Source organism: Enterococcus sp. AZ128, from assembly GCF_051714485.1.
In the GTDB taxonomy this organism is placed as follows: domain Bacteria; phylum Bacillota; class Bacilli; order Lactobacillales; family Enterococcaceae; genus Enterococcus_A.
Window position 1 is genome coordinate 975,798 of sequence record NZ_JBIORZ010000002.1, and the last position, 57,671, is coordinate 1,033,468.

55 protein-coding genes, 2 pseudogenes and 1 riboswitch (2 of these 58 cut by a window edge) are annotated in these 57,671 nt (G+C 40.7%); of the genes and pseudogenes, 50 read left to right on the forward strand and 7 right to left on the reverse strand.

Annotated features, from left to right (window positions below):
• Together IGI38_RS16520 and IGI38_RS16525 are read left to right on the forward strand one after the other, a co-directional pair.
• Positions 1–257, forward strand: partial view of a MalY/PatB family protein gene (locus IGI38_RS16520; RefSeq protein WP_438732581.1) — the 3' end only. It extends 934 nt beyond the left edge of the window; only the last 257 of its 1,191 coding nucleotides appear in the window; its start codon lies off the left edge, out of view; the stop codon is at positions 255–257.
• 105 nt (positions 258–362) lie between these two features.
• Entirely contained in the window at positions 363–911 is a 549-nt protein-coding gene (locus IGI38_RS16525) for a dienelactone hydrolase family protein (RefSeq protein ID WP_438732582.1), read from the forward strand.
• A 29-nt stretch (positions 912–940) separates the two neighbouring features.
• Here the strand turns inward: IGI38_RS16525 and IGI38_RS16530 are convergent, their stop codons facing one another.
• A complete protein-coding gene (locus IGI38_RS16530; RefSeq protein WP_438732584.1) occupies positions 941–1,120 on the reverse strand; it encodes a hypothetical protein in 180 nt (59 codons plus the stop codon).
• Positions 1,121–1,194: 74 nt separating this feature from the next.
• On the opposite strand from IGI38_RS16530, the gene IGI38_RS16535 reads away from it, so the two are divergent.
• The 15 genes from IGI38_RS16535 to IGI38_RS16605 all read left to right on the forward strand — a co-directional run bounded on the left by IGI38_RS16535 (position 1,195) and on the right by IGI38_RS16605 (position 14,170).
• Entirely contained in the window at positions 1,195–1,374 is a 180-nt protein-coding gene (locus tag IGI38_RS16535; RefSeq protein ID WP_438732585.1) for a hypothetical protein, read from the forward strand.
• A 72-nt stretch (positions 1,375–1,446) separates the two neighbouring features.
• Positions 1,447–1,635 (forward strand): CsbD family protein, encoded by a 189-nt coding sequence (locus IGI38_RS16540; RefSeq protein ID WP_438732587.1) that lies wholly within the window; start codon positions 1,447–1,449, stop codon positions 1,633–1,635.
• Positions 1,636–1,814: 179 nt separating this feature from the next.
• Positions 1,815–2,282, forward strand: a complete 468-nt coding sequence (locus IGI38_RS16545) for a cysteine hydrolase family protein (protein WP_438732589.1) — start codon at positions 1,815–1,817, stop codon at positions 2,280–2,282.
• Between the two features lie 16 nt (positions 2,283–2,298).
• Positions 2,299–2,898 (forward strand): short chain dehydrogenase, encoded by a 600-nt coding sequence (locus tag IGI38_RS16550; protein ID WP_438732591.1) that lies wholly within the window; start codon positions 2,299–2,301, stop codon positions 2,896–2,898.
• A gap of 205 nt (positions 2,899–3,103) precedes the next feature.
• A riboswitch (cobalamin riboswitch) is annotated at positions 3,104–3,277 on the forward strand.
• A 157-nt stretch (positions 3,278–3,434) separates the two neighbouring features.
• The gene (nikB, locus tag IGI38_RS16555; RefSeq protein WP_438732593.1) at positions 3,435–4,376 is read left to right on the forward strand and encodes a nickel ABC transporter permease; all 942 of its coding nucleotides are present in this window, start codon (positions 3,435–3,437) and stop codon (positions 4,374–4,376) included.
• Complete coding sequence (nikC, locus tag IGI38_RS16560) at positions 4,373–5,197, forward strand: nickel transporter permease (RefSeq protein ID WP_438732595.1); 825 nt, start codon at positions 4,373–4,375, stop codon at positions 5,195–5,197. The genes nikB and nikC overlap by 4 nt, the downstream gene beginning before the upstream one ends.
• A gap of 17 nt (positions 5,198–5,214) precedes the next feature.
• Positions 5,215–6,774 carry an ABC transporter substrate-binding protein gene (locus IGI38_RS16565; RefSeq protein ID WP_438732597.1) on the forward strand — a complete coding sequence of 520 codons (1,560 nt, stop codon included), beginning with the start codon at positions 5,215–5,217 and terminating at the stop codon, positions 6,772–6,774.
• Between the two features lie 13 nt (positions 6,775–6,787).
• Positions 6,788–7,573: an ABC transporter ATP-binding protein gene (locus IGI38_RS16570; RefSeq protein WP_438732599.1), complete on the forward strand. Its 786-nt coding sequence runs from the start codon at positions 6,788–6,790 to the stop codon at positions 7,571–7,573.
• Positions 7,566–8,369 (forward strand): ABC transporter ATP-binding protein, encoded by an 804-nt coding sequence (locus IGI38_RS16575; RefSeq protein ID WP_438732601.1) that lies wholly within the window; start codon positions 7,566–7,568, stop codon positions 8,367–8,369. Before IGI38_RS16570 ends, IGI38_RS16575 begins: the two co-directional genes overlap by 8 nt.
• Positions 8,370–8,400: 31 nt before the next feature.
• Complete coding sequence (locus tag IGI38_RS16580; RefSeq protein ID WP_438732603.1) at positions 8,401–9,336, forward strand: M14 family metallopeptidase; 936 nt, start codon at positions 8,401–8,403, stop codon at positions 9,334–9,336.
• A 388-nt stretch (positions 9,337–9,724) separates the two neighbouring features.
• Complete coding sequence (locus IGI38_RS16585; protein ID WP_438732605.1) at positions 9,725–10,774, forward strand: hypothetical protein; 1,050 nt, start codon at positions 9,725–9,727, stop codon at positions 10,772–10,774.
• Between the two features lie 257 nt (positions 10,775–11,031).
• A complete protein-coding gene (locus IGI38_RS16590) occupies positions 11,032–12,000 on the forward strand; it encodes an AraC family transcriptional regulator (RefSeq protein WP_438732606.1) in 969 nt (322 codons plus the stop codon).
• Positions 11,993–12,931 carry a glycosyltransferase family 2 protein gene (locus tag IGI38_RS16595; RefSeq protein ID WP_438732608.1) on the forward strand — a complete coding sequence of 313 codons (939 nt, stop codon included), beginning with the start codon at positions 11,993–11,995 and terminating at the stop codon, positions 12,929–12,931. The genes IGI38_RS16590 and IGI38_RS16595 overlap by 8 nt, the downstream gene beginning before the upstream one ends.
• Positions 12,928–13,722, forward strand: a complete 795-nt coding sequence (locus tag IGI38_RS16600; protein ID WP_438732610.1) for a Cof-type HAD-IIB family hydrolase — start codon at positions 12,928–12,930, stop codon at positions 13,720–13,722. The genes IGI38_RS16595 and IGI38_RS16600 overlap by 4 nt, the downstream gene beginning before the upstream one ends.
• A gap of 37 nt (positions 13,723–13,759) precedes the next feature.
• The gene (locus IGI38_RS16605) at positions 13,760–14,170 is read left to right on the forward strand and encodes an ester cyclase (protein WP_438732611.1); all 411 of its coding nucleotides are present in this window, start codon (positions 13,760–13,762) and stop codon (positions 14,168–14,170) included.
• Positions 14,171–14,235: 65 nt separating this feature from the next.
• Here the strand turns inward: IGI38_RS16605 and IGI38_RS16610 are convergent, their stop codons facing one another.
• Together IGI38_RS16610 and IGI38_RS16615 are read right to left on the reverse strand one after the other, a co-directional pair.
• A complete protein-coding gene (locus IGI38_RS16610) occupies positions 14,236–16,329 on the reverse strand; it encodes an LTA synthase family protein (protein ID WP_438732613.1) in 2,094 nt (697 codons plus the stop codon).
• Between the two features lie 156 nt (positions 16,330–16,485).
• Entirely contained in the window at positions 16,486–17,229 is a 744-nt protein-coding gene (locus tag IGI38_RS16615) for an epoxyqueuosine reductase QueH (protein ID WP_438732615.1), read from the reverse strand.
• Positions 17,230–17,586: 357 nt separating this feature from the next.
• Here IGI38_RS16615 and IGI38_RS16620 point away from each other — a divergent pair, with 357 nt between their 5' ends.
• The 11 genes from IGI38_RS16620 (at position 17,587) to IGI38_RS16670 (ending at position 27,912) form a co-directional block, all read left to right on the forward strand.
• Entirely contained in the window at positions 17,587–18,318 is a 732-nt protein-coding gene (locus tag IGI38_RS16620) for a GntR family transcriptional regulator, LSA1692 subfamily (protein WP_438732617.1), read from the forward strand.
• A gap of 35 nt (positions 18,319–18,353) precedes the next feature.
• On the forward strand, positions 18,354–19,655 hold the full coding sequence (locus tag IGI38_RS16625; protein WP_438732619.1) for a Sapep family Mn(2+)-dependent dipeptidase: 1,302 nt from the start codon (positions 18,354–18,356) through the stop codon (positions 19,653–19,655).
• 218 nt (positions 19,656–19,873) lie between these two features.
• Complete coding sequence (locus IGI38_RS16630; protein WP_438732621.1) at positions 19,874–20,392, forward strand: GNAT family N-acetyltransferase; 519 nt, start codon at positions 19,874–19,876, stop codon at positions 20,390–20,392.
• Positions 20,393–20,758: 366 nt separating this feature from the next.
• Positions 20,759–21,712, forward strand: coding sequence for a N(4)-(beta-N-acetylglucosaminyl)-L-asparaginase (locus IGI38_RS16635; RefSeq protein ID WP_438732623.1), 954 nt, complete (start codon positions 20,759–20,761; stop codon positions 21,710–21,712).
• Positions 21,713–21,733: 21 nt separating this feature from the next.
• The gene (locus IGI38_RS16640; RefSeq protein ID WP_438732625.1) at positions 21,734–22,063 is read left to right on the forward strand and encodes a PTS sugar transporter subunit IIB; all 330 of its coding nucleotides are present in this window, start codon (positions 21,734–21,736) and stop codon (positions 22,061–22,063) included.
• A 25-nt stretch (positions 22,064–22,088) separates the two neighbouring features.
• A complete protein-coding gene (locus IGI38_RS16645) occupies positions 22,089–23,432 on the forward strand; it encodes a PTS sugar transporter subunit IIC (protein ID WP_438732627.1) in 1,344 nt (447 codons plus the stop codon).
• A gap of 12 nt (positions 23,433–23,444) precedes the next feature.
• Positions 23,445–23,966, forward strand: coding sequence for a GrdB-related putative oxidoreductase (locus IGI38_RS16650; protein WP_438732629.1), 522 nt, complete (start codon positions 23,445–23,447; stop codon positions 23,964–23,966).
• Positions 23,967–24,002: 36 nt separating this feature from the next.
• Entirely contained in the window at positions 24,003–25,055 is a 1,053-nt protein-coding gene (locus IGI38_RS16655; RefSeq protein ID WP_438732631.1) for a M42 family metallopeptidase, read from the forward strand.
• A gap of 14 nt (positions 25,056–25,069) precedes the next feature.
• Complete coding sequence (locus IGI38_RS16660; RefSeq protein WP_438732633.1) at positions 25,070–26,197, forward strand: M42 family metallopeptidase; 1,128 nt, start codon at positions 25,070–25,072, stop codon at positions 26,195–26,197.
• A 144-nt stretch (positions 26,198–26,341) separates the two neighbouring features.
• Positions 26,342–27,100 (forward strand): alpha/beta hydrolase, encoded by a 759-nt coding sequence (locus IGI38_RS16665; RefSeq protein ID WP_438732635.1) that lies wholly within the window; start codon positions 26,342–26,344, stop codon positions 27,098–27,100.
• A 20-nt stretch (positions 27,101–27,120) separates the two neighbouring features.
• Positions 27,121–27,912 carry an N-formylglutamate amidohydrolase gene (locus tag IGI38_RS16670; protein WP_438733394.1) on the forward strand — a complete coding sequence of 264 codons (792 nt, stop codon included), beginning with the start codon at positions 27,121–27,123 and terminating at the stop codon, positions 27,910–27,912.
• A 42-nt stretch (positions 27,913–27,954) separates the two neighbouring features.
• Here the strand turns inward: IGI38_RS16670 and IGI38_RS16675 are convergent, their stop codons facing one another.
• On the reverse strand, positions 27,955–28,497 hold the full coding sequence (locus IGI38_RS16675; protein ID WP_438732637.1) for a helix-turn-helix domain-containing protein: 543 nt from the start codon (positions 28,495–28,497) through the stop codon (positions 27,955–27,957).
• Between the two features lie 316 nt (positions 28,498–28,813).
• Here IGI38_RS16675 and IGI38_RS16680 point away from each other — a divergent pair, with 316 nt between their 5' ends.
• The 3 genes from IGI38_RS16680 to IGI38_RS16690 all read left to right on the forward strand — a co-directional run bounded on the left by IGI38_RS16680 (position 28,814) and on the right by IGI38_RS16690 (position 33,030).
• Positions 28,814–29,593: a glycyl-radical enzyme activating protein gene (locus tag IGI38_RS16680; protein ID WP_438732639.1), complete on the forward strand. Its 780-nt coding sequence runs from the start codon at positions 28,814–28,816 to the stop codon at positions 29,591–29,593.
• A gap of 48 nt (positions 29,594–29,641) precedes the next feature.
• On the forward strand, positions 29,642–32,044 hold the full coding sequence (hypD, locus tag IGI38_RS16685) for a trans-4-hydroxy-L-proline dehydratase (RefSeq protein ID WP_438732641.1): 2,403 nt from the start codon (positions 29,642–29,644) through the stop codon (positions 32,042–32,044).
• A 287-nt stretch (positions 32,045–32,331) separates the two neighbouring features.
• Entirely contained in the window at positions 32,332–33,030 is a 699-nt protein-coding gene (locus IGI38_RS16690) for a GntR family transcriptional regulator (RefSeq protein WP_438732643.1), read from the forward strand.
• Positions 33,031–33,103: 73 nt separating this feature from the next.
• On the opposite strand, the gene abc-f is transcribed toward IGI38_RS16690, so the two are convergent.
• Positions 33,104–34,597, reverse strand: a complete 1,494-nt coding sequence (abc-f, locus tag IGI38_RS16695; RefSeq protein WP_438732645.1) for a ribosomal protection-like ABC-F family protein — start codon at positions 34,595–34,597, stop codon at positions 33,104–33,106.
• 634 nt (positions 34,598–35,231) lie between these two features.
• Between abc-f and IGI38_RS16700 the strand changes: the two genes are divergently transcribed.
• The 12 genes and pseudogenes from IGI38_RS16700 to IGI38_RS16755 all read left to right on the forward strand — a co-directional run.
• On the forward strand, positions 35,232–36,980 hold the full coding sequence (locus IGI38_RS16700) for a glycoside hydrolase family 13 protein (RefSeq protein ID WP_438732647.1): 1,749 nt from the start codon (positions 35,232–35,234) through the stop codon (positions 36,978–36,980).
• Positions 36,981–37,055: 75 nt separating this feature from the next.
• Positions 37,056–37,427 (forward strand): DUF1304 domain-containing protein, encoded by a 372-nt coding sequence (locus tag IGI38_RS16705; RefSeq protein ID WP_438732649.1) that lies wholly within the window; start codon positions 37,056–37,058, stop codon positions 37,425–37,427.
• Between the two features lie 113 nt (positions 37,428–37,540).
• Positions 37,541–38,053 (forward strand): DUF1456 family protein, encoded by a 513-nt coding sequence (locus IGI38_RS16710; RefSeq protein WP_438732651.1) that lies wholly within the window; start codon positions 37,541–37,543, stop codon positions 38,051–38,053.
• 224 nt (positions 38,054–38,277) lie between these two features.
• A complete protein-coding gene (gene ppdK, locus IGI38_RS16715; RefSeq protein ID WP_438732653.1) occupies positions 38,278–40,893 on the forward strand; it encodes a pyruvate, phosphate dikinase in 2,616 nt (871 codons plus the stop codon).
• Positions 40,894–41,524: 631 nt separating this feature from the next.
• Positions 41,525–42,943, forward strand: a complete 1,419-nt coding sequence (gene pepV, locus IGI38_RS16720) for a dipeptidase PepV (RefSeq protein WP_438732655.1) — start codon at positions 41,525–41,527, stop codon at positions 42,941–42,943.
• Positions 42,944–43,029: 86 nt separating this feature from the next.
• Entirely contained in the window at positions 43,030–44,949 is a 1,920-nt protein-coding gene (locus IGI38_RS16725; protein WP_438732657.1) for an OPT/YSL family transporter, read from the forward strand.
• Complete coding sequence (locus IGI38_RS16730) at positions 44,942–45,307, forward strand: PqqD family protein (protein ID WP_438732659.1); 366 nt, start codon at positions 44,942–44,944, stop codon at positions 45,305–45,307. The genes IGI38_RS16725 and IGI38_RS16730 overlap by 8 nt, the downstream gene beginning before the upstream one ends.
• A gap of 271 nt (positions 45,308–45,578) precedes the next feature.
• Positions 45,579–46,952, forward strand: coding sequence for an ATP-binding protein (locus tag IGI38_RS16735; protein WP_438732661.1), 1,374 nt, complete (start codon positions 45,579–45,581; stop codon positions 46,950–46,952).
• A gap of 73 nt (positions 46,953–47,025) precedes the next feature.
• On the forward strand, positions 47,026–48,186 hold the full coding sequence (locus IGI38_RS16740; RefSeq protein ID WP_438732663.1) for an MFS transporter: 1,161 nt from the start codon (positions 47,026–47,028) through the stop codon (positions 48,184–48,186).
• A gap of 118 nt (positions 48,187–48,304) precedes the next feature.
• The gene (locus tag IGI38_RS16745; RefSeq protein WP_438732665.1) at positions 48,305–48,433 is read left to right on the forward strand and encodes a helix-turn-helix domain-containing protein; all 129 of its coding nucleotides are present in this window, start codon (positions 48,305–48,307) and stop codon (positions 48,431–48,433) included.
• 18 nt (positions 48,434–48,451) lie between these two features.
• Positions 48,452–48,886, forward strand: a pseudogene (locus IGI38_RS16750) (IS30 family transposase); the annotation flags it as partial.
• A pseudogene (locus IGI38_RS16755) lies at positions 48,880–49,239 on the forward strand (IS30 family transposase); the annotation flags it as partial. The pseudogenes IGI38_RS16750 and IGI38_RS16755, both read left to right, overlap by 7 nt.
• Here IGI38_RS16755 and IGI38_RS16760 read toward each other — a convergent pair.
• The gene (locus IGI38_RS16760; protein ID WP_438732667.1) at positions 49,240–49,518 is read right to left on the reverse strand and encodes a zinc ribbon domain-containing protein; all 279 of its coding nucleotides are present in this window, start codon (positions 49,516–49,518) and stop codon (positions 49,240–49,242) included.
• A 463-nt stretch (positions 49,519–49,981) separates the two neighbouring features.
• On the opposite strand from IGI38_RS16760, the gene IGI38_RS16765 reads away from it, so the two are divergent.
• The 5 genes from IGI38_RS16765 (at position 49,982) to IGI38_RS16785 (ending at position 55,567) form a co-directional block, all read left to right on the forward strand.
• A complete protein-coding gene (locus tag IGI38_RS16765) occupies positions 49,982–52,372 on the forward strand; it encodes a Xaa-Pro dipeptidyl-peptidase (protein ID WP_438732669.1) in 2,391 nt (796 codons plus the stop codon).
• Between the two features lie 179 nt (positions 52,373–52,551).
• A complete protein-coding gene (locus IGI38_RS16770; RefSeq protein ID WP_438732671.1) occupies positions 52,552–53,460 on the forward strand; it encodes a DMT family transporter in 909 nt (302 codons plus the stop codon).
• 89 nt (positions 53,461–53,549) lie between these two features.
• Entirely contained in the window at positions 53,550–54,494 is a 945-nt protein-coding gene (locus tag IGI38_RS16775; protein ID WP_438732673.1) for a TMEM175 family protein, read from the forward strand.
• A gap of 99 nt (positions 54,495–54,593) precedes the next feature.
• A complete protein-coding gene (locus tag IGI38_RS16780; RefSeq protein WP_438732675.1) occupies positions 54,594–55,142 on the forward strand; it encodes a hypothetical protein in 549 nt (182 codons plus the stop codon).
• Between the two features lie 257 nt (positions 55,143–55,399).
• The gene (locus tag IGI38_RS16785) at positions 55,400–55,567 is read left to right on the forward strand and encodes a DUF3789 domain-containing protein (protein ID WP_438732677.1); all 168 of its coding nucleotides are present in this window, start codon (positions 55,400–55,402) and stop codon (positions 55,565–55,567) included.
• 37 nt (positions 55,568–55,604) lie between these two features.
• On the opposite strand, the gene IGI38_RS16790 is transcribed toward IGI38_RS16785, so the two are convergent.
• Positions 55,605–55,934, reverse strand: a complete 330-nt coding sequence (locus tag IGI38_RS16790) for a hypothetical protein (protein WP_438732679.1) — start codon at positions 55,932–55,934, stop codon at positions 55,605–55,607.
• 236 nt (positions 55,935–56,170) lie between these two features.
• On the opposite strand from IGI38_RS16790, the gene IGI38_RS16795 reads away from it, so the two are divergent.
• A complete protein-coding gene (locus IGI38_RS16795) occupies positions 56,171–56,665 on the forward strand; it encodes an Lrp/AsnC family transcriptional regulator (RefSeq protein ID WP_438732681.1) in 495 nt (164 codons plus the stop codon).
• Positions 56,662–57,671 carry the 5' portion of an aminotransferase class I/II-fold pyridoxal phosphate-dependent enzyme gene (locus IGI38_RS16800; protein ID WP_438732682.1) on the forward strand. 154 nt of this gene lie beyond the right edge of the window, so 1,010 of the gene's 1,164 nt are visible here — the first part of the coding sequence; it begins with the start codon at positions 56,662–56,664; its stop codon lies off the right edge, out of view. Before IGI38_RS16795 ends, IGI38_RS16800 begins: the two co-directional genes overlap by 4 nt.

Consider the following 57,671-nt stretch of genomic DNA (forward strand, 5'->3'; position numbering starts at 1 on the left):
ATCCCCGCATTCATTTTGCCATTCCTGAGGCGACCTATCTTGGCTGGATCAATATCAAAGATTTACCTTTTACGATGGGAGAACTACAGAATGTTTTAGTAAAACAAGAAAAGGTCGCGATTATGAAAGGCGCGACTTATGGACCAGAAGGAGATACCTATCTGCGTTTCAATCTAGGCGCTCCTAAAGAAAAAATAATCGACGGAGCCCAACGTTTGATGCGGGCAATTCGATGGTTAGATGAAAGATCCTCTTAGCAGAGGGTCTTTTTTGTGCAATATAGAAATCAAGGCTTAATAATCCCTTCGACTCTGTTAAAATAAACTAAAACGAGGGTGATCTTAATTAGTAAAGCGATCTTAATGCTCCATGAAATTTATGGCGTCAATGATTTTATGTGTGATCAAATTGATTATTTTGAAAAAATGGGTTTTTACGTTTATTGTCCGAATTTTTTGGCGCGCGCGCCTTTTTCTTATCAGGAGGCTGAGCAGGCCTATGCGTATTATTATTCTCTGAATCAAGCCGATATGCGAAAAAGAGTCGCTGACTTGATCGAGGAATTAACCATGCTTCATGAGTTCGTGTATGTTATAGGCTATAGTGTTGGCGGGACACTGGCATGGCTTTGTAGTGAAGAAGAGTCTTGTGATGGCGTGATCGCCTGTTACGGTTCTAGAATCAGAGACCATCTTAAAATCACCCCTACATGCAAGACACTCCTGCTTTTTTCACAAGAATCAGCTTTTTCAGTGGAGCCATTGGTTCTAGATTTAAACAAGAAGCAGCATGTTACTACTCGCTTATTTGAAGCGGAGCATGGTTTTCTTGATTCTTATTCTTCGAATTATAATGAGGATGTCGCGAGAGAAGCGCAAAGAGAAATTGACTGTTTTATCAGGAACACTTAAAAGCAGAGAAGCAGCCCTTAATCAGCGGGCTACTTCTCTGCTTTTTCGTTCCATTTTTTGGGGCTCCAGATATTGCCTTCCAAAGCGACCTGCAGACTTTCATTGTCATCTTCTAATTGTTCGATGTATTTAACTGCTTCGTCGACGATAAAATGATACTTTTCATCTGAAATCGCGGCTAATTGTTCCTGCAACCATGTGTTTCGCATTTACTTCACCTCGAAAGCAGTGTAGCATAGAATTAGTTGATGGTCGGTACATGATGCTTGGGAGGAATTATACAATGGAAATGAATGAAAGCGTTCTTATTGAGGCGCGGGCAGAGTTAGCCGCAGCGAAAATCGAGCTGGAACGATTAAAGCAGTTAGATTACTTTAGTGAGTTAAAGGATGAGCGGATCAAATCAGTGAAGCAGGAAATCCAACAGGCCGAACGCCTTTTAGATCTGCAAGCAGATTCTTAGCCATCTAAATTTCTCGATGGTAAAATAATTTTAGAAATAAATTTCGATTATTTTATCAAAGGAGTGTTTATTATGGCAAACAACGATGAACTAAAAGGTAAAGTGAACGAAGCAAAAGGAAAAGTTACCGACGATGAATCAACTGAATTAAAAGGAAAGATTCAACAAGGCTTCGGCAAAGCAAAAGACAAAGTAAAAGAGACAGCAGATGATGTTGCTGGTAAAATCAACAAAAAAATCGACAAAGAAAAAGAAGATTAATTTGTGGACCTGCTGATATGGCAGGTCTTTTTTTGACCGACGTTTTCGTTTGATTAATGTTCTAGTGAGAGTAGGGTAAAAAAATGAATGATTGCTAGTGTTGAGGCTTCAGTTTTTAATGAAAGCCTTTTTTGTTTGTTTTATAATAGGGTAGAAGAAAACGGAGGGAGGAAGGAGAAGTGACGGGACCGACACTGTTGGTTGTAGACATCCAGACTGGAACATTAGCACCATTGATTGGAAAAGAAAAGCTTTTAAAGCATGTGAATGACTTGATCGATCATTTTCATAAAGCAGGGCGCCCAGTCGTTTTTATTAAAAAGACCGGATATGGGGAGCTTTCAAAGAGTTTGCATCGTGAGGCGAATGACCTCACCATAACAAAGGTTCAGATGAATACCTTTAAAGCGTCAGAATTTAGATCGTTGATTGCGGAACATGAGTTTAAAGAGTTTGTGGTGGTTGGATTGATGAGTAACGCTTGCGTTCAGAGCACCTGTAAAGGCGCGCTGGCTGAAAATTTCCCTGTGACATTGATTGAGGATGCTCACGACTCTGTTATTAAGCCTATGCGAAATATATGGAACAAGAAACTGAAAAATTCTGGGGTCACGACAATGACCACTAGCGACTATTTAGAAAAATGAAAAGGAGCGAATGATAGTGCGTATTTTAGTAGTAGGCGGTAAAGGAACGATCGGACAGGCTATCGTTGAGAAATTGAATGAACAGCATGAATTAATTTTAGCAGGCAGAACAAGCGGGGATATCCAAGTCGATTTGACCTCGGTGGACAGTATCGAAGCGATGTTTAAAAAAGTCGGTCATATAGATGCGATTGTGAATGCGTCGGGGACCGCGAAGTTTCAATTAGTAGAAGAAATGACACCAGAAGACAACATGGTGGCGGTGCAAAGCAAGTTACTGGGACAAATCAATTTGGCGTTGATCGGACAAAAATATTTGCGTCGGGATGGCAGTATAACCTTGACGACAGGGATCATGAAGGATGATCCGATTCCTGGCGGAGCGTCGGCCGCGATGGCGAACGGCGGTGTTAGCGCCTTTGTAAAAGCAGCGGCGATCGACTTTACCCAGGGGATTCGAATCAATTGTGTCAGTCCGAATGTTTTGGTGGAATCCTATGATAAGTATCAAGATTCATTTAAAGGCTTTGTTCCTGTACCGGCAGAGCGTGTAGCGATGGCTTATGTAAAAAGTGTTGAAGGCAAGCAAACGGGACAAGAATACCAAGTTTATTAAAAAAGGATCACTTTCGAAAAAAAACGGAAGTGATTTTTTTTATGGAAAAAAGGACAGTTTATCGAACGGATTACTGGCTAAAATTCCTTTCAAGCAGTTTAGACAGCTTAATCAATAATTAATAAGAAAAATAGTAATATTTTGCCTTTTCCTTTTCGGATTTGTGAAATTCTGGCTGACCTATTTGGGAAATGTATGATTCTCAAGTAAGTTCCTTTACAATTTAGCTAAAGAAAACGCATTCAACAAAGGGAATGAGGTGAAAATCCTCAGCAGCCCCTTTCTACTGTATACGCGGACGAAATCAATGAAGCCACTTTACGGGAAGGCTTGAGAGTAGGATGATGCAAAGTCAGGATACCTTTGTTGGGAGCGATAAGAGAATGGATTGGGAAATTCTTTTATACTGCAATCAGACAGAGGTTGGATAATACTGTTTTTTTGTCGTATAAATTTGCCCTAATTCATTGAATTAGGGTTTTTTGGCATGTTGAAAAGACAACAGATAAGTATGTGGAAACTAATAGGAGAGAAAAATGAGTATTCAGAGGAGCAGTCATCGAATCATTCAAATAATCATCGTATTATTCGGCATCAGTTTTTTGACCTTTTTACTGGTTTATTTATCACCAGGCGATCCGGCAGAAATCATGCTGACAGAATGCGGAAATATTCCCACACCGGAATTATTAGCGCAGGCTAGAAAGGATCTGGGGTTGGATCAGCCCTTCTTTGTTCAGTACGGAGGTTGGCTGAAGGGTGTAGTGACAGGGGATATGGGGATGAGTTATTCCTTTAAAGTTCCGGTTTTTCAAAAATTACTCTCGTGTCTGATTCCCACAGTGGCATTAGCGGTCTCTTCCTTGTTATTAATGATCGCCGTCTCCTTTCCTTTAGGGGTATTGTCCGCGGTTTTTCATAATAAAGTCTTAGATTATTTGATCCGCGGCTTTTCATTTATCGGGATATCGATTCCTAGCTTTTGGATCGGGCTTATTTTATTACGGATTTTTGGGGTGAATTTAGGCTGGGGCTCTGTTTCGGGCGGAACAGCTGATGGGCGCTCGCTGATTTTACCAGCAGTGACTTTAGCGATAGCGATGTCTGCGAAACATACGCGGCAGGTTCGAATTACTGTTCTGGAAGAATTGAATAAGGACTACGTGACCGGCGCCAGGATGCGGGGAATTCCAGAAAATAAGATCTTGCTTCGTCATGTTTTAACCAACGTATTGTTACCGTTAGTAACGATTTTAGGCTTGTCTTTTGGAAGTTTATTGGGCGGGACAGCAGTCGTAGAGATTATTTACAACTGGCCGGGATTAGGGAATATGGCGGTCAAGGCAATTGCTTGTCGTGATTTCCCTTTGATTCAGGGCTATGTACTAATGATCTCTTTACTATATATGACGATCAATTGTTTCGTTGATTTATCTTATCCATTGATCGATCCGCGACTAAAGGAGCATAAATCATGAAAAGACGCTTAGCTTTGTTGCAAACGAATCGACAACTGACAATTTCTTTAGTTTTACTGATAATTATTCTTTTGGTGGCAGTGTTTGCTGAGCAATTGGCCCCATTCGATCCATTATCAGCCGATATGAACAAATCGCTGACAGCACCAAACAGTATCAATAAATTTGGGACGGATAAGCTGGGCAGAGACCTGTTATCCAGAATTATTTTTGGAACCCGGGCCTCATTAGGATCAACGGTGATCATGGTAGGAATTATTTTTATATTAGGAACTTTTTTAGGTATTTTGGCGGGCTTTTTCGGCGGCTGGGTGGATCATGTGATCATGCGTCTGGCGGACATGATGATCTCTTTTCCCGGTTTAGTGCTGGCGATCGCGATCGCAGGTGTATTAGGTCCAAACTTGGTCAATGCAGTGATCGCAATAACCGCTGTCAGCTGGACGAAATATGCCAGATTATCCCGCAGTTTAGTTCTGCGAATCAATGAGAGCTTATTCATGAAGGCTGCATTGGTAACAGGAACCAGCAATAGACGGTTGATGTCCCACTACATTTTACCGAATATTTTTCCACCAATGCTGATAACAGCAATGACTGACATGGGAACGTTGATGTTGGAAATTGCAGCCCTATCTTTTTTAGGCTTTGGTGCGCAGGCACCTGCTCCAGAGTGGGGGTTGATGTTAAACGAGGGGAGGACTTATCTGACAACAGCGCCGTGGCTGATGATCTATCCCGGCCTTACGATGGTCATAGTAGTAGTGACGTTTAATCTTTTGGGCGATAGTGTAAGTGATTTGTTAGATACGCAGAATTAATACGAGGAGGAAATCAAATGAAAAAATGGGTAAACCGCGGTATTGCAGCAGTTTTGTTGATCATGGGAATCGGCGGGTTAGCAGGCTGCGGAAATGAGAAAGAGGCTGCAAAAAGTGATGAGAAGAATGTAACGATCGGGGTCACAAGCTTCGCTGATACTTTGGAGCCGACTGAGCAATATTTTGGCTGGGTCGTTTCCCGTTATGGGGTTGGTGAAAACCTGGTCCGTTTTGATAAAGACGGAAAGATCGAACCCTGTTTGGCAGAAGAGTGGTCTGTTAGTGACGATGAATTGACCTGGAGCTTTACTATTCGTGAGGATGTGAAATTTTCTAATGGCAATGAAATGACACCAGAGATTGTAAAGGCTTCGCTTGAACGGTCATTTAAGCTAAACTCACGAGGTGAAACCTTCTTTAAACCAGAGTCAATTGAAGTAAAAGACAACCAATTAGTAATCAAAACAGAGAAGCCATCTGCGGTTGTTCCAGGAAGTTTGGCAGATCCGCTCTTTTTGATTGTTGATACGACGGCTGATACGGATACGTTCGCTAAGGATGGGCCAATTTGTACGGGTCCATATGCGGTGAAGAAGTTTAATCCAACAGAGGACTGCGAACTGGTTAAAAATGAACATTACTGGGATGGCGAAGTACCATTGGATACAGTCACTATGAAATGTATCGATGATCAGGCAACCCGTTCGATGGCCTTGCAAAACGGTGAAATCCAAGTGGCCTATAACTTAAAAACTGAAAATCTAGAAGAGTTCAAAAAACAAGATGATATCAAGAACATGAAGCTGGAGTCTCTGCGCTCTACGTATTCTTTCATGAATCAAAACGGCCCGCTGAAAGATTTGAAGCTGCGGCAGGCATTGATTCGCGGATTAGATCGTGAAACTTATGCGAAGAAATTATTAAAAGGCGGAGCAACACCAGGCAAGGCGCCGATTCCGCCGACATTGGATTTTGGATTTGATGAATTAAAGGATGAAAATGCCTATGATCCAGCTTCAGCGAAAAAAATATTGGCCGAAGCTGGTTATAAGGACACGGATGATGACGGTTTTGTTGAAATGCCAGATGGAAAACCGCTAGAGTTAGAATTTGTGATCTATACTAGCCGTGAAGAGCTGAACATTTATGCACAGGCGGCACAGGCAAACTTGAAGGATATTGGCATCAATGTCAAATTGAACACGGTGAGCTACGAAACATTGCTGGATATGCGTGACTCTGGCAGCTTTGATATGCTGATCTGGAATGTGCTGGTAGCGAATACGGGCGATCCGGAAAATTATCTACGAGAAAACTGGTATAGCAGCTCTCCATCGAATCAAGCGGGTTACAAAAATGAGAAGGTCGACAAGCTGATTGATGAGCTGGCGGTCACTTTTGAAGAAGATAAGCGTCGTGATTTAGATATTGAGATCCAGCAACTGATTATGGACGATGCCGCGACAGTTTTCTTTGGTTATGAAACAACGTACTTGTTCTATTCTGATCAGATGACCGGCTTAGAATTGTATCCGATGGACTACTACTGGCTAACAAAAGATGTGAAGTTTAAATAGAGAGTGAGCGCTTATGCTAAAGATTGAGAAACTATCTGTTCGTTATCAAGGAAATCAATCCTCCAGCCTGGAAGACTTCGACCTGACCCTGCGAAGTGGTGAGATTATCTGTATCGTAGGTGAGAGCGGCAGTGGAAAATCTACTGTGCTGAAGGCCATCTTAGGTGCGTTACCAAAAGAAACCTCTATTACTGGTGAGATTCAGTTTGAAGGGGGAGCGTTGCTGCAGCAAACAGTTTCTCAGTGGCAGCAGATGCGGGGAACGGCCTTTTCCATGATTTTTCAGGATAGCAATGCGTCCTTGAATCCCATTCGAAAAATTGGACGGCAATATGAGGAATATATTCTTCAGCACAAAGAAATAAGCCGTGAAATGGCGCGGCAGCAAGCGGAAGAGATGCTGACGAAAATGCAGTTGAGAGATGCCCATAGTATTATGAACAGTTATCCGCATCAACTAAGCGGTGGGATGTGTCAGCGAGTCGGTATTGCAATGGCGATGACCTTCAATCCTAAGCTGCTTTTGGCGGATGAACCTACCAGTGCACTAGATGTGGTTACACAAGAACAAATTGTAGACGAACTTTTACGCGTTCGAACACAGTTCAACACAGCGATTATTCTCGTTACTCATAATGTGGCGATGGCGGCGTACATGGCGGACCAGTTGATTGTGATGGAAAAGGGGCGGATCGTCGACCAAGGTTCTCCTTTAGAAGTAATCAATACACCTAAAAGCTCCTATACAAAAAGACTCTTAGCCTCGGTTCCTGAGCTGGAAGGAGAAGCCTATGTCTGAAATGATTCTAGAAGTGAATGAATTGACGAAAGATTTCACTTTACCCAACAAAGAAGTATTAACCGCCTGCAACCAGCTTACTTTTACTGCGGAAAAAGGGGAAACACTGGGAATCGTTGGTGAGAGTGGATCGGGAAAATCAACGTTGGTGAATATGCTGATGCTGATGGAAGAGCCTACACACGGCAGTATCCATTTCCATGGGAAGAACCTGTTGACCTTAGACAGACGGGAGATTTGGCAACTTAGACCAAGGATTCAAATGGTTTTTCAGGCACCTGCTGCTTCGATTAATCCAAAAATGAAAGTGATCGATGTCGTGACAGAGCCCTTGTTTAATTATCGAAGGCTGGAGCCACAGGATAAGCGCAAAAAAGCTCAAGAATTATTGGCGATGGTGGAGCTTTCTGAAGAATATTTGGAGCGCTATGCCCACCATTTAAGCGGCGGCCAATGTCAACGGGTAAGTATCGCTCGAGCGTTAGCGTTAAATCCTGAGATTTTGATCTGTGATGAAGCTACATCTGCTTTGGACGTTTCTGTACAGAAAAGTATCATTGATCTGCTGATCAAATTGCAAAAGAAAAATAATATGACAATCCTGTTTATTAGTCATGATCTGGAACTCGTTCAATCGTTTGCCCATGCTATTTTGGTCATGCAAGAGGGCAAAATTGTTGATCAATTAGCTTCTGACCAATCATTGAGTTCTTCAGAAGTACCTTACACGCAGCGATTGATCAAGTCCGTTTACTCGTTAGCCAAAGTGAACCAGCGTTTGCTGACGAACGGTTAGATATCCATGAAAGCACAAAGGAGAAAAATTGATGAAACATCTGTTGGAAAATCAGCCAACTTCTAGCACGCAGCAGTACCATATTCAGGTAGCGGAAACAGCAGTGACGCTTCCGGCAACTATCATTAAAGGCGGGCAATTAGGACGGACCCTGCTGATCACTGCAGGTATTCATGGCTCGGAATATCCGGGGATCGAGGCCGCAAAACAATTGATTCGAAAAATTGATCCCAGCCGACTTGCGGGAAATGTGTTAATCTTTCCATGCATCAATCAGCGAGCTTTCTTTGAGCGAAGAGCATTTGTCAATCCGGCTGATGGAAAAAACATCAACCGCTGTTTTCCAGGCAATCCTTTAGGGACAGAATCTGAGAAGATTGCTTATACTTTGGAAAAAGAAGCCTTTTCCACGGCAGATTTTTATCTTGATTTTCATAGCGGTGATCTATCAGAAAAATTAAATGCCTTTGTCTTTGTTCCAGGGGTTGGCGAGCCGGCAGCACTGAAAAAGGCCCGTCAACACGCGAATTGTTTGAATCTGCCCTTTGGAGTCATTTCTAAAGGACGAACGGAAGCCTACAATCGCGCATGCGCTATGGGAGTTCCTGCTTTGCTGATCGAACGTGGCGGATTTGGTGAATGTCATGCTCAAGAAATCGAAGGCTTTGTTGATGACGCAGCTAGAATTATGGCCGATTTGAAAATGCTGGAACAACCACTCGAAGATAAAAAGGAATTGCCATTACTAACGGAGGTTTGTTACGTCCATAGTCCATCAACTGGTCTATGGACGCCTACCTGTGAAATTAGCGATCTAGTTCAAAAAGGTCAGCTGTTGGGCGTGATCGAAGATTTTTTCGGCAATGTTTTAAAGGAAGTCTTTGCAGAACAGGAAGGCCAGATTTTATATCAAGCCGCTGGGCTACCGATTAACGAAGGCGAGTCATTGATTGCATATGGCTTGTAGGTAAGTGTAAATTGAGATGGAAAGGTATTAATAAAATGAAACGAGAGCTGAGCGATTCAGCTCTTTTTTTTCGTGATTTTTGAATGTGAAGGTAAAAAAATTATAGTCAATTACATTATTTTGACGAACCAGCGATTTAAGAGATATCTCCTCAAAATAGAATTCTTGGTTATAAACGTCAAGATGTGCTAATAGTCGTCTCTTTTTGTTATTTAAAATGAATAGTTATGATAATGATTTAGAAATAAAAGAATCAGGAACGTTATTACCCAAAGGTTTAATAAAAAAATCTAAATAAGAGTATTCTGGAAACCTATTTACATCGGCGTTATCATTGAGCTATCATGTAGAAAATGAAACGATTACATTAAGATGGAGGATGAAAAGTATGGATGTAGTGTTGGGGCAGAGACAGTTGTTTTGTATGGGTGAAAAAGGCTTACGGAAACGCTTGGTTCAGTATTATCAACAAACGAAAAATACTGCTACTGTAATGGAGTTTGCTGTAGCAATCCTTATAAGACAGGCTTTGTGTGTCAGTGATTTTTCTGACACCTGCAAAACGGTGCTTCGCGAAATTTTGCTGATGTCCCGACCAAACGATACGCTGCGCCGATATTGCATGCTCTTTCAAGATTATTTTACTGACGAAGAATGGCAGGGGGTTATTCTTCGTCTATTCAGTAATGCTGCGGAGTTTAGAAAATTCACCAAGGAAACTTGTTTATATAAAACACTTTTAGATAAGAAGAATCAGGAGACATCGAAGGTCTCCGATTATCAATTCAATATTGTTTCGATATTCAAGGATGCCAACGGCAAAAGACATACCTGGACATTAAAGGACGCTAAGAAGGTTTGTTCTGAAATTGAAACAAGCGAAGTCTTGAAGATATTGACGTCTTTGACGATTTTTCAGGTATCAGGCGTTCGCCGTTTTACTGAATACGTAAAATTTAAAAGTCCTAAAACCTGTATCGATGCCGAACATGAGGAGATGTCTGTAGAACAAACGGAGACTACTCAAGATACGCTGAATCAAAAGACTGCTGGATCGAAAAATGAAGCTCTGATTCAATCTATGGCGGATCAATCTGCTAAAAGTTCCCAGTCTCCTTTGTCCGCTGATGAGGCTGTTCGTGCGTTGACGCACGAAGAACTAATGGCAGAAATCGATGCGAAGTATCCCTTACCAGGCGAATTGTCGCAAAATGCTGCGGCTTTGGTTAAAGAAACGGCTCCGCCAGCGAAGAAAACGGCTGGGAATAGTGAGTTATCTGGAAAAATAAAGCCAAAGGACATGTTACAAAAACCAGATACCACTTACGAGCACTATGGAAAAAGTATGGAACGCATCATGAATGAGCGTAAGGATAAACAGCTTCAGCGAGAGGTGAACAAACTGTTAGGCAAACCGAAAAATCGAAGGAAGAGGTGAAGTCTGTCTTTAGATGAACCTAATACGAACTGTCTGATCGAAAAAAAGTGAGACGATTGGGCTTCTTAAGTATGGACTAATAAGAGCTTTGGACAATATGTTTAGGGTGGTTTATTAAATAGAGTCTGCAAAGTTTATGCTGAACACGAGAGAACGGATAGCTATCCGTTCTCTCGTGCTTTTTGCGTGCATTGAACAAGATAAGAATCGGTTATGATTCATATGCTGATAAAAAAATAGTTTCAATAATTATGTATATGGACTATAATTTAGATGTTAACTATAAAAATAGTTTCAAAAGTGGTGATGATGTGTTAGCGAAAGAGCTTTATTTAGATAGTAATCTAAAAGAATTGATGGAGTTTCCAGACAATGCGTTTCCCTTTGGTATTTGGCAGGATGATTTTAATGAGACGGTTGGCCAGATCCTGAATTACCATTGGCATGAGACGATCGAAATGAATGTATTGATAAAAGGAAGACTGGATTATCGATTGAATGATCAACGCTTTATTTTAAATGAGGGCGACAGCATGATCGTTTATTCGAATAGTTTGCATGGAGCCGCGTTACGAGAAAATGAGGATTCGGCGGAGATGCTGACGATCGTTTTTTCAGCGGATATTTTGACTGGCGGCGTTGCGGGAACAATCTATCAGAAATATTTTCAATCATTAAGCAACGAAGGTTTTCTTGGAAAGAAATTTGAGCGGGACAGTACAATAGGGCAGGAAATGTCCACCGCATTGATTGGGTTGGCAGCGATCGAGGAGCAGGCTGGTTATGAGTTGCGGATTCTTGCTAAACTCAGTCTGATCTGGGAAAAACTGTTTCTGCATTTACTAGATCAAGAAAAGTGTCCTCTGACAAAACGTCCAGAGAAATATGAAAAAGAAATCAAAGCTGTGATGACTTATATCCAGCAAAATTATATGGAGCGGATCACGATTCAAACGATTTGTGAATTTGCCGGTATCAGCCGTTCAGAATGTTTTCGAATTTTCGCCCGCTTTACACAAAAGAAACCAATAGAGTATATCAATGATTATCGTATGTCGTTGGCTGTCGCGCTGATGCTAAATACTAATTGGACAGTTGATCGTATCGCCCAAGAGTGCGGGTTCAAAAATGCCAGCTATTTTGGAAAACTATTTAAAGATCGTTTTAATCAAACGCCGAAAAATTATCGAATAAACCAAAGAAAAGAGGAACGCTCGATTGGATAAAATTGCAGTATTGATCCCCTGTTACAACGAAGCCCAAACAATTCAAGCGGTGATTGATGATTTCAAAAAGGAATTACCGGAAGGGACGATTTATGTTTATGACAATAATTCCACCGATGAGACCTACGCGATTGCCAAAGCGGCAGGTGTGAAGGTCAAAAAAGAAAGTCGGCAGGGAAAAGGCAATGTGGTGCGGACAATGTTTCGCGAGATCGAGGCGGAATGTTATTTGCTGGTGGACGGAGATGATACTTATCCGGCCAAAGATGCCCGCAATTTGTGCCGTGAGGTCTTGGAGAATGGTGCTGATATGGTGACGGGTGATCGGTTATCATCGACGTATTTTTCAGAGAATAAGCGTCCCTTCCATAACTCAGGCAATGTCGTCGTTCGAAACCTGATCAATTATTTCTTCAAAGGGAATATCAAGGATATTTTGACAGGCTATCGTGCCTTGAGTCCGCTTTTTGCTAAAAGCATGCCGGTATTAAGCAAAGGGTTTGAGATTGAGACTGAAATGAACATTCATGCGCTGGACAAAAACTTTGTAATCAAAAATGTTGAGGTAGATTATCGTGATCGGCCTGAAGGCAGCGATTCGAAGTTGAATACGATCTCTGATGGGATGCGAGTAATCAAGACGATTTTTCAATTGTTCAAAGATTATCGTCCGCTACTGTTTTTCAGTGCAGTGGCTGCTTGTTTAGCAGTGTTGGCAGTCATTTTAGGTATTCCAGTCTTCTTAGAATATTTCCGCACAGGCCTAGTTGAACGGATGCCGACACTGATTACGGCTGGGTTTCTGATGCTGGCTGCGCTATTGAACTTATCTTGTGGATTTATTTTGGATACAGAAAATAAAAAAGCTCGACAAAATTTTGAATTGCAATTGAACGTATTACAACAACTTATCAAAGGAGGAAGCGTATGATCAAGGCAGTAGCAGTAGATATGGATGGGACATTTTTAAATAGTCAAAACGACTATGACCGACCGCGGTTTGAGCAGTTATTTCTTCAAATGCAGGAAAAGGGGATTCGTTTCATTGTAGCCAGTGGCAATCAGTATTATCAGTTGCGGTCATTTTTTGAGGCTGACTGTGAGATTACGTATGTGTCGGAAAATGGCGCGTTGATTTTTAATGATCAAGGATTGCAGCGGGAACGACATTTCTCAAAGGAAATAACTGAAAAAATTATGACGTATCTAGTTGAAGGTGCCCATGATTTAGAGTTTGTAGCCTGTGGGATCGCATCTTCGTATGTACTGAAAAGTGCCAGCGAAGAATTTAAAAAATTTGCTGGGATTTACAGTTATCGGCTGGAAGAATTGGTAGATTTTGCCAACCTGCCTGAAGATCCGATCGTGAAATTTGCTTTGGATGTTGAGGTGGAGAAGACCAATGAGATCGCCGCGCAGTTAAACGAACTATTCGCTGATGAGATCACGGCGGTCACTAGTGGGCATGGCAGTATTGATATTATTGTTCCTGGTGTAACAAAAGGTCGAGCCATCAGTTATTTGTTAGATCAATGGGGGATCGAACCGAATGAATTGGCCGCATTTGGCGATGCCAATAATGATTTGGAAATGCTGGCGTTAACGGAACACAGCTACGCCATGAAAGAGTGCAGTCCTGATGTGTTGACCACTGCGAAGAATCAAGCCCCTTCGAATAATGAGTCGGGTGTCCTGCAGGTGTTAGAAGAGTTATTGAAATAGATCAATAAAATAGGTCTTTACACTAGAGGGGAGACAGATGGACAGCAAAGAGAGAGTAAAACAATTCTATGAAGGAGTCGTTTCGAACAATTTGATCGATCAGGTTTCAGACTATATTTCTCCCGAATGTACTATTAAAGCCGGTGAAACGATCATTCCATTGGGAGTCGATGGAATGAAGGAGCATCTGATTGATGTGAAGAAAACGTATCCTGATTATACGATGAAAATTATTCGTCAATTCCAAGATCAGGACTATGTTATTTCGGAATTTATTATGGAAGGGACGCATAAAGGGGATTGGTTAGGGATGAAAGCTACGAATAAGAAGCTTTCTTTCACAGGAGTAGATATTGATCGAGTTGTGGACGGAAAAATCGTGGAGCATGGCGGCGCGGTAAATACCTTCGAGACACTCTTTCAAGAGAAGATCATCAAGCCCTCTTGATGGCATGCTAAAAATGATTAAACGAAAAAAACGCGAAAACAGTGTAGCTTCTGTTTTCGCGTTTTTTAGTTAGTCCCCTCAGCGGCATATTCTTTATAAGATTTGGTTTTGTAGAACTCTTCCGTTGAACGCTGTCCATTTTTAGAAAAGATACTGGTTGAATCGCTCCCCAGCTTTTTCTCGAGGCTGGTTAGTGTTTTTAAAGAATTTTTGTAGCTGATTTCTTCTGATTTGACAGTAGTTAGACCGCCGTCGTAATAAAACCTCAGCAAGTCGCCATTGTTGATTTGGTCAGAAATAGCCAGCTGTTCATCAACTTGCTTTTTGACTACTTTTGCCGCCTCATAGATCTCAGGCTGACTGAAGTTCAATAGCTCGCCGGTTTGATTGTCATAGACATCGCCTTTGTGGTAGGAATAATCCTTTGTAACGAAATTTCCGTTGCGAAACGCGACTAATTGTTCTTTATTAGGTGAGAGCAAATCATGCCCCAATAGCATCAAGTTATCCGAACCGTAACCGATCATATTTAGTAAGGTCGGCAGTACATCGATTTGTCCACCGTAAGTATGATTGATAGTCCCTTTTTCTTGACCGGGAATATGGATGATCAGCGGTACTTTCTGGGCCTGCATCGTGTCAAAGGTCGTCCAATCTTCTTTACCGAATAATTCCTTCGTATCCTCGATCCGAGAATCAGATATACCGTAATGATCCCCGTATAAGACGATCATGGAGTTCTCATAAAGGCCGCTTGCTTTTAGGTAGTCAAAGAATTCTTTGATGGCGGTATCTGTATAATTAGCTGTCGCGAAGTAACCATCGATCGTTGAATCTCCGGTGTTAACTTTCGGGAATCCATTTTCGGCTTCAGGCAGCTCAGAAAACGGATAGTGATTGGAAACGGCCAAAAATTTCGCGTAAAAGGGCTGCTGCAGGTGTTCCAAATACTTCACCGATTGTTGGAAGAAGGGCTTATCATGCAAGCCATATTGGAAGGAATTTTTGTCATTCACTTTGTAGTAGCTGGCATCAAAGAAATGCTGATAGCCAAATTTTTTATAGGTTTCATTTCGATTCCAAAAGCTGCCGGCATTTCCATGGAAAGCCGCCGTCGTATAGCCTAGTTTTTGATCAAGTATCGCAGGAGCGGCGTTAAAGGTGTTCTTTCCGCCCAATTGTGAAAAAAGCGATCCCTGGTTCAAGCCAAACAATGAATTTTCTAATAAGGTTTCTGCGTCGCTGGTTTTTCCAGCGCTGACTTGATGGTAAAAATTATCGAAGCTAAAAGAGCCGTTGCTGTGATATAAGCTGTTTACAAAAGGCATGACTTCGTGTTCGATGCCATTCTCATCTTTAACCTTGTAATCAATTAAGAATTGGTGGGCACTTTCCAGATGAACATAGATGATATTCTTGTCTTTGGCGATACCGAATGTTTCCAAATTTGTTTCTTTTGGCTGCTGTTTGAGTTTTTCTGCCAAAACTTCCATATCATTGGGACTAGCTTGTGCACGGATCTGAGAAACTTGATAAGTTTTGATGCCGTCATAAACGGTGTAGGCATTGATCCCTAGATATTTCACCAGATAATCTCTAGAAAAAGTCCTAGTTAACAGCCCGGGCCGACTTGTTTCCGCCAAAATAATATTACCTGATAGAAGCAGTAAAGCGGCGATCGTTACTGAAAAAGCTGCTCTCGCCCGAACTGGACGGACATCCAGTGGAATTTTTTTCAAAAGTAGGACAGCCAATACAACGATGCAATCGAGAAAATACAGAACGTCATGGGGCTTAAATAAACGAATGGCACTCTCGCCAAGTCCGCTGGCGACTTTTCCGGCACCTAAAATCGTATCGATAGTGAGAAAATCAGTAAATTCCTGATAGTAGACGACATTCGCAAAAAGCAGGATGCTCAGTAATAGGTAAATAAGATAGCCGGTGATGTAGGCGGCTCGTGTTCTTTTGATAAATAGAAAAATCGACAAAAAGAGCATCGTCGTTGCGATTGGATTGATCAGCAGGATAAATACTTGAAGAGCATTGTCCAGCCTCAAATCAAAATCAATGAAATAAGCAAATAGATTTTTCGCCCATAGTAAAAGTATTAATAATAGAAAGAAGCCGAAGCGTGAATTCAGTTTGCGCTTGCTCATAATAGAACCTCTCTTAATCAGCTTTGTATCCCTTCATTGTACCGAAGAAACAATCGGTATGTAAAGGCTGTCAATATTTTGTGTATCGAAATTTATAAAAAAAGAAAGGCTAAGTGCCTAAAAAAAGAACGATAGATTCCCTCTATCGCTCTCATTTTAGGCTTCAGTTGGTTGTTTTTGATGTTCGCTGACAAAAGCCTTCGCTTCCTTATTGATCGTCTTCAAATCAACGCCTTGCTGCTTCGCCGCAAAAACACAGCCACAGTAGCATTGGCGGTAGACATCATACTCTTTACACATCTCGATTGACCGTTGATAACCGGAGTTCTTCTTAAAATCACTCGGTAAATAATGAGTATTATAAATTTTTTGGATATCCATACCAATTTGATTGATCAATTGACTATTTTTTTTCGGGGAAATCGTCAAGGCGCTGCCGAAATAATCGTAGCCCCGGTCCAACGCTTCCTTCGCTGCTAAATCCAACCGCATATTGAAGCAAGCGGTACAGCGTTTGCCGCCTTCCGGTTCTTCCGTCAGATTTTTTTGCTGCATCACTTGGATGAATTCGTTTGGTTTGTAATCATCAATGATCAGATCCACATGATTGTCAGTCGCGGCGTTAAAGTCATTGATAAATTTTTCCTGAACCAAAACCCGCCGTTGGTACTCACTTTCAGGATGAATATTGGAATTAGAGAAGAAGATCGTGATATCCGCATGCTGAGTCAAAAATTCCAATGTGTATGTACTGCACGGCGCACAGCAGGAATGAATCAGAATTCTAGGGCGTACGTCCGCTTTTTCCCATGATTGAATCATCTTATGGAGGACACGATCATAATTTATTTTTTGGTTGCTCATCTTTTCAACGATTTCCGTTGCATCAATAGTATTCATAAAATCACCTGTTGGTATTATAAGCGAAACAGGGTCGGAAAGAAAGCTGGATAAAAAGATATTCCTATTAAAACCGTCTGGCCTAAAACTAAAAAAAGTCTGAGAATGATTGAATTTTTTTAAATTGCGCATATAGTATATACTGTTAGGTATATACCGAATGTATTTTTAATCGGTAAAGTTGGTCTAGCCAATTTGACGAAGAATCAGTATAGTGAGGTTGAGAATACTTTCGACATCGTAGAAATAAATCCGTTAATAAGAATAAGGATACCAGTTTCTCTCGCATTTTCAATGGGGTAGAGAAATGGTATACGGCAAGAAAAATAAATCCATTATTAAGAATAAGGAGAGAATATGGAAGAGAAAAAAACGACAAAGGCGAAATTTGATCAGGTATCTGCTGAGATCGAGAAGCGCATTCACGAAGGGATGTATGTCAGTTCGCAAAAATTGCCCTCTGAGTATGATCTAGCTAAGGAATTTGATTGCAGCCGCCTGACGATTCGTAAAGCGATCGATGATTTGATCAATAAGAATATTTTGGTTAAGCGGCGCGGAAAAGGCAGTTATGTGATGTCGCAGCCAAAGATCCAAAGCGGGCGTTCGGGTCTACAAGGCTTTACCGAAGCGGCGAAATCGTATGGCAAAACCAGCAGTACGGAAGTCATTTCATTCCAAAAGGTTGAAGAACCATCAGAAGAAATTCTGAACGCGTTGCAGTTAGAAGCAGATCATCCAATCTATGAATTGGTTCGCCGCCGAATTTTGGACAATGAACCAATGACGGTCGAAAAGATTTATTTATCAGAGTATTACGTTAAAGGATTGACTAAGGAAGATTTTAACGGCTCTTTATTTAAATTGCTGGAGGAAAAGACCGAGATCGCCTATTCACATCAAGAGGTCGAGGCAATCTTAGTCAAACCGGATCTTTCAAAATTATTAGACGTTCCTATGGGTGACCCATTATTACAAGTTTATTCAGTGACCTATGCACTGGACGCGACACCGATTTTTTACGATATTTCTTATTATCGTTCGGATCGCTATGTATTCAAAACAACCCTTACTCGTTATAACCATTAGAATGGTGAAACCAAACATAATAAAGGAGTCTTCTTATGTCAGTTGATTTTAGAAAAGTGATTGAAGAGAGTAAAGAACAATTTTACCAGGATCTTGATCAAGTAATGCAAGTGGAAAGTGTCAAAGGAACACCGGAGCAGCATGCGCCCTTTGGCAAAGGCCCCAAAGAAGCCTTGGAAACGGTACTGGACTTGGCTCAGAAATATGGGTTTAAAACAGCGATCGTAAATGATGCGGTCGGCTATGCCCAATGGGGAGAAGCTGAAGAATATATTGGTGTTGTCGGGCATTTAGATGTCGTCCCTGCTGGTGAAGGCTGGTCTTTTCATCCCTTCAAATTGAGTAAACAGGACCAACGTTTTTATGGACGGGGAATTTTAGACAATAAAGGACCGATTTTAGCTTGCTTATTTGGTTTAAAGCTGTTGAAAGAACTGAATCTGCCCATTCGAAAAACGATTCGAATCGTTTTTGGAACAGATGAAGAAAATGGCAGTTCGGACATTCCAATGTATCTAAGCGATGAAAAAGCGCCTGAATTCGGCTTCACTCCAGACTGTAAATATCCAGTGGTGTATGGTGAGCGGGGCATTGTGAATTATGATATTTTGACAGCGTTTCCCGAATCGGAACTGAACACGCTAGGAGAATTTATGGGCGATCAGGCGCGTGACCATGTGCCCGATGAACTATCTTTAGCCATTGATGGAAAAACAATTCGTGTAATTGGAAAAAGAGCGCCTTCGAATGCGCCAGAACTTGGCGAAAATGCGATCACCTTATTAGCTGAAAAAATCACTCAAGAGGGGCTGACTACGGGCAGCTTGGCGGATTATTTCTTATGGATCGTAAAAAGCTTAGCTAATCAGCATTATGGTGAAGGCTTAGGTATCGATTTTTCAGATGCGGATAGTGGGAAGTTAATGATCACGCCATATCAGTTAGTCAAAAAAGATGGACAGCTAGCGCTTTCTGTTGCAATTCGTTATCCAGTCTCTGTGACGGAATCAGAAGTAACCGAGGCATTAGAGAATCATCTGCCTCTCGCTAGTCAATTAAACGTTGTCCGCCGAATCAAAAGCAGCCATTTCCCGAAAGAAGATGCGAATGTTCAAAAATTGGCCAATGTTTATGAAGAAGTGACTGGTTTAGATGGGACACCTGTGACAACGACTGGGGCTACTTATGCTCGTTTTGTCCCGAATATCGTCGCATTTGGTCCATCATTTCCGGGTCAAAAAGGCATCGCTCATAATCAAGATGAATACATGGATGAAGAGGATCTGCTATTAAACATGGAAATCTATATGCGGGCCATGTTGAAATTAATTGAATAAATGGACTTGTTGTACTATAAATCGAGTCGCTGGGTAGAAAGTTGGAAAGGGTAGTCAACTTTGCCCGCGGCTCGATTTTGTTGAATTTACTTTGGGTTCAATTTCTATTAATACGTTTTATATTGGCCCCCCTTGACAATTATTTTAGCAGGACATACAATTTCACTAGTATGAGATGAATGCGTTTTCCTGAATTGGGATGTAGAAAGAGGGATATGATGAGTTTAAATGAGAGTGTTATTTATAGAGAACCGGTCATAGACGATGCCGAGGAGATTGTCGCTTTTTACAATCGAGTCGGTGGTGAGACAACTTATTTGAGTTTTACAGAGAACGAGTATCCGCTAGATGTGGATATGCAGAAAGAAGCCATTTTAGGTACTGAACAGCAGCCGAATTCTGTCATGATTTTGGCAGTCGCTGGAGATCAGATTGTTGGGATTGGAACGATTAGCTCGGGGAATAAAATTAAGGCTAGACATTGCGGAGAACTAGGCATCGTTGTCACAGAAAAATACCAAGGAAAAGGGATCGGCAGTGAGTTGATCCGTTGTCTGTTAGAGTGGTCCAGAGGAAACAGAATAACTACCAAGGTTCAGCTGGATACTAGAAAAGACAACGAAATGGCAGTGGAATTGTATAAAAAATTTGGTTTTGAAATCGAAGGGGAATTGAAGAATACTACGTTGATTGATGGCCAATATTATCATTTATATGTCATGGGCTTGATGCTGTAGACTTTTTCTTTTTTTTGTAACTAACTATAAAAAAAGCAGAGATTCATAGTTTTAGCTTTATCACTTTCAACGACGTCACTTTTTAATCAATCATTTGCGTGAAGAACTACACTCCTGATCTATCGGGCGTGTAGTTTTTTGATTCTCTGCAATTAATTAGAAGCGATTGAAGACTATGTTTTATTTCTATTTAAAAGTGATATTCCATTACAGTGGCGTACCGTTTTTTTATTTTATCCTTTTTTTAACTTAGAAAACGCTAAAAAAAGATAAAAAAATTTGTCATTTAGTATATACAAAACAGTATATACTATTTATAATGAGGTCAGATTTTGAAATGTAAACGGTAACGGAAGGGGTACGACAATGGTTTGGGGAGCAATTGCCACGTGGCGTATGGCACACGATGGTGTGGTAGAAGCATTGCGCTTATTAGAGAAAAAAGAGGGAGCCGGCGATGCCGTAGAGACCTTGATCAAGACAGTAGAGGATTATCCTTACTATAAATCAGTGGGATTTGGCGGATTGCCGAACGCTGAAGGTATCTTAGAAATGGATGCTGCTTTTATGGATGGAGATACCTTTGAGATCGGTGCAGTCGCCGGAATCACAGATGTAAAGAACCCGATCGCTGTTGCACGACAGTTAAGCAAAGATAAATTCAATAGCTTCCGGGTAGGTGAAGGCGCCACCAAGTATTCGATGCTGGAGGGTTTTGAGCGGAAGAGTATGCTGACAGAGCGTGCTCATAAAATCTGGGAAAAACGCTTGAAGGAAATTCAAGAGAACAATTTGAACCCTTACGATGGTCACGATACAGTTGGAGCGATTACGCTAGATCAAATGGGCACGATGACGGCTGGAACTTCTAGCTCCGGATTGTTCATGAAAAAACCTGGTCGCGTAGGGGATTCACCTTTATCTGGTTCCGGATTTTATGTGGATAGCGAGATTGGTGGAGCAGCTGCCACTGGATTAGGGGAAGACTTGATGAAGGGCTGTTTATCCTATGAGATCGTTCGTTTGATGGGTGAAGGCGTAAAACCACAGGCAGCTTGTGACAAAGCGGTCTATGAATTTCACGATAAATTGACAGCACGTTATGGAAAAGCAGGTGCGTTTTCACTAATTGCGATGAATACCAAAGGCGAGTGGGGAGTTGCTACGAACGTGGAATTTACCTTCAGCGTTGGCAACGATCAGGAAGATGCGCAAATATTTATCGCTAATATGGGAGCGAACCATACTACCGATATTCAACCAATCACGCAAGAATGGTTGAAGGCTTACGAAAAACGGATTAAGGCACCAATTGAATAAAGATTAGGAGAGTGGAGAGTTATGAAAAAAAAGGTCTATCTATTTTGTAGTCAAGGAATGTCAACGAGTATGCTAGCTCAGAAAATGCAAAATGTTGCCGACGAGCATAATTTACCAATGGAGGTAGCTGCGTATTCCCATGGTCTATTAAACCAAATTATTAATGAGAAAAAGCCAGATGTTATTATGCTTGGCCCACAAGTTAAATATTTATATGACGATACAGTTAAAAATTTTGGTTCTTATGGAGCACCAATTCTAATGATTAACCCTGAAGACTATGGAGTAATGAATGGGGAAAAAGTGTTAAAACAGGCAATCGTTGCTTTAAAAAAGAAAAAAACTCAATAGAGAGTAAATAAAAGGGGGATACAAAATGTTTGATGCATTAGAGAAAACTATGATGCCTTTAGCTGAAAAATTAGGGAAGAATAAAGTATTAGTAGCAATCAGAGATGGCTTCTTAATAACAACGCCGTTAATAATCGTCGGATCTCTATTTTTACTATTTAGTAACTTTCCTATCCCTGGATGGGAAAATTTTTGGACAGGGATCTTAGGGAATCAGTGGAGTTCGTGGTTTAGCAATGTTTCTGGAGCTGTTTTCGATGTAGTTGGATTTTTATCGTGTTTAGGTACTGCCTATGCATACGGAAGAGAATTGGAAGTTGATCCCATTCAATCTGCTGCGGTAGCTGTTGTAGGCTTTCTTATCTTGACTCCAATGAGAATGAATGTGGCTGGTGTCGCTGATCCTTTAGGAGCTATTGATCTGCAATATTTAGGAACAAACGGGATATTTTTAGCTTTAGTTGTTGCTATCGTTTCTGTTTTAATATATGCTTTTGTATCCAAAAGAGGTTGGACGATCAAGATGCCTGATGGTGTACCACCAGCAGTGTCAAAATCTTTTGAAGCACTAATTCCTAGTGGCGTGGTAATGTTATTATTCTTTTTTATAAGAATTGGGTTTGAATTTACATCATATGAAACAGTTCATAATTTCATTTTTGAAATTTTACAAACTCCATTAAAGGGTGCGGGGAATACTTTGTTTGCCCAAATTATTTACTCGTTAGCTTGTACTGTTTTCTGGTTCTTCGGAATCAATGGTCCTGCTGTGGCAAATTCCGTTTTTGCTCCGATTAGTAAAGTGTTAACAATGGAAAATTTGAATGCTTTTCAAGCAGGTAAAGAATTGCCTAATATTTTTACTGATCCATTTTCTAACTTTTTCACTAATTATGGAGGGGGAGGTAGTACCTTATCCTTGGTCATTGTGATGGTTATTTTCTGCAAATCTGAACGGATCAAAAAGTTAGGTAAATTATCTCTTGTACCTGGTATATTTGGAATTAATGAACCAATAATTTTTGGATTACCTATTGTATTGAACCCCATCATTATTATTCCGTTCATTTTAACGCCAACGATCAACTTATTACTCTCTACTGCGGTGACGAAACTGGGTATCATTCCGTATACAAATGGTGTTGCTTTACCGTGGACGACCCCAATTGGATTTTCAGGATATTTATCTACGGGGAGCTTTTTAGCAGTTATTTGGCAATTTCTATTGTTGGGTTTAGGTTGTTTCATTTATTATCCATTTATTAAAACTTTAGACAAACAATACTTAAAGGAAGAAGCTGAGGCTAGTATTCGAAAGGATGAAGAAGAAGACCTCTCTTTTGATGATTTAAATTTTGATGATTTATAGAAAGGAAATACAATGAAAATTTTAATGATATTCGATCAAATCCAAGCAGGTTTTGGTGGGAAAGAAAACGGTGATTTAGAATTAGGTGGAAAAATGATGCCGATTGGATCAGCTAATATGTTCGATAAATATTTGGCAGATGTAAATGGACAAATCATTGGTACTTTATATTGCGGAGATGATTTTTATCTAAACAATAAAGATATGGTCACTAAAAAATTGGTCGCAATGACAAAAAAACTTTCCCCGGATGTTGTAATCTGTGGCCCAGCCTTCAATTACGAAAAATATGGATTGCTGTGTTCAGAAGTTGGTCAGGCTATAGAAAGGAAGATACAAATCCCGGTTGTTGCTGCTATGTCAGTCGAATGTACAGAGGGAATTGCTGCCAATAAAAATAATTTAACGATTGTAAAAATGCCCAAAAAAGGTGGAATTGGCTTAACAGATTCACTGAAAAAAATCTTAGAATTAGCGTCATTAAAAGTATCGGATCAACCTATTGGCCAGTTTGTTAAAGCTAATTGTTATTAATTTCTGAAAAGTGAGGGATAAATAATGTTTATAGATATGCCTTTATTTGATAAATTGAGTGAGATTGACAGTGTTTCTGGTGATGAAAAGGATATTTCTCTTTTGTTAAAGTCGGAATACGAAGCGTTAACGGATACTATTATTTATGATAACTTAGGATCTATCTTTGCTGTTAAAAAAAGCAAAAAGAAAAATGCACCCCATGTGATGATTGTTGGTCACATGGACGAAGTTGGATTCATTCTAAAAAAGATTAACGAAAATGGAACAATTAGAGCCTTAGCACTTGGAGATGTAAAATCTACCAGTCTTTTAGGAACATCGGTCAGGTTAAAAACTAGAAATAATAAAACTATTAATGGTATGTTGCTCGCCTACGACAAAACCGAAAATGTTTTGGATGAATCGAAAGAAGTCATAGTTGATTTTGGATTTGAAAACAAAGAAGAAGCAATTAGGAATGATTTGAATTTTGGAGATCGCATTGCTTTTGCAAACCAAAGTGGACAGTTTCTAAATAACAGAAGGTTATTTTCTAAAAACTGGGATGGGCGATATGCTCCGCTTATGGGTATTGAAGTATTGAAAGCTATAAAAGATCATGAATTTGATTTTGACTTATACATTGGATGTACTGTGCAGGAACAAGTGGGTTTTAGAGGAATTCAAACAGCAACGAACCTAGTTAAACCTGATTTAGGTATCGTCTTAGATACGAATAAAGCATTTGACTATCAGACAGATATCAAAGAAAAAAATGGCGAGTTAGGAAAAGGAGTTTTAATAAATTTCTATGATACAACTGTATTACCTAATCGATTATTACTAACAACTTTAAAAAATATTTGTGAAGAGAACAATCTTCTACACCAGTATTATTATTCTATGGAAGGTTCTGATGCAGCTTGGATAAATAAGTTGAGAGTAGGAACACCTACTCTTTTCATAAATGTTCCAATCAGAAATATGAATACTCCATCTTCTATCATGGATATAAAGGATTATGGAGCAGCTAAGAGTGCTTTACTATTATTTTTAGAATCTCTTACTGCAAAAAAAATTCAAGAGTTTAAAGAAGAAAATCGTTGAGTGGAGGTAATATGATGTCAAGCTTCAATGAAATTGATCTAGACTTATTAAAACGATTGTCTGAAGCAGATGGTATCGGTGGAAGAGAAAGGGAAGTAAGTCGAATCGTTACTTCTTATGGTAGAAAATATAGCGATGAGATTCAATATGATAATTTGGGTTCAGTCATCTTAAAGTCTGCTGGAAAATCCAGAGTTAATACTCCTAAAATAATGCTATCAAGTCATATGGATGAAGTAGGTTTTATGGTGAGAAGTATTACAGAAGATGGCTACGTTAATCTGTTGCCAGTAGGTGGTTGGTGGGGACATGTGATGCCAGCTCAAGAAATGACTATCACCACGGCGAATTCAGAGAAAATTATTGGTGTAATTGGTTCAAGAGCACCTCATGGTTTGCCAGCAGAAATAAAAGAGAAAGTTATTCAACCGATGGATATGTATTTAGATCTGGGAGTTAATTCAAGAAAATCTGTTGAAGGATTAGGCGTGTCAATTGGCGATATGATTACGCCAAACGTACTATTTAGAGAGATGAACGATTCTAACTATCTTATGGGAAAAGCGTGGGATGATCGATGTTGTGTGGGTGTGGGTCTGGAAGTTTTAAAAAACTTGAGCGAGAGTGATTATGAAGCCGATGTTTACTTTGCTGCCACGACTCAAGAAGAAGTAGGAATTAGAGGGGCGAGAACAGCTGTTCATACGATTAAACCAGATGTGGCGATTGCTTTAGATGTAACTACTGCAACAGATACCCCTTTTGATAAGAAAGGGATGAAGTTAGGGGATGGAGTAGTTTTATCAGTACTAGACTCACTTACTATTGGTAATAGCGGATTAGTTCAAATGATGGAAGAAATTGTACAAGATCTATCATTAGATGTGCGCTATGATTTTATGACTGTTGGTGGAACAGATGCTTGTAATATTCACAAGATGATGGATGGAGTTGTTAGTATGACACTTTCTCTCCAAACAAGATACATGCACTCACCAAGATTGATTATTCATAGAGAAGATTATATACAAACAATTAAATTGGTTACGGAATTTTGCAGAAGATTGAATTTAGAAAAATTAAACCAATTAAAAGCTTCTATCGGAATAACAAATTTTAGGGAGAACCATTATTTAGATTAATTATGAGAATCTTTGAAAGGATAATTAAAACTGATAGATCATGATGATTTATCAGTTTTTTTATGCATAAAAAAATTTTGTTTTATCTGAAAAGAACCAACCGGATCACACCTGATATAATAGTAATAAAAAGGGGTGTTCCTAATGAAATTTCACGTATTCGGTGATGAGCAAGCACCGATCATCCTGCTGCTCCATGGCATTCAAACACCTTGGCAGATTTGGCAAACGCAGATTGAGTACTTTCAAAAGGATTATTTGGTCATTGCCCCAGCATTGAATGGACATGAGGAAGATGCGGAAAGTGAATTTGAGAGTTTGGAAAAAGAGGTCGAAGAAATTGAAGATTACTGCCTTATTAACGGACATAAAGCTATTTTTGCGGTGTGCGGACTTTCGATGGGCGGAGTGCTGGCGTATAAATTATGGCTCAATGCAAGAATGTCCATCCAGCATCTTGTGATGGATGGGGCGCCTTTAGTGGCCAATAATAAGCTGGTACAGACAGCCATGACGAGACAATACCTGTCAATTACCCATAAAGCGCAACAGCGCGAGAGAAAGACAATGGAGAATTTTTCTAAGTTTTTTCTACCTATAGAATACCTCGACAGTTATTTAAAAATTGCGGATAATATGAGCGACCAAACAATTAGAAATCTTGTACGGTCATTAGGAGAAAACGAGCTGGCTAGCCCCCCAGATAGGAGCGGGGAAGAGATCCTGTATTTGTATGGAACAGGAACTAATGAGCTGTTTTCAAAAAAATCAGCGAAACAACTAAGCCAGATCTATCCTGAGGCTACGATCGTCAGGCTTGATGGGTATGGACATACTCAAAAGGCCATATATGAACCGGAAGAGTGGCTTCAATTAATAGAAAAACAGATAAGGAAAAAATAAATTTGGAAAGCCGTGAACAGATGAGTCCATTTACTATTTATAATGAAGGAAAACATGTATACCCAGTAATTATCAGTCTTCCTCACAGCGGGACATGGATTCCAGCGGAGATGCGTAAAAGCTTGCGAAAAGAGGCAGTTTTGGCGAATACGGACTGGTTTCTGCCAGAATTATATCGTTTTTTCGCGGCGAACGGCTGCACGGTGATCGAGAATCACGTCAATCGCTATGTTATTGATCCGAACCGTGAAAGCCAGATGGCTGGTGATGATTATCAGGATACAGTTGTTTACCAACAAAACACCTTTGGCAACTCTCTGTATAGTGAACCGTTGGCTCCGAAAAGAATCAAAGAACGTTTAGACAGCTACTATTGGCCGTATCACCAGACTCTGCAAGAATTGATCAAAGAGAAAAGAAAGCTTTTCTCAAAGGTCTATCTATTTGATTTGCATAGCTTTGCGGAGTACCCGAATGATGATCAGACTGCTCCGGCAGATTTCGTGATTGGAAACCAAGAGGATCAAACAGCTGGTTTGGATTTACGATTAGGCTTAACGCGCGCTTTAGAAGCCGCGGGCTACAGTGTTTCGAATAATCATCCGTTTTGCGGCGGGTTTATTACGCAGCATTATGGGCAGCAAGCTGGGGTCGAAGCGTTGCAATTAGAAATTCGCTACAATCAATACATTGATCAGCGCTCGTTTGGTGAAGAGGAATTAACGGATTATGACCCAGAATTATTCCTTTCCGCGCAGACTAAGCTGAAGAATATTTTTGAAACCTGCTTGAATGAACAACTAAATCATTGAAATACAGAAAAAAAGCGTTCGATCCCATGGGATCGAGCGCTTTTAGTAATCATTTGGATAATGAACGACAATAAACTTCACGAGATTGTTAGTCTGATTGTCCCAGTTATGATAGATCGTTGAAAAATAATGGGCTGAATCGCCAGGATACAGCTGATACGTCTTTTCATCAATCACCAATGTCAGAATGCCTTCTAACACATACACGAATTCTTCACCTTGATGAGGATAGCTGGCTGGCAGCTCCCGTTTTTCATGAGGCATGATCTCGATCATCTTCGGGGCGATTTTTTTATCCTGAGGGGATTGGCTTAACTGTTTGTAAATCATGTTGTTTAGTTTATGGATAACCGGCTGATCGTAGCCCCGTACAATCGGTTCGATCTCGGGTTCTTCTTCAAAAAAGTAATTGATCTTGACGTTAAATAAATCTGCGATATTTGAAAGATGTTCGACTGCGATAGTCGTGATGCCTCGTTCAAACTGCGACAAAAAGCCTGTCGATAGGCCCGTAGCTTCTGAAAGCTGTTTGAGAGTCATTCCTCGTTCATTACGCAGGTTCTTCACTTTTTCACCAATGTTCATTTGCTTACCTCAATTTCATATTAAAATATTTCTTTTTTCTTGGGTGAAAAAAGAGTAGGATTCTCATCACATCTATTATTTTACCAAACTAACGGATTATTTGATTCAGTAAAATAAAAAAAGTTAAAATCATGTGAAAGAATGGATATTCTTACGATAAATGTCTGTTTTAAGTATACCTGAAAAACGTGCAAACGCCTAACCGTCATTTAAATGAAAAACTTCAGAAAAAATAAATTAAAAAATTCACGAATATGAATAAAGCGGTTGCAAGTAAGGCGCAGGAGTCTTATAATTGAAGACGGGAGGGAAGCACGTGAAAAAGCCTACGATTTTTAATATTCAGAAGTTTTCGACTCATGATGGGCCGGGGATTCGTACGACGATTTTTTTCAAAGGGTGTCCCATCAGATGTGAATGGTGTCACAATCCTGAAAGCCAAGTGTTTGCACCAGAGATCATGTTAAATAAATATGGTAAAGAAGAAATGATTGGTAAAGATTATTCGATTCGCGAGCTGGTAAAGAAGATTCAAGCGGATCAAATCTTTTATGACCAGTCCGGCGGAGGTGTTACATTTTCCGGTGGTGAAGTGATGGCGCAAAACATGGACTATGTGGTGGAGCTGGCAAAAGAATGTCAACGCTTAGGGATTACAGTTGCCATTGATACTTGCGGAGTAGCGCCAACTGAAAACTATCGGCGAATCTTGCCATATGCAGATTTATTTTTGTATGATCTAAAGTTCATAGATTCACATAATCATCAACTTTATACTGGCGCAGGCAATCAATTGGTACTTGAAAATTTACGTTTCTTATCGGAGCATCAGGCAGAGATCAATTTACGTTTGATCTTATTGGATGAAATCAATGCGGAAGAACTAGATGCTGAAGCGATTATTGATTGGTTAATAGAAGAGAAAATTCATGTGAGTGAAATTTCATTGTTGCCATATCATGACTTTGGTCGCGACAAGTACGAACGTTTGAACCGTATTTGTACTCAAAATTTTAAAAAACCATCAGATGAAAAAGTAGCAGCCCTGCAAAAAGTCTACCAAGATGCAGGATACCAAGCGACGATCGGCGGATAAGTTCCATTAAAAGAATAATTGCCTAAATATACTATAGGAGGAATAAAAATGGCAGAATTAACACTAGAACCAACCAGAAGAGGGAGCACTGAGCGAATCAAACGTTTGCGGGAGATCAGTGACAAGGAATGTACACCAAGTATTTCGATGGAACGCGCAGTCCTATTGACCGAAGCTTACAAAAAATGGGAAGGTAAAGTTTCTGCACCTGTGTTACGAGGAGAAGCCTTCAAGTACATCATGGAAAACCGGACGAACTATATTGAAAAAGGGTCGCTGGTTCTTGGTGAAAAAGGCGATAAACCTTGGGCGGCTCCGACGTTCCCAGAATTGTGCTGCCATACGTTAGAGGATTTTGACAACATGCATAATCGCGAAAAAGTTTTCTTCCGAGTAAGTGAAGAAGATCGACGCGTTCAAGAAGAAGTGATCATTCCTTATTGGCATGATCGTGCGATGATGACGCGGATGAATCGCTTACTACCAGAAGAATGGCATTTATTATTTGATGCGGGACTTTATACAGAATTCTTGATGCAGCGCGGACCGGGCCATACGGTAGCAGATGGAAAAATGTATCAAAAAGGATTTGCTGATTTTAAAGCAGATATTCAACAAGAGATCGACAACTTAGATTACAACAATGATATGGAAGCGTTAAATAAACGTGAAGAACTAGAAGGAATGAAGCTGGTCTGCGAAGGCATGATCATTTACGGAAAACGCTATGCAAAAGAATGTCGTGAGTTAGCGGAAAAGGAAACGGATCCTCAATGGAAGCAAGAGCTGTTAGAATTAGCTGAAGTTTGTGATGTCGTACCGGAACATGCGCCGCAAACCTTCCGTCAAGCGATCCAAATGTATTGGTTCACTCATATTGGTGTGACGGTGGAAATGAACAACTGGGATGCGTATTCTCCAGGTAAATTAGATCAGCATTTAGAACCATTCTATGAAAAGGATATCGAAGAAGGGCGCTTGACTCGGGAAGAAGCGCGTGAATTGTTGGAAAATCTGTGGATTCAATTCAATAATCAGCCTGCACCGCCAAAAGTTGGGATCACGTTGAAAGAAAGCGGTACGTATACCGACTTCTGTAACTTGAATACTGGTGCATTGCGTCCAGACGGCACAAGCGGTGTCAGCGACGTCAGCTATCTGATCTTAGAAGTCATGGATGAAATGAAGTTATTGCAGCCAAGCTCAAATGTGCAGATTTCTCGCAAATCACCAGAAAAATTCTTGCGCGAAGCCTTAAAAGTTTCTCGTAAAGGCTGGGGACAGCCAGCGATGTATAACTCAGAAGCGATCTTGGCGGAGTTAAGTTATCTTGGCAAGTCTGTTGATGATGCTCGTGAAAGCGGGATTTGTTCAGGCTGTGTAGAAGTCGGAGTTGCAGGAAAAGAAGCCTATGTGCTGACTGGATATCTGAATATTCCGAAGGTCTTCGAATTAGCGATGAACCGTGGGTATGATCATTACACGGATAAACAAGTTGGGATCGATGTAGGCGACTTCACTAAGATGGAAACTTATGAAGAAATCTTTGAAGCCTTCCATAAAGAATTGCAATACGTGGTGGACGTGAAGGTCGCAGGGAATAACATGATCGAACGGATGTATATGGAATTTATGCCAGTTCCATTACTCTCAGTGATGTCAGATGATTGTATATCTGTTGGTAAAGACTACAATGCTGGCGGGGCGCGTTACAACACAAGCTACATTCAGTGTGTGGGTATCGCAACGATTACCGATTCGTTAGCAGCGATGAAGCACAATGTTTTTGAAGAAAAAACAATGACGATGCAGGAATTGTTAGCTGCATGTGAAGCCGATTTTGAAAATTATGAAGAAATCTATGACAGAGTGTATAACGAAACGCCTAAATATGGGAATGATGATGAATACGCGGATACTTTATTACGTGATGTGGCGGAATCTCTGCAAGAGGTCATCGCAGGACGTCCAACGCCGAAAGGTTCGAAAACAGTTGTTGAATTCTTACCGACAACTTGTCACGTATACTTCGGCCAAGTTATGGAGGCTTCACCAAATGGCCGCCATAAAGGCATTCCATTGCCAGACGGCATCTCACCAGAAAAAGGCGCCGATCGCAATGGTCCGACAGCTGTAATCAAATCTGCCTCAAAAATTGACCAAACGAAAACAGGCGGCGCTTTGTTGAATCAGAAGTTCACACCTAGTGTGGTAGCCGGAGAAGCTGGAATCACCAACATGGCTTCGTTAGTCCGCAGCTACTTTGCCTTGGATGGACACCATATCCAATTCAATGTAATCGATCGCCAAACATTATTAAAGGCACAGCAGCATCCGAAGGAATACGAAAACTTGATCGTACGAGTAGCGGGCTACAGTGATTACTTCAACAATTTAGAAAAGGCTCTGCAAGATGAGATTATCTCAAGAACAGAGCAGGCATTTGGATAAATAGTTATTTAGAGGTTGTGACAGAAGTGGTCAGCCTCAAGAAATTTCGGCTTATTTCCGCATACAAGTTCTGCTTTGTGTAACTTAGTAGTAACTGTATGTGTAGCCTGCGAAGAAGAAGTTACTTCTGGAGTACCGTTTGTTCGGAAAAGGGAGGTGTGACAAGACTTTTGTTACACCTCTTTTTTTTTACGCCTGGAAAATAGCTGGCACTGATTCCTAAGAGATTTTAAGAAAGCTATCTGATATAATTAGTTGAATATTGTCGGAGGGGTGCTGATTCATGTATGGATGTTAAACCTAGATATGAAAAACAGAGTTTGAGCGATAAGGTTGTATTAGATGTGAAACGTCGAATTTTGGCAGGTACGCTAAAGAGTGGAGCTCGTCTAATTGAGACAGATATCTCAAATGAGTTTACGATCAGTCGAGCTCCTGTCAGAGAAGCAATGCGTATCCTGAATCAACAAGGCTTGATTATTTTTTCTCCTCGGAAGGGCAATCATATAATTGAGATGGGCCCAGATGAATTGCTGGAGGTTTTTGAAATTCGAACGTCGTTGGAGAGACAAAGTTTGCATAAAATTTTGCGGAAACAGCTGCTCAAGGAAGAGGATTTTCAGCAATTGACCCAAATTGCGCTTGATATGAAGGATGATGAGCGGCACTGTCAAAGTGAAGAGGAAAAAGTCTTTTTATTTAATTCACTGGACCTTGCTTTTCATAAATATCTTTGGGAATTATCTGGGAATGTGAGAAGAACGCGAATTTTAGAAGGCCTATATTATCAATTACTGATTGTGATGAATGAGGATCTTTCTTCACATGAAACGCTAGAAAAGAAATCGGAAGAACACCTAGCATTTGTGGATGTTTTGCGCGGAAATGACCTTTCGACGGTTGTTCGCGAGTTTCACGACCATATCTACGCGTACGTTAAGGCTACCTTGCCGACAGAAGAAAAGAATTTTTACTTGGATTGCTAAAAGAGTTATCTTTACTTAATGAGTATGGCTGGAAATAAAAAATGAACCGTCCATTTTTTTTGGACGGTTCATTTTATTTTTTCAAAGCAATTTGCTGTGCGTGGACGTTTTTCAGGAAGGCCTGGTCATGCTCAACGATCAGCATTGTTGGTTTGATCTGTAATAAAAGATCTTCCAATTGCTTTTGATTGAAGACATCAAGATAGTTCAAGGGTTCATCCCAAATGTAGAGCTCTGCTTCTTGCGCGAGCGATTTAGCCAGCTCGACTTTCTTACGCTGGCCCATACTCATTTCTTCAATGCGATTTGAAAAAACATTACGTTCCATACCGAGTTTCCGCAGATTATTCAAAAAGATAGAATAATCCAATTGGTTTTTCTCTGCGAAGTCTTGCAGATTCCCTTGATTGCTTTCATAGTTTTGTCTAACATAACTGACTTTCACGTTTGGCCGCAGGAGTTCACCGCTGGCCTCGCCCAGAAAAGTTCCTAATAAATAATGCAATATGCTAGATTTTCCGATCCCATTTGGCCCAGTCAATGCTGTGATTTCTCCTCGTTTCAATTCAAAGGATAAAGGAGCGAAGAGGGGCTCTTGGTTCGCGTAGTGCAGAGTCAAATCTTCCACCTTCAAAAGCTGAGCATGACGGCTAGACTGATAGTTCATTGTGAGGCGATCGACATCTTCCAAATCTTTTAAAAGTCCTTCTTTAACATCGATTTGATCGGACATGCGCTGTTCAATCATTTTAGAACGCTTCATTGTACGCGCGGCACGAGCGCCAATGAAGCCAGTATCGAAAATTCCGCCGCTGCCTTTTTCTGAGGGTTTGCCGTACTTTTCTTTTTCACGAGAACGGGACCACTCAGCCTTTTCAGCGGCAGTTTTCTTCAATCGGCTGACTTCCTTCTTTATTTTTCTGTTTTGTGCTAATTCAAATTCATCCCGCAGTTCTTTTTGTTCTTCATAGGTCGCGAAATTACCTTGATAGAGTACCAGCTGGCTTTTTTCGATCGCTAAAGTATGATCGGTAACTTGATTTAAAAATTGGCGGTCGTGACTAACAACGATAAAGCCATCCTTGTGCTGCAAATAGTCCGCGACATGTTGGCGGCCCTGCAGATCCAAGTGATTTGTCGGTTCATCGATCAGCGGGAAAAAATTTTCTTGCGTGAAGAGCAATGCTAACAGCACTTTTGTTTGTTCTCCGCCAGAAAGTGTCTGGTACGGCTGCCACAGCACTTGCGGGTCTAATTGAATCAAGTTCATTTCTCGTTCTAATTCCCATAACTCAAAATCGGCGACTTCCAGTAGTGCATAATAAGTCAGCTGGTCTGTTTCTTCCACAGTTGCTGGGAAATAAACCGGCTGTAAAGGAAATTGAATCTCCCCTTGGTACGCATGTTTTCCTAACAGCAGCTGCAGCAATGTAGTTTTACCACGGCCATTGCGGCCGACTAACCCTAATTTCCAATTACTGTCGATCGTTAAATTGGCATCTTCAAATAGTAAATCGACCTGTTTATCAAAGCCAAAGGTCAAATGTGTAATTTTAATTGTAGACATAAAAATTCCCCCTCTTGTCTCCTCGTGGAAACAAAAAAATCCCGACTAATTTTCAGGAAAGGGTAGGGGGGTTGGACTCTTAGTTGTTGAATAGTGATAAGCGTGCAGGAAAGCTAGTTCAAGAAAGAAGAAACGTATTTTTCAAAACTCGTGAAAAATAATTCTATTCTGCTAAACTGCGGATTCACTAAATTCGCGAAATAGTATATTACCTGCTCATGCTTGGCAAACTGCGAAAAGCATAATTGGCAACAAAAAGAGACCATCCATTAAAACCCTAAGCCAATCCTGAAAATCTGCCCACTAATCCCGTTAACATATGTCAATCTAAGATTGGTTAGCAACTTCCAACATTCGCTTAGTTTTTCAATGGCATGATCCCTCGTTTCAGTATAAGATAAATTTATTAAAACAGAATTTTTCGGCTTTGTCAAAAAAATACGGACGCAGCCGCTTCCCCAAACATGCTACGCCCTGGAGTGATCCTCGATAAACGAGGCGAAGAAAATTCATTCTTCTATAATTATAGTAGCATATATTTGAAAAAAAATGTTTTTTGAACCCTTGGAAACAGTCTATGTGGAGACGCTATCAAATAATTTGGTACAATGGGTACAGAAATGGAGGTGGAGGGATGAATTATGCAGGAATTTATCATCGTCCCGAGAGTGAATTTGCGTTTCTTTATACCAAAGATCTGATGCGCATTCGCTTACAAACAGCTCGTAATGAAATAAAGTCCGTTGGTTTGATCAGCGGAGATTTTTATACGTTTGCTGAGGAAAAATGGTATCACCAACAACAAACAATGAATCAAGCCTATACGACTGACAGCCATGATTATTGGGAAATCGAAGTGTCTGCACCGCATAATCGTTTGGCCTATGCTTTTTGTATTACGGATTATTCAGGAAAAAAGGTCTTTTATACCGACCAGGGAATTTTTGAGTTTGAAGAGGATCGGTTAGCGCGGGACTATTTGTATTTTCGAATGCCTTATTTTCAAGAAATCGACCGTTTTAAGGTGCCGGATTGGGTGGCAAAAACGGTTTGGTATCAGATTTTTCCGGAGCGCTTCTATAATGGTGATCCCTCAAATGATCCCGAGGATGCTCTAGCATGGGGAAGTGAAAAACCAACACGGGAGAATTTTTTTGGCGGTGATTTGCAAGGGGTCATCGACAAGTTAGATTATTTAGAAGATTTGGGTGTGAATGGGCTATATCTGTGCCCAATCTTCACCTCGCCATCAAACCATAAGTACGATACGGTGGATTATTATGAGATCGATCCGCACTTTGGCGATAAGCGGCTCTTCCGTGAATTAGTCGAAAAAGCGCATGAGCGGGGAATTCGCGTGATGCTGGATGCGGTTTTCAACCATCTTGGAGCGAGCTCGCATCAATGGCAGGATGTCATCCTGCATGGTGAAGCGTCTTCATATGCTGATTGGTTCCATATTGATTCCTTTCCGCCACGTTATACGGCGATTCCTGATTCGGAATATGCTAAAAATTTGAATTATGATACCTTCAGCTTCAATCCCCATATGCCTAAGCTGAACACCGCAAATCCTGAAGTACAGAAATACTTATTGGAGATTGCGACGTATTGGATTCGTGAGTTTGACATTGATGGTTGGCGGCTGGATGTTGCTAATGAGGTCGATCATCATTTCTGGAAGGAATTTCACGAAGCCGTCTTGCAGCAAAAAGAGGATCTGTATATCTTGGGGGAAATCTGGCATTCTTCACAGCGTTGGTTGCAGGGCGACGAGTTCCATGCGGTGATGAATTATGCGTTCACTGACAGCATTAAAGCCTTTTTCGTGGAGCAGACGATTTTGATTTCGCAAATGATTTTTGGGATGAATCGCCAGCAATTACTTTACCGCGATCAGACCAATGAGGTGAGTTTCAATTTGCTGGACTCCCACGATACACCACGGATTTTGACGCTATGTCAAGGAAACAAAGACTTGATGAAAACGGTCCTGACCTTTATGTTTATCCAAAAAGGCACCCCGTGCATTTATTACGGCACGGAAGTCGGGATGGAAGGCGAGATGGACCCGGATTGTCGTCGTTGTATGATTTGGGAGGATCAGGATGAAGACCTTAAGACGTTCATCAAACAACTGATCGCTTTACGGAAGCAGTTTTCTGAGGTATTCAGTTACGGAGATATGACTTGGCATTATGACGACGATAAGAAGGCTTTTTCACTGACGCGAACATATAAGGAAAAAACGTTGATCGCGACCTTTAATGAAGGGGACTCCTTCAAGGTCGAAAAAGAAGGACGTCGTATATTTGGTCAAAATTATCATGAGGATGACGGGTATCAGTTGTTACCTCATGGATTTGTGATTGAAGAACTGTGATCGCAAGTCGCTTTGATTGGAAAAAAGTAAAAAGATGAATATAGTAGATAACACAAGAGCAATGGAGGATTATCTATGGAATTAATCATTTTTTTACTTGCTGGAATCATCGGCCTGCTGCATTTAGTGATCATGGGCTTAGAAATGTTTGCGCCGGCAGAAAAACAGGCGAAGACATTTGCTATGCCGTATGAATTTGTGACACAAAAAAATGCGCAGATTGCGTTGAAGAATATGGGAATCTATAACGGCAGCTTAGGATTAGCACTGCTGACGAGTTTGTTTCTATTTCAAGGGGAGCCCCGCTTAAAAGTTCTGCTGCTGTTAAATCTTTTTGTTGTGATCGTCGGGCTTTATGGCGGGAAGACCGTTACAAAATCAATCTATTTTATTCAAGCATTGCCTGCGGTGATCACGGTTCTACTCATTCTGCTTCAATTAGCATAAGATTGTTCGACTGAGAATCCTTTCTTGGTCGAACATTTTTTGTTTAATGAGTAATTGATCTTCAAGCGATATGGTATAGTAAGAGAATCAGTCAACAGCTACGGAGGAGAAAAATGAATAATAATGATCTATTATTGCGTTTAAGATACGCGTTAGATATCAAGGATACAGATATTATCAAGGCCTTTGAATTAGGCGGTATGGTGGTCTCTAGAGAAGAAGAGAAAGCGATGCTGACAAAAGTAAGTGATCAAGAGTTTGAAGAGAGCGATGATTTTGAGAAGAATGTGTATCAAAAAATGATCAATAATAAGGTATTGGATACATTTTTAAATGGGTTCATTACGCTGAAACGCGGGGAGCCTAAGAATAAAACAGCACAACTACCACAGCTAAAAAGTACGGAGATTCGGCATATCAACAATATTTTATTGAAAAAGGTGAAAATCGCTTTAGCATTGACTAGTGACGACATGCTGGATATTTTAGCGGAAGCCGGTGTGTATCCTTCAAAGGGAGAACTTGGCGCGATTTTACGCAAAGAAGGGCATCGGAATTTTAAACCTTGCGGCGATAAATACGCTCGGAATTTTCTAAAGGGCTTAGCCTTGTGCTATCGTGACTAAAATAATTGAATAAGAACAAACAAGGCCAATCTTTTATGTAAGGATTGGTCTTTTTTTGCCTTTAGGAAGAAAAGCTGCGATCAACTTTTGATCAAGACTCAGGAAAACCCTTAATACGGTATATATGTGTATTATAAAAATATATAAACATCTTATTGACTTTATATAATCATCGTATTAAACTTAAATCAGGTTAAATAAAATTATTTTAAGAGGAGAAGCGCATGAATCGTTGGGTTTATTTATTTTCAGAAGGATCAAAAGAACAAAAGGATTTATTAGGCGGAAAAGGTGCCAATCTTGCTGAGATGACAAAATTGGGTCTGCCAGTACCGACCGGCTTCACTGTTACCACAGAAGCATGTTTATATTATTTAAATCACGGCAATCAGCTGATTTCAGAAATGAAGGATCAGGTGATGGAAGCCGTTGAAAAATTATCCACTAAGACCGGGAAAAAATTTGGCGATCTAGAGAATCCCTTGCTGGTTTCGGTACGAAGCGGATCGAAATTTTCGATGCCGGGTATGATGGATACTGTTTTGAACCTAGGGCTGAACGACCAAACAGTGGCGGCTTTAGCAGAGAATAGTCAGAATGAACGCTTTGCGTATGATTGCTACCGCCGATTATTGCAAATGTTCGGCAATGTCGTGATGGGGATGGACAACAATGATTTTGAAAATCGCATCACTGCATTGAAAAAAGTGAATCATATATCATATGATAATGAATTAACTGCAGATCACTGGAAACAAATTGTAAGCGAGTACAAAGAAATCTATCGAAAGAAACTGCAACGCGAGTTTCCGCAAGACCCGATCGAGCAATTGTATTTGGCGATCGAAGCAGTTTTCGGCAGCTGGAACAACCAGCGAGCGAAGACTTACCGCCGCCTCCATGACATCAGTGATGATCTAGGAACCGCAGTCAATATTCAGGAAATGGTCTTTGGAAACTTCGGAGATAGTTCTGGGACAGGAGTGGTGTTCTCACGGAATCCATCATTAGGCGATCCAGGATTATTTGGCGAATATCTGATCAATGCCCAAGGAGAAGATGTGGTAGCTGGTGTACGGACACCAAAACCAATTCAAGTTTTAGCGGACGATCTGCCTGAACAGTTCCAACAATTAAAACGCATTTGTGAGGAGTTAGAAAAGCATTACCAAGATATGCAGGACGTTGAATTTACAATAGAACGTGAGAAATTATTCATCCTGCAAACCCGTAGCGGAAAACGAACATCTAAAGCGGCGTTAACGATCCTATTGGATTTTTATAAGGAAGGGATCATTAATGAGAACGAATTGATCCGCCGAATCGAAGCGAAAGATTTGGAAGCAGCTCTGCATCCAAACTTTGATGAAAAAGAACTGAAGAGACATGAATCCTTCTTATCAGGATTAGCAGCTAGCCCGGGCGCTGCTACAGGAGCGGCATACTTTACTGCCGAAGCAGCGACCGAGGCGAAAGCGCGCGGCGAAAGAGTTGTTTTAGTTCGTGAGGAAACCTCGCCGGAAGATATCGAAGGCATCGCAGTCAGCGAAGCGGTGGTTACCAGCCGCGGCGGTATGACTTCTCACGCGGCAGTTGTTGCTCGCGGTATGGGAATCTGCTCCGTTGTTGGTTGTGAACGTTTGACTGTATTGGAAGAAAACAAAGCAACTGTTGGAGATAAGGTGATTCAAGAAGGAACGATTCTGTCCGTTGACGGAACAAGCGGCAGTGTCTATTTCGGTGAAATCCCAATGGAAGAAGTAACCAACACAGTGGCTCTAGATGAACTTCACGTAATCTGGGACCGTCATGCGGAAATCAAAGTACGTGCCAACGCTGAAACACCGAATGACATCGAGACAGGAATGGCTTTAGGAGCTGTTGGGATCGGCTTGGCTCGGACAGAGCACATGTTCTTTGAAAAGAGCCGTTTACTGCAATTCCGTCAATTGATTTTGGCAGATAGCTTAGATGAGCGTTTAGAAGTGTTGAAGGATTTGAAAGAAGTCCAAAAACAGGATTTCAAATTTATGTATGAGGCAGCGAAAGGCAAGCCGACAACAATTCGTTTACTTGATCCGCCATTGCACGAATTCTTACCTAAAGGAGCAGATGAATGTCGGGAAGTAGCGAAGGAGCTGGGCAAGACATTTAATGAAGTGAAACGCAAAACGGATAATTTGGCAGAAGTGAATCCAATGCTAGGATTCCGCGGTCTGCGTTTAGGCGTAGCTTACCCAGAAATCTATCAAATGCAGGCAGAGGCCATCATTGAAGCGGCTTGCGAAGTGACCAAAGAAAATGCGTTTTCGATTCAGCCGGAGATCATGATCCCGTTTACTATTGATGCAGAAGAGTTTGCGCAAGTACGTGCATCGATTGAAGCTGCGATCCAAAAGAGTCTCAAGGAGCATAAGCAAGTCTTGGATTATCAGATTGGTACAATGATCGAGATCCCGCGGGCCTGCTTTGTGGCGGCGGAGATCGCGAAACACGCGGATTTCTTCAGTTTCGGAACCAATGATTTAACTCAGATGGCGCTAGGGCTGTCTCGTGATGATTCACCACGAATCATCAATCAATATATGGAAGCGGGAATTTTTGTGGATGATCCGTTCCAGGTTTTAGATGAAGCTGGAGTTGGTGCTTTGATGAAACTAGCGATCGAAGGTGGAAGAAGTGTCAATCCGAAATTGAAAATTGGGATTTGCGGTGAAGCAGCTGCGCATCCAAAATCAATTGCGTTTCTGAATGATTTAGCGATCGATTATATTTCTTGCTCGCCATTTAGAATTCCGCAAGCCAAAATGACCTTGGCTCAGGCAGCAGTAGAAAACTAAGATGAAGCTGGAATAAAAAAACACGTAAATGAGTTTTTGGTTAAAAAACAGCATGAATTTGAAAAGAGATAGTCTTTTGATAGACTGTCTCTTTTTTGTTATTGACAGGAAAATTCAAAAACTTAAAATTAATAATAGATAACAAATAAATGAGAAATAATAGGCTTAAATGAATGAAATATAATTTGTAAACGGATTCAACCTTCGTTATACTTCTTGTAGGCTTTAAATATGTCATGTCACTCTAAAATAGCCCTCTTTTTTGATTAGCTTGAATAACACATTTTTTTTAGTGAAAGCTTTATTTTTAATGAAAATCAACTTATTTCGATTAAATGATGGTTTTTTCACAATAACTTATGAATAAAAATACGGTATAATGCTGACTTGGGAGGTGAAACAAACTGCGGAATTAGGAATCATAGAATAACATCTTGACATTCTTGAGCGGTCTTTTCCGTTGATTGTTTTGACGTATCGCATATCCTCAAAAGGGACCGTGAATTCGTCTTTTTTAAGAAAGTTATTCTAAGCTGTCAAAATTTGAAAACTATATTTGGACATGATCTTTCTAATGAATCTAACAGGTTCTAAAAACTTGTTATAAAAAAAAGAAAGCAGGGATTAAACAATGACAATTGATTGGCAAAAAGAAGTAGAAGCACGCAAAGACGACTTACTGAAAGACTTAGGCGATCTTATTCGCATCAACAGTATTCGCGACGTGGAACATGGAACAAAGGAAGAACCTCTTGGACCTGGACCAGCTGCCGCATTACGTAAAGTATTGGAATTTGGCGATCGCGATGGTTTCGTTACGAAAAATATCGAAAACGTAGCCGGCCATATCGAATATGGTGACGGAGAAGAAATGTTTGGGCTTTTAGGACACGTTGACGTAGTTCCTGTCGATGATAACTGGGATACAGATCCATTTGAACCAGTCATTAAAGATGGAAAATTATTCGCACGTGGGTCAGCCGATGATAAAGGACCTTCAATCGCTGCTTATTATGCAATGCGTATTATCAAAGATTTAGAATTACCGATTTCTAAAAAAATTCGCTTCATTTTCGGTACAGATGAAGAAAGCGAATGGGTTGGGATCCACCGTTATATGGAAGTGGAAGAAATGCCTAAAGTTGGTTTTTCTCCAGATGCGCAATTCCCAATCATCAATGGTGAAAAAGGAATCTTATCTTATGAAGTGACTTTTGCAAACAAAGACAACGCTGAAAGCGGCGACTTTGATCTTGTAAGTTTCAGATCAGGCTTACGTACCAACATGGTACCAGGCGATGCAACAGCAGTTCTTAAAGTTAATGACGAAGCAAAAGTTGCTGACATGAAGACTGCATTTGATGCATTTGTTGAAAAATCTGAAATCAAAGGCGAATTAACTGAGAACAACGGAGAAATCACGATTACTGTGATCGGTAAAGGTGCACACGCACAAGAACCAAAATTCGGTGTAAACTCAGCGACATTCTTAGCAGCATTCTTAGCTGACTACAACCTTGACGGCAATGGTGCGAACTACATTCAAACAATTTCTGAATATATGCACTTAGATTACAACGGTAAGAAAATCAATGCTTACACAAAACACGATGTAATGGGTGAAACAACTTCATCAGCGAACTTGTTCGATTACACTGCAGAAGGCGACAAAAAAGTTACATTAAATGTTCGTCATCCAGAAGGCATCACAAAAGATATCATCTTAGCCAACATGGAAGAAGTCCTTAAAGATGCAGGCGTTTCAATCGCGATCATTGGTGACGTGAAAACTCCTCATTATGTTCCAGCAAGTGATCCATTAGTGAAAACATTATTGGACGTTTACGAAGAACATACTGGTCTTGAAGGCCATGAAGAATCAATCGGCGGAGGGACTTACGGTCGAATCCTAGAACGCGGTGTCGCATACGGCGCAATGTTCCCAGGTGAAGAAAACGTAATGCACCAACCAAATGAATTTATGCCGATTGACAGCTTGTTCAAAGCAACAGCTATCTACGCTGATGCTATTTATCGCTTAGTTAAATAGTCGGTAATGAGAGACAGGAATCCTGTCTTTGTCAGGATTCCTTATCTCGTTGGGGAAATGAAAGTAAGGAAGGAATTTCAAAGATAATGAAAAAACTCTCAAAAGACGCTTTTGGTGGAGTTGCAGGGAAAGATTATGTCCCTTATGTAGCTGATAAGCCTAAAAAATCAGGTTCACCAATCATCATGATTCTAGGTATTTTGCTGGCTGCACTATTTGCTGCATCGACCGCTTATTCAGGTATGAAGGCTGGGTTGACTGTAGCCGCAGGTATTCCAGGCGCAATTATTGGATCAGGGCTAGTCGCTCTATTTGTAAAACCTAAAACGATTTTAGGCAAGAACTTATTGCAATTAATGTCAAGTGGTGGGGAATCTGTAGCATCAGGTATGATCTTCGTATTACCAGCTGTCATCTTGGTCGGCGGTAAAGTGAACTTCATCGAAGGTGTGGGAATCGGAATCGGCGCTGTCTTGCTTGGTGTTGGTGTGTTCTCACTGGTTGAAGATTACATGCTAGTTAGTGAACACGGTAAACTGGTTTATCCAGAAGCAATGGCTATTTCAGAAACATTAGTCGCTTCAGATACTGGTGGCGATTCATTGAAATACATGGGTATCGGCTTCGGTATCGGTGGTGTTTTAACTGCATTGACTGGTTCTGTTTTCGGAATTATGAATAATGTTATCAGCTATGTAAACGAAAGTTTCTATAAATGGAAATTTGAAACAGAAGTAAACCCATTATTGGCAGGTATCGGATTTATCGTCGGAATGGACGTATCTGTCTTGATGTTTGCTGGTTCGATCTTAGCGAACTTCGCGATTGCACCATTATTAGGTTACTTCATGGAAATGGCGAACAGCAATGCTCACGTTTGGGATAATGCGTCTCAATTATTGAGTGCTTCAAACTTTGCAGTAATCTCTGGTTCTTATGTTAAATACATCGGTGCTGGTATGATGATCTCCGGTGGATTGATCGGTGCAATCAAATTGATCCCAACAATCATTTCATCTATCTCTGCAACGTTGAAAGGCCGCAAAGACGGTTCTGAAAAAGAAGGCGGCGGTATGCTGCCATTGATCGTAGGTGCTGTGATCGGTATCGTTATGGGATTTGTGATCACTGGAAGTGTAGCAATGGCACTTGTAGCAGGTATCCTATCAATCATCTTAAGCTTCCTATTTGTTATCGTTGCAGGTCGTTTGACTGGTACGATCGGTACATCAAACTTACCTGTATCTGGTATGACGATCGCTTCAATGGTTATCTTGACGCTAGTATTTGTAATGATGGGCTGGACTTCAGCTGAAAATACACAACAATTACTATTGTTTGGTACATTTATCGTATTAGCGATTTCAGTAGCCGGTGGGTATGCACAATCACAAAAAGTGACGTTTGTAATGGGCGGAAACTTCAACGAAGGCCGTCGTTACTTCTTGATTTCTAATATCGTTGGTGTGGTAATCGTTACTGGTATGATGGTTATCTTGTCACCACAATTAGCAATCACTGGTTCTAACCCTCCATTCGGTTTACCACAAGCGAACTTAATGGCAACATTAACTTCAGGGATCACGTCTGGCTCTCTGCCTTGGCACATGATCATCGCTGGTATCGCAATGGGTGTTGTTTTACACTTCATGAAGGTTCCGATCATGACATTTGCGATCGGTTTCTACTTACCAATCTCAACAACTTCAATCATCTTGGTTGGTGCGTTGATCCGTCGTTTGATCGATGAATTAAACAAAAAAGAAACAGAAGAAGTTGCAGAAGAACGTATCACTCTTGGTGTTAGCTTGTCTTCAGGTTTAATCGCTGGTGGTTCAATCATCGGTTTAATCGGAATCATTTTACAAGTAACAGGCGTGGTAACTCCTGGAACGCCAACTGGCTTCTTAGGATCGAATGGTTCAGCGTTCTTATTGCTTGCGATCTTAATCGTTGCAATCATCGTTCCATTGTTAAGTGTGAAGAAAGTGAAACACAATGACTAATCAACAGCCAAATGCTGTGAATCCTGAAACGGAAGAGCTGTTAAAACGTGTTTACCGTCTCAAAGAAGACTTGCATTATGAAGTACGCGATGGCATCGTTTTTGTGATCACGGAACAAAATGCCTGGATTCAACGAGTCTTACGCAAGATTCATTACAAGATTCCAGAAACCTCTGAGATGGAACTAGATAAATACGGCAGCTTCATTTTTCAACAAATCGATGGTAAACGAACTGTCAAAGAAATTGGCGAAAAGCTTGGCACGGCCATTGAAGAAGCCAATGATCAATTGTACGATCGTTTATTGATTTACTTGCATCATTTAGAGAAGAATGAAAAATATATCGAATTAGTATAATGGAATGTCCTTCAAGCAGCTTCGCTTGAAGGACATTTTTTTCTAAGACATTTATTTTGATAGCTCTACAAGTTCTCTCTTTTTCGATAGTTAGTTACGCTCAAGTGAGGAGCGGTATTTCGTTGAGGCTTATACAAGCAATAGAATACCAACATTCTCAAAGGAACTACTTACGATTATAATAATCATAAGTAGTTCTTTTGATTTTCACTTCGCATTTTTACTACTTTAGATTATAATAACCTAAAGTAGTAAAAACGGAGGTGCCAATATGTTTTTAGGAAGGGAAAAAGAGTTACAGTCTCTTGAGCGGATGTATCAAAGAAAAGATTTCCAAATGGCTGTGGTATATGGAAGACGACGTATTGGTAAAACAGCGTTGCTAAATGAATTTATTAAGGATAAAAATTCACTTTATTTACCAGCAGAGGAAGTCAATGATTCGTTAAACTTACAAAAATTTTCTAAATTATTAGGAGAGAAACTAGGAATCAATGCTTTTCCAACTGTTGATAATTGGAATGCCTTTTTTTCTATTATCAAAGAACAGCTTGGAGATAGGCATTTAGTGATTGTCATCGATGAGTACCCTTATGCGGCTTCAGCAAATAAGTCACTGAATTCAATTCTGCAGCATGTCATTGACTATGAGTTTAAGAATACGAATATCTTCTTGATTTTATGCGGTTCATCGATGAGTTTTATGGAGAATCAAGTGCTTGGAGAAAAGAGTCCATTATTCGGTAGAAGGACCGGACAACTCAAAATCAATCCCTTAGATTATTATGATTCAGCACGTTTTTACCCGAATGCAAGCGACGAGGACAAAATTAAATACTATACTTGTATTGGCGGAACGCCTTACTATCTTTCATTAATTGATCAGGAGTTGAGTTTTGAAGAGAACGTGCGAGAACTTTATTTTGAAATCAGCGGGTACTTGTTAAATGAAGGGATCCTTCTGATGAAGCAAGAGTTCAGAGAACCGGCGAACTATAATGCCGTTTTACAAGCCATTGCCAGTGGTGCAAATACGCTTCGTGAGATTGCAGGTTTTACAAAACTTGAGAGCAGCTTTATATCCAAATACCTTCTTATTTTACAGGAACTGAATTACATTGAGCGAGTTGTGCCATTCGGTTCAAATCAATTAAGAGGAAAAATTAGCCAATATCAAATTACGGAGAACTTTATTGCTTTTTGGTATCGCTATGTTTTTTCTGTGAGAGCTGAAATTGAACGAGGAAGTGGAGATATCTACTGTTCAATAGCACTCGCTGATTTATCAAATTTTATCGGACCGCTATTTGAAGAGGTAACGCGACAGTACTTGAGAAGACTTAACTCGCAAGAAAAACTTCCGTTTATTGCTAAATCATTCGGCAAGTGGTGGGGGAAGGATAAAAAAGGCGCAGTTCAAGAGTTAGATGTAGTGGTTGAATCTGTAAACGGAAAAGAGTTGCTGGTTGGTGAGTGTAAGTGGCGTAACTCCTTTAAGGTGAATAAGACGATAGAAGTACTAAGTGAAAGAGCCGCGTACTTTGACCAATATACTACGTATAAATATCTTTTTACCAAAATACCAATTGATAATGATGAAGGTTTCGATGTTCGCAGTGTTTCGATTGCGGATTATTTCAAATAATTTTGGAGTCGAAGAAGCATCAAATTAAATAACCACTATTCTGACGTTCGGAAGAGAAAAGAAAGAGGGAATAATGAAGAAAAGTGCTTTGTTTTTGGGTTTGATTTATCTGATATTTATTAGTTTAGGGCTGCCGGATTCAATATTGGGTGTGGCGTGGCCAAGTATGAATGGCGAGTTTCAAGTTGCTGCCAGTTCTGCGGGGATCATTGCGATGGTGATTTCGATCGGAACGATCTTATCTAGTTTTCAAACCAATCGGATGATTCAAAAAATCGGTGTTGGCAATTTGATCGTGTGCAGTATTTTCTTTACCGTAATTGGGCTTTGCGGATTTTCAATTTCGCGTAACTTTTTCTTTTTGATCCTCAGTGCAATCCCCCTTGGTTTGGGAGCTGGGGCGATCGATACCGCCGTGAACGATTATGTTGCCTTGCATTATAAGGCGCATCATATGAACTGGTTGCATGGCTTTTGGGGAATAGGGGCGACGATGGGGCCGATCATTATGGGTTTCTTTTTGAAGAATCAAAATTGGCGTGGTGGATACTTGGTTCTAGCTAGTCTGCAATTTATTTTAGTGGTAATTGTCTTCTTCTCTCGGAAGCAATGGCAGCAACCACGAAAAATTGCGCATGCTACCGAGAAGCAAGACTCGATGATTGCTTTGATCAAGCGGCCGGGTGTCATTTTTTCTTTGATCTGTTTTATTTTTTATGTCGGAATAGAAGCTTGTATGGGATTGTGGGGAAGCAGCTTTTTAGTTAGAGTGAAGGATATCCCGGTATCCACAGCCGCGTTTATGACGTCGACTTATTATGCGAGTTTGACGGTTGGCCGTTTAGCAGCCGGTTTTATTACCTTTTTCCTATCGAGTCGAAAATTATTGTATCTGAGTGAAACACTGCTGATAGCCGGAGTGATCGTATTATTATTCGGCAGCGGAAATCTCTCCGCGATCGGGTTCATTTTCACCGGCTTAGGTTCTGCTGCGATCTTTCCAACGATGCTGCATGAGACCCCAGGCCGCTTTGGTGTAAAAGATTCTGCGCGAATCATGAGCTTGCAGCTAGCGTTAGCGTATACTGGAACGACCTTTTTGCCGCCGTTATTAGGCTTCTTGGCAGAACGATTCACCTTAGTGATTTTTCCGTACTTGCTGTTTGTTTTCGGCTGTATTTTATTAGGCTCAACGATTATTTTAGAAAAACGAGTGAAAGACAATCAGGTTTAGCTGGTTGCCTTTTTTTATTAGGCTTGAACTTACAATCTAAGTGCAACACTAAAAAATGACTCATAATGAATATCCAACTAGAATAGGTTTGTCGAGAACACTACTAGGAGGAATCATTATGAGCCAATATCATCATCTTACCATACAAGAACGAGAAACTATTTTTCTCCTTCACAGTACTGGTGTTTCTATTAGAAACATAAGTAAGGAGATTGGTCGCAGTCCATCTACCGTCTCTCGTGAATGAACTCGGAATAAAGGAACAGTCTATTCTCCCTCTCAAGCAAACAAGAACTATTATCTACGCAGAAAGCATTGCGGAAGACGTAAGATTCTATCGAATCCGCATATCTGGGCACTTGTTCGTCGTTTATTTGTCGAACAACAATGGTCGCCTGAAGAAATAGCTAATCGCCTGAAATACGAACAAGCAAGTTTTACGATTAGTTTTGTCACTATCTACCGCGCAATCTACGATGGTTTATTTGAAGTTGAGGCTTTGAGTCATGGAAATTGGGGACTCGTTCGCTCCCTAAGACATCGAGGGAAAACGAGACATACCAAAGGTCATATAGAAACACGTGGAAAAATCCGGATAACCAATTCCATCCATGACCGACCATCATCTGCAAACGACCGTAGTGAATTTGGTCATTGGGAAGCTGATAGAGCAGCGGCAATGTTGAAGGTGCTTGTTTAGTCACGTTAGCTGATAGACGCTCTTGTTTTCTGTTGGCAGGAAAGGTTCCTAAAAAATCTTCAGCTAATGTAGCTGAGAAAATGATAGAACTGCTTATCCGTGTAAGAGCTGAACAACTCAAGTCAATCACTCCAGACAGAGGAAAAGAATTTTCGAAACATTTTGAAGTCACGAAGTCTTTAGCGAATGTTCCATTTTATTTTTCAGATCCTCATGCGCCTTGGCAAAGGGGAACGAATGAGAATACAAATAGATTGATCAGAGAATACCTTCCAAAGATGAAGGAAATGGACACAATAGAAGATCAAACGATTAATCAAATGATTGAAAAGTTAAACAACAGACCTAGCTAATTACGACGATTTTTTCCAACGTTTCAATTCTGGGAAGAAACTATTCAAGAACTCTAACATTTCCTCTTCCGTTTTCCCTTGTTCTGCCAGCATCCCATTTTCTTTCAGGTGTTCTATACTGATATCAATCATGTCCTGCATCGTACAATCGTCGACGAAAGCCCCGTGTTTGTAGCAATATAAGCAGTATTCGCTATTTTGAGAGCCGTCGTGCTCAGTCCCGTGTGTTCCTTTGGATAAGGGCATCCCGCAGCTTTGGCAATAAGTCATTTCTTCCATGTGTATCCTCCTTAATCGTTGTAATGAATGATTTTATTTGAAAAAATCACTCGATTCGAATGCCGTCTGTCATTCAACTAAAGTACTCATTGACTATTATTGAGCTAGCTCGTTAGTAAGTTCGAATTTTTCTGACGTAAATATTCAGAAGATTCTCGTACGCATACCATTCCAGTTAATCTTGCTTTAGCAAGATTAACTGGCAAAGCTGAACTGGCATTCTCAAACAAGTTCAGTAATCGTTTTCATTGAACTTTAACCGAACTTGTTGAAAGTATTTGTTATAATTATTCTATCAGAAAAAATAGATACTGGTACAGCTTTTTCAGTATTTCTTTATGCTTTGATACAATTAGATAGCTGATCCATTATTTTAGTCCGTGTTTCAGGACTGGGGCATAAAATCGGATTTATTTTTCTGAATGGAAAATGACGGCATCATTATGAAGAAGGAGAGAAGTAGATGAAAATCAATCAGTTTGGTTTAAAACGTGTCTCACTTGAAGAAGCGAAGAAGGAATTGACCCAATCGGGCTTTTTGAGCTTCGATTCAGCAAAAGACGCGACAAAATTATGGTTTGAATTTTTACGTAAAAGCTTTTTAACAGTCAAGGAAGAGAGCGGATTTATCAATAAGCTAGGCAATTTCTTAGCAGATGACGCGACTGATCTAGCGGAATTCTATCAAGCAGGCTCTCCCTTAACAAAAGAAGTTTTTTATACGATGGGCTTGCAGCAATTGGATTTTGAGCCAACGATCGATTTTGAAGTGAAGGATGTTCTTGCTGAAGCAAAAAAAATCGGGATACCGATGATCGAGGGCGATTTTTCAGATAAGAAAACAGTGATCGAGGCCTGGTATTTATTATTAACAAGTCATACTAAAAATGGGCTGAATTATCTCGATAAGCTTGCTTCAGAAGGCTATTTTGTAGATAAAGAAGTCAGCAAACCGTTCTTCTTTAATGGCAAAGCGCAAGCGGTCTTTGACACCTCACGATTGATACGCGAAGTTGTTTATGTGGAAGCTCCCTTAGATACCGACCAAGATGGCAAACGGGATCTATTAAAGTTAGAGATTTTACGACCAGCTGAAACGAAAGCTGGCCTGCAAGTTGCGACACTATTTACTGCGAGTCCTTATAGCCAAGGGGTCAATGGCCCCGCCGGCGAAGAACTGACTTATGACGTAAATGTGCCGTTGGAACGCAAGGAACCGACGGATACAACCTATGCAGAGATTCAATACAAATCAGTACCTGTGGAATTACCAGCGGAACGCGAGGTCAAAGGAAAAGCGAATCACGCGACAGAAACATTCATCCGTGAAAATAATCATAGCTTGAATGATTTCTTCTTAGCTCGCGGCTTTGCTGTGGTTTACGGTTCAGGTATCGGTACGCGGGATTCTGATGGTATCCAAACCTGCGGCTCTGTCGAACAAACAATGGCGATGGTTTCATACATTGAATGGTTAGCCGGTAACCGCCGTGCTTTCACTAATCGGACGGATAATATAAGAATCAAAGCTTGGTGGAGTAACGGCAAAGTGGCGATGACTGGAAAATCGTATCTGGGAACGTTAGCGACCGCATGTGCCACTCGTCAAGTAGAAGGGTTAGAGACGATCATTTCAGAGGCGGCGATCTCTGATTGGTATCAATATTATCGTGACAATGGGCTAGTCATCGCGCCTGGCGGATTCCCGGGAGAAGACGCGGATGTTTTGGCGATCGAGACCTTCAGTAAAATGCGTAATGCCGGTGACTATCTTCACAGTAAGAAGTTTTTCTTAGATTACTTAAAGGAAATGGCGGAGCTGCAAGACCGCAAAACAGGCAATTACAACACGTTCTGGGATGAACGAAATTATTTGCCGTTTATCAAAGACATCAAATGCGATGTGGTGATGGTTCATGGCTTGAATGACTGGAATGTGAAGCCGCGTCAAGTCGCTGATCTCTGGGATGCGTTGAAGGATGTGCCGGTTGCGAAGAAATTGATCTTGCACCAAGGACAGCACATTTACATCAACAACATGCCATCATTGGACTTCCAAGACATGATGAATTTATGGCTCAGTCATAAGCTTTACGGTGTTGAAAATAATGCGAAGGAAATCTTACCGGATATTGTTTATCAAAAAAATACTGCGGTTGAAACGTGGGAAACCTTGAAGGACTGGGCACCAGCTAATGAAAAAGTCTATCATTTAGCTGAAAAAGAACTATCAGAAACTGTTGCGAAAGGTCAGTTTACCTTCAACGATCAATTACCAGAAGAACAGTACCAAAGCTATACGAAAAATAGTGAACTTTGGGAAAAAGAGCTTAAAGAGGATGGTCCAATGACTGGTCACCGCTATTTGGCTAAAACGGCCGTATTAAGTGAAGAGCTTTTCTTAAATGGGCGTCCAAAAGTCAAAATCAAAGCCGCGTCAAGCGTTGACTTGGGAATGCTGAGCTTTGAGCTGATTGATTTTGGGATGGCAAAACGCTTGAAGCCTGTACCGGATGTGGTAGCACTACATGGTTTACCGTTAGGCAGAAATTGGCGTGAAGACAATCTGGTGGAATTCAAATTAGGTGCGGAAGATGAGTACAAGTTGATTACTCGCGGTCATATTAACTTACAAAATCGTGAGAATGCTTGGAAGAACGATGATCTGAAAGCAAATGAATTTGTTGAAATTGAAGTTGTCTTGCATCCAACGATGTACCATCTGCCGGCTGGTCGACAAATCGGTTTAGCGGTTTATGGTACCGACTTTGGTATGACTGTTCGTGGAAATCAAGACATTGACTATACGCTAGAGTTAGCAGAATCACAGCTGATTTTGCCGATTGGTGAATAATTAAAGAACAAATGACAAGCCCCAATTTTTTGGGCTTGTTTTTTTGTTATGAATAGAAATTTTTGATAGGACTAGAGAGTTTCCGGTCAAATGCTATAATGATGAAAACGTAAAACGGATTCTTCCTTCATTAAACAGAAGGGTATAATTGTTACTATATTAAAGACAAGGAGCAGGCAATGAAAGTTAGGGGTGTGTTGTTGGCATGTTCGGCAGGAGCTTTATGGGCGCTGTCGGGAATCATGTGCCAAATTCTTTTTGAGGACTATTTCGTTTCACCGGAGTGGTTGGCGAGTGTCCGTCTTTTGACGGCGGGGCTGTTACTGACAGGGCTGAATTCTTTACAACGGAATGTTCCACGAAGAAAATTTTCGGCGAAAGATTTCTTGAGCTTACTTTTGTTTTCTTTGATCGGTATGCTGGGTGTGCAGTATACGTATTTCAAAGCGATTCAATACAGCGGAGCGGCGATTGCGACGATTTTGCAGTTTACTGGACCGATCTTTATTTTCATTTTTCTTGTGATGAATAAGGAGAAGAAAATCAATTTTGTAGAAGTACTGCTGATGGCAGCGACCTTTATAGGAGTCTTCTTGATCGTGGCCGAAGGGAACATCAAGACGCTGAATATCTCAATGATGGGGTTTGCGATGGGGATCGCATCAGCGGTCACCTTGGCATTTTATACCTTACAGCCGCGAACGCTGTTGGTGAAATATGGAGAGATGCGGGTCGCAGGATTGGGGATGCTGATTGCTGGCTTGGCTTTTCAGCCGATTCGACCGATTTGGCGTCCGGAATTTCAAATGGATGGCTATTCATTTGGCTTAGTGCTTAGCATTATTGTTTTTGGAACAGCGTTGCCATTTTTGTTTCAACTTTCTAGTTTGCGCTTTATTGAGGCTTCGTTGGCAAGTGTGTTGACAGTAGTTGAACCGATTTTAGCGACGATTTTAAGTGTTCTTCTCTTTAATAGCCGCTTTGCAGGGATTCAGCTGATTGGCTTTGTAGTAGTGATTGGATCAGTCATTTTGTTAACTCGTTTTTCAGATAAGAAGGTCTTGCTTGAAGATCAACAGATAAAATAAAGTGCGAGGTTAATCAGCTCCCCTTATCATTATTCTTTTTTACTGATTTGGTATATGATAGGTCAGTAGAATGAAAAGGGGTTGAAGGTATGAAGGAGCGCGTTGTAGTTTTTGGCGATGCGATCATTGCGATTATTCTGACGATCATCGTCCTGGAATTACCGATCCAAACAGCGGCGAATGGCGCTGTCGATATGTATTCACTATTTAGAGCTGTGGGAATCTACTTTATTAGTTTTTGTTTTGTGGCAAATCTGTGGTTTCAAACAGGTTATGCCTTCAATAAAATTGATCAAGTAAAAAATAAAGATCTAGTCATTTACTTACTGCTGCTGTTTTTCTTGTCGTTGGTACCTTCAGCGACGCGATTGCTGATCGAAGACACGACAAAGCAGACACTGTTGATATATGGGGTGTTGACGCTGATCGTAACGTTCGTGATGCGGCGTTTAATCGTGGCATTAACCGCGCAATCATTGAAAGATGAAGAGCAGCGAAAACGGCGGATGACTGAGCTGAACAGACAGGACCTGTTGGCCATCGCTTTTCGAATCGTCGTTTTGATTTTCGGTATGTTTTATGTAAGACCCGCCTTGATCATCTATTTGATCCTGCCAATTTTGGCTTTCTTGCAAAATATTATTGATCGCGAAGAAGACAATTTGATCGCGACACTGGATGATGAGCAGCAAGCCGATTATTTTCAAGATCGAAATCAAGTTTGGGGGAATACGATGCGTCGTTACTCCACGTTATTGCGCGATTCAATGAAAGCCAATGAGGACCATGATCCAGATCGTTGGAAACAAGTTATGGCTGATTGGGAAGGGAATATTAATAATGAGATCAACGAACGGAAGCAACGGCTTGCGTCATTAGATGAGCAGGATAAACGCCGCACAGAAAATGAGATTGCCCGTTTAGAAAAGCAAAAACAAAGAATGGCGATGCAAAAGGCCATGACCGAACGTCGCTTCAATCAACAAAAAGAAGCGAATGATTCCCGTTTGAACCATCCTAGGAATAGAAATTAATGACCAAGACGTGAAGCAGAAATGTTTTTCGTCTTGGTATTTTTTGACTTCTCATTATATAATGAAGTAAAAATATCGCAGGAGAGTTAGGTGGGAAGAATGGCAGTAACACTGATCGAGCATCCAATCAAAATGTACATCCGTCGTGATCTGGGGATCACAGTTGAACAATTTGGCAAGCTGGCAGGGATTCCTCAGTCGACCTTAGCGACTTGGATCAAACGTGAACGGCGAGTGGAAAAGTTGCCAATTGATTTCTATAGTGCATTAGCCACTGTCCGCAAGCAAAAGATCGAAACCGTCTACGGCGAATTATTAGAATGGCAGCAGCGCTATGACCGCTATAAACAGGAAAGTCTGCAATCGATCGCAGAAGAACAGCCGCTGTTTTCATTGGCGGCAGAAGAAGGTCGGATGATTTACCGCACCTATCGGACACGGCAAATCGAGAGCCAGCTGCTGGAACCAGCGAGACGTTTAAGAAAAGCCATCGACCAGTTAAATGCGCAGGCTTTTATCCAAGTCATGATCGAAATTTATGGAACAGTGGAAGTAGCGATGCCGACGTGGATCGCAAAATCCTTCAACAAGAGCGAACTAAAGGAAATCGGACAAGCTTTTTATAATGAATTATTGATGAAAGGGTAGATCTGGGCAGCCAGGTCTATTTTTTTGTCAAGAAAACCTAGCAAGAACATCGTCCAGGTCATCAACCAATTAATCGATATTTTTTCAAGGTAATTTTTTTTACCGGCAGAGCACAAATAAGTTCACAAATCTATACAAAGTTCACAAATAATTTGGAATGAAGGATTGTATAATCAAAGTAATGAATCTAGCGGCTAAGCGTTAAAAGCTTTGAAAAAGCCAAACATTTGCAGCTTAAGTAAAAGGTGGGGAAGAAAGTGAATATACTAATTGGTTTAGCATTATTTCTACTTGGTGGATTCGTGGGAGTAACGGTGATGTGCCTAGTACAGGTAGGAGGAGCAGCTGATAAAGAGGCAAGTGATTTATACGAAGTATCCAAGAGAGAGAACGATTTGATTGGGGTAACTGAGGAAGAGAAGTGATTCGAAGAGCAAAAAAAGAAGCGAACATTCGCTTCTTTTAAAGTTCTTCTTTAACTGTCTTAGTGATCTTTTTCAGTTCATCTGTCATTTGCCCAGAATGTTTAATGATATCTGATACGCGTAGGAAGCTGTTTTTATACATCGCCACTTCGCGAAACTTTTTATATTTTTCCTCGATCTCGTTAAAGGTCGCAGGTTTACGCTCATCGTTTTCGACGGTTTCAGAACCGTTTACATAATGCATCCCTAAAAATGAGAGGGCATCATTGATCCCATCTAAAAAAGCCTCATATTCCTCTTGGCGGATCTTGCCATCAGCCAAGCGTTGCCTCTGTTTTTCAATAAACATCTCTACTACTTGTTCCATTCCCAATCCTCCTGACTTCACGCATTTTTCTTGTCGCTCATCCTGTTTATTGTACTATGAAATCCTGTGTTTGTGTTATAAAAAAATAGAAAAATTTTAGCAGAAAAAAAGGCGTCCAAAATTCCGCTAGTATTTTAAGAATTTTCAAAATAATTTGACAGTTTTTCTTTTTTTGGGAATAATAAATAAAAGATTAAAACTATCTAACAAATTGTTAAATCGAAGGAGCCATTCATATGGAACAGAGTAAACGCAAGCAATTATTGAAGCTGATCGAATCTGACTGTCGGTTAAGTGTGGAAGAGTACGCGGTGATGCTGGGGGAAGAGGAAGTGATCGTTTCTGCAGAAATCAAACGACTGGAAGAAGAAAAAATTATTTGCGGCTATCGGGCCTTGATTGATTGGGATAAAGTGGAGGATGATTGGATCGAAGCTTTAGTCGAAGTACAAACGATTCCTAAAGGCGAAGAAGGCTATCGTGAGATCGCGGAGCGTGTACGGAAATTTCCTGAAGTCAAATCGTTCTTTTTTGTCAGCGGCGGGTTTGATTTTGTTTTACTGCTGCAAGGGCGCAACATCAAAGAAATCTCGAAGTTTATCTCTACTAATTTAGCGTCGATCCCGGATGTTTCTGGGACACAAACGCATTTCTTGCTCGACAAATACAAGGAATGGGGCATCGATCTGTATCAAGATGACTCAGATCCTAGAATTCAGGTGAGCCCATGAGAAACTTTTTAACGAAAAAAATTACGGACATTCAACCATCGGGCATTCGAAAATTCTTTGACATTGTCTCTGAACAGCCTGACGCGATTTCTTTAGGTGTCGGTGAACCGGATTTTGATACGCCATCTCACATGACGCAAGAAGGGGTGCGTTCGATCCAAGAAGGTCGAACCTTTTATACAGCCAATGCGGGTTTGCTCGAACTGCGTGAAAAAATCAGCGACTATCTGCTTTTCCGCAACAAGGTCAAATATGATCCAAAGACCGAGGTTGTTGTGACCGTCGGCGGCAGCGAGGCGATCGACATTGCTTTGCGGACTTTTGTAGATCCTGGCGATGAGGTGATCATTCCTCAGCCTAGCTTTGTGTGTTACGAACCGATCACTCAAATGGTTGGCGGTACACCGGTGACGATTGATCTGCAAGCAGAAAATCAGTTTATGTTGACGCCGGAAGAGCTGGAAGGCGTATTGACTGAAAAAAGCAAAATTCTGATTTTATCTTATCCTAATAATCCGACTGGCGGAACGATGGATCGCGAAGCGTTGATCAAAATCGCCGATGTCGCTAAGAAACATGATTTATTGGTTATTACTGATGAAATCTATGCGGAACTCGTTTATGATGAACCGTTCACTAGTATCGCAGAATTGCCTGGGATGCGTGAACGAACGATCGTTATCAACGGATTCTCAAAAGGATTCGCGATGACAGGATGGCGTCTAGGTTTTATGGCTGGACCAGAAGTATTTATGGAACAGTTGTTGAAGCTTCATCAGTATACGATCATGGCGGCTCCAACAGCGAGCCAGTATGCGGCCTTGGCGGGTTTGAAGAATAATTGGCAGGAAACGGTGGAGCCTATGCGGCTGTCATATGAGGAACGCCGGAATTATCTGCATCATGCGTTGGAAAAAATGGGACTGCCTTGCTATAAGGCAAAGGGGGCATTTTACCTTTTCCCGCAGATTAGTCAATTTGGCTTAACCAGCGAAGAGTTTGCTTT

Excerpts from the sequence above, each read along its gene's own strand:
- IGI38_RS16525 (WP_438732582.1), top strand. The coding sequence starts at position 363 with ATGCTCCATGAAATTTATGGCGTCAATGATTTTATGTGTGATCAAATT.
- IGI38_RS16530 (WP_438732584.1), bottom strand. The coding sequence starts at position 1,120 with ATGCGAAACACATGGTTGCAGGAACAATTAGCCGCGATTTCAGATGAA.
- IGI38_RS16535 (WP_438732585.1), top strand. The coding sequence starts at position 1,195 with ATGGAAATGAATGAAAGCGTTCTTATTGAGGCGCGGGCAGAGTTAGCC.
- IGI38_RS16540 (WP_438732587.1), top strand. The coding sequence starts at position 1,447 with ATGGCAAACAACGATGAACTAAAAGGTAAAGTGAACGAAGCAAAAGGA.
- nikB (WP_438732593.1), top strand. The coding sequence starts at position 3,435 with ATGAGTATTCAGAGGAGCAGTCATCGAATCATTCAAATAATCATCGTA.
- nikC (WP_438732595.1), top strand. The coding sequence starts at position 4,373 with ATGAAAAGACGCTTAGCTTTGTTGCAAACGAATCGACAACTGACAATT.
- IGI38_RS16565 (WP_438732597.1), top strand. The coding sequence starts at position 5,215 with ATGAAAAAATGGGTAAACCGCGGTATTGCAGCAGTTTTGTTGATCATG.
- IGI38_RS16570 (WP_438732599.1), top strand. The coding sequence starts at position 6,788 with ATGCTAAAGATTGAGAAACTATCTGTTCGTTATCAAGGAAATCAATCC.
- IGI38_RS16575 (WP_438732601.1), top strand. The coding sequence starts at position 7,566 with ATGTCTGAAATGATTCTAGAAGTGAATGAATTGACGAAAGATTTCACT.
- IGI38_RS16580 (WP_438732603.1), top strand. The coding sequence starts at position 8,401 with ATGAAACATCTGTTGGAAAATCAGCCAACTTCTAGCACGCAGCAGTAC.
- IGI38_RS16585 (WP_438732605.1), top strand. The coding sequence starts at position 9,725 with ATGGATGTAGTGTTGGGGCAGAGACAGTTGTTTTGTATGGGTGAAAAA.
- IGI38_RS16590 (WP_438732606.1), top strand. The coding sequence starts at position 11,032 with ATGGACTATAATTTAGATGTTAACTATAAAAATAGTTTCAAAAGTGGT.
- IGI38_RS16600 (WP_438732610.1), top strand. The coding sequence starts at position 12,928 with ATGATCAAGGCAGTAGCAGTAGATATGGATGGGACATTTTTAAATAGT.
- IGI38_RS16605 (WP_438732611.1), top strand. The coding sequence starts at position 13,760 with ATGGACAGCAAAGAGAGAGTAAAACAATTCTATGAAGGAGTCGTTTCG.
- IGI38_RS16610 (WP_438732613.1), bottom strand. The coding sequence starts at position 16,329 with ATGAGCAAGCGCAAACTGAATTCACGCTTCGGCTTCTTTCTATTATTA.
- IGI38_RS16615 (WP_438732615.1), bottom strand. The coding sequence starts at position 17,229 with ATGAATACTATTGATGCAACGGAAATCGTTGAAAAGATGAGCAACCAA.
- IGI38_RS16620 (WP_438732617.1), top strand. The coding sequence starts at position 17,587 with ATGGAAGAGAAAAAAACGACAAAGGCGAAATTTGATCAGGTATCTGCT.
- IGI38_RS16625 (WP_438732619.1), top strand. The coding sequence starts at position 18,354 with ATGTCAGTTGATTTTAGAAAAGTGATTGAAGAGAGTAAAGAACAATTT.
- IGI38_RS16630 (WP_438732621.1), top strand. The coding sequence starts at position 19,874 with ATGAGTTTAAATGAGAGTGTTATTTATAGAGAACCGGTCATAGACGAT.
- IGI38_RS16635 (WP_438732623.1), top strand. The coding sequence starts at position 20,759 with ATGGTTTGGGGAGCAATTGCCACGTGGCGTATGGCACACGATGGTGTG.
- IGI38_RS16640 (WP_438732625.1), top strand. The coding sequence starts at position 21,734 with ATGAAAAAAAAGGTCTATCTATTTTGTAGTCAAGGAATGTCAACGAGT.
- IGI38_RS16645 (WP_438732627.1), top strand. The coding sequence starts at position 22,089 with ATGTTTGATGCATTAGAGAAAACTATGATGCCTTTAGCTGAAAAATTA.
- IGI38_RS16650 (WP_438732629.1), top strand. The coding sequence starts at position 23,445 with ATGAAAATTTTAATGATATTCGATCAAATCCAAGCAGGTTTTGGTGGG.
- IGI38_RS16655 (WP_438732631.1), top strand. The coding sequence starts at position 24,003 with ATGCCTTTATTTGATAAATTGAGTGAGATTGACAGTGTTTCTGGTGAT.
- IGI38_RS16660 (WP_438732633.1), top strand. The coding sequence starts at position 25,070 with ATGTCAAGCTTCAATGAAATTGATCTAGACTTATTAAAACGATTGTCT.
- IGI38_RS16665 (WP_438732635.1), top strand. The coding sequence starts at position 26,342 with ATGAAATTTCACGTATTCGGTGATGAGCAAGCACCGATCATCCTGCTG.
- IGI38_RS16670 (WP_438733394.1), top strand. The coding sequence starts at position 27,121 with ATGAGTCCATTTACTATTTATAATGAAGGAAAACATGTATACCCAGTA.
- IGI38_RS16675 (WP_438732637.1), bottom strand. The coding sequence starts at position 28,497 with ATGAACATTGGTGAAAAAGTGAAGAACCTGCGTAATGAACGAGGAATG.
- hypD (WP_438732641.1), top strand. The coding sequence starts at position 29,642 with ATGGCAGAATTAACACTAGAACCAACCAGAAGAGGGAGCACTGAGCGA.
- IGI38_RS16690 (WP_438732643.1), top strand. The coding sequence starts at position 32,332 with ATGGATGTTAAACCTAGATATGAAAAACAGAGTTTGAGCGATAAGGTT.
- abc-f (WP_438732645.1), bottom strand. The coding sequence starts at position 34,597 with ATGTCTACAATTAAAATTACACATTTGACCTTTGGCTTTGATAAACAG.
- IGI38_RS16700 (WP_438732647.1), top strand. The coding sequence starts at position 35,232 with ATGAATTATGCAGGAATTTATCATCGTCCCGAGAGTGAATTTGCGTTT.
- IGI38_RS16705 (WP_438732649.1), top strand. The coding sequence starts at position 37,056 with ATGGAATTAATCATTTTTTTACTTGCTGGAATCATCGGCCTGCTGCAT.
- IGI38_RS16710 (WP_438732651.1), top strand. The coding sequence starts at position 37,541 with ATGAATAATAATGATCTATTATTGCGTTTAAGATACGCGTTAGATATC.
- ppdK (WP_438732653.1), top strand. The coding sequence starts at position 38,278 with ATGAATCGTTGGGTTTATTTATTTTCAGAAGGATCAAAAGAACAAAAG.
- pepV (WP_438732655.1), top strand. The coding sequence starts at position 41,525 with ATGACAATTGATTGGCAAAAAGAAGTAGAAGCACGCAAAGACGACTTA.
- IGI38_RS16725 (WP_438732657.1), top strand. The coding sequence starts at position 43,030 with ATGAAAAAACTCTCAAAAGACGCTTTTGGTGGAGTTGCAGGGAAAGAT.
- IGI38_RS16730 (WP_438732659.1), top strand. The coding sequence starts at position 44,942 with ATGACTAATCAACAGCCAAATGCTGTGAATCCTGAAACGGAAGAGCTG.
- IGI38_RS16735 (WP_438732661.1), top strand. The coding sequence starts at position 45,579 with ATGTTTTTAGGAAGGGAAAAAGAGTTACAGTCTCTTGAGCGGATGTAT.
- IGI38_RS16740 (WP_438732663.1), top strand. The coding sequence starts at position 47,026 with ATGAAGAAAAGTGCTTTGTTTTTGGGTTTGATTTATCTGATATTTATT.
- IGI38_RS16745 (WP_438732665.1), top strand. The coding sequence starts at position 48,305 with ATGAGCCAATATCATCATCTTACCATACAAGAACGAGAAACTATTTTT.
- IGI38_RS16760 (WP_438732667.1), bottom strand. The coding sequence starts at position 49,518 with ATGGAAGAAATGACTTATTGCCAAAGCTGCGGGATGCCCTTATCCAAA.
- IGI38_RS16765 (WP_438732669.1), top strand. The coding sequence starts at position 49,982 with ATGAAAATCAATCAGTTTGGTTTAAAACGTGTCTCACTTGAAGAAGCG.
- IGI38_RS16770 (WP_438732671.1), top strand. The coding sequence starts at position 52,552 with ATGAAAGTTAGGGGTGTGTTGTTGGCATGTTCGGCAGGAGCTTTATGG.
- IGI38_RS16775 (WP_438732673.1), top strand. The coding sequence starts at position 53,550 with ATGAAGGAGCGCGTTGTAGTTTTTGGCGATGCGATCATTGCGATTATT.
- IGI38_RS16780 (WP_438732675.1), top strand. The coding sequence starts at position 54,594 with ATGGCAGTAACACTGATCGAGCATCCAATCAAAATGTACATCCGTCGT.
- IGI38_RS16790 (WP_438732679.1), bottom strand. The coding sequence starts at position 55,934 with ATGGAACAAGTAGTAGAGATGTTTATTGAAAAACAGAGGCAACGCTTG.
- IGI38_RS16795 (WP_438732681.1), top strand. The coding sequence starts at position 56,171 with ATGGAACAGAGTAAACGCAAGCAATTATTGAAGCTGATCGAATCTGAC.